Annotated in this window: 63 protein-coding genes (1 of these 63 running past the window's edge); 7 read left to right on the top strand and 56 right to left on the bottom strand. The window is 41.4% G+C overall.

Annotated features, from left to right (window positions below; genetic code table 11):
• The 3 genes from TR08_RS13150 to TR08_RS13140 form a co-directional block, all read right to left on the bottom strand.
• Positions 1–290, bottom strand: the 5' portion of a protein-coding gene (locus TR08_RS13150; RefSeq protein WP_045518783.1) for a hypothetical protein. Its footprint begins 106 nt before the window's first position; the window shows 290 of its 396 coding nt (coding positions 1–290); it begins with the start codon at positions 288–290; the stop codon falls past the left edge of the window.
• A 501-nt stretch (positions 291–791) separates the two neighbouring features.
• On the bottom strand, positions 792–1,061 hold the full coding sequence (locus TR08_RS13145) for a hypothetical protein (protein WP_045518781.1): 270 nt from the start codon (positions 1,059–1,061) through the stop codon (positions 792–794).
• A complete protein-coding gene (locus TR08_RS13140; RefSeq protein ID WP_045518780.1) occupies positions 1,054–1,440 on the bottom strand; it encodes a single-stranded DNA-binding protein in 387 nt (128 codons plus the stop codon). Before TR08_RS13140 ends, TR08_RS13145 begins: the two co-directional genes overlap by 8 nt.
• A gap of 261 nt (positions 1,441–1,701) precedes the next feature.
• On the opposite strand from TR08_RS13140, the gene TR08_RS13135 reads away from it, so the two are divergent.
• Positions 1,702–2,133, top strand: coding sequence for a YwpF family protein (locus tag TR08_RS13135; RefSeq protein WP_045518779.1), 432 nt, complete (start codon positions 1,702–1,704; stop codon positions 2,131–2,133).
• A gap of 37 nt (positions 2,134–2,170) precedes the next feature.
• Here the strand turns inward: TR08_RS13135 and TR08_RS13130 are convergent, their stop codons facing one another.
• The 5 genes from TR08_RS13130 to spoIIID all read right to left on the bottom strand — a co-directional run bounded on the left by TR08_RS13130 (position 2,171) and on the right by spoIIID (position 5,328).
• Positions 2,171–2,551, bottom strand: coding sequence for a hypothetical protein (locus TR08_RS13130; protein WP_045518777.1), 381 nt, complete (start codon positions 2,549–2,551; stop codon positions 2,171–2,173).
• 112 nt (positions 2,552–2,663) lie between these two features.
• Positions 2,664–3,089 carry a 3-hydroxyacyl-ACP dehydratase FabZ gene (gene fabZ, locus TR08_RS13125; protein WP_045518776.1) on the bottom strand — a complete coding sequence of 142 codons (426 nt, stop codon included), beginning with the start codon at positions 3,087–3,089 and terminating at the stop codon, positions 2,664–2,666.
• Positions 3,090–3,174: 85 nt separating this feature from the next.
• The gene (locus TR08_RS13120) at positions 3,175–3,492 is read right to left on the bottom strand and encodes a DNA-directed RNA polymerase subunit beta (RefSeq protein ID WP_045518774.1); all 318 of its coding nucleotides are present in this window, start codon (positions 3,490–3,492) and stop codon (positions 3,175–3,177) included.
• A 305-nt stretch (positions 3,493–3,797) separates the two neighbouring features.
• Positions 3,798–4,799, bottom strand: a complete 1,002-nt coding sequence (locus TR08_RS13110) for a rod shape-determining protein (RefSeq protein ID WP_045518767.1) — start codon at positions 4,797–4,799, stop codon at positions 3,798–3,800.
• 256 nt (positions 4,800–5,055) lie between these two features.
• Entirely contained in the window at positions 5,056–5,328 is a 273-nt protein-coding gene (spoIIID, locus tag TR08_RS13105) for a sporulation transcriptional regulator SpoIIID (RefSeq protein WP_007086083.1), read from the bottom strand.
• A gap of 515 nt (positions 5,329–5,843) precedes the next feature.
• Here spoIIID and TR08_RS13100 point away from each other — a divergent pair.
• On the top strand, positions 5,844–6,152 hold the full coding sequence (locus tag TR08_RS13100) for an MGMT family protein (protein ID WP_045518765.1): 309 nt from the start codon (positions 5,844–5,846) through the stop codon (positions 6,150–6,152).
• Between the two features lie 18 nt (positions 6,153–6,170).
• Here TR08_RS13100 and TR08_RS13095 read toward each other — a convergent pair whose 3' ends face one another.
• Together TR08_RS13095 and TR08_RS13090 are read right to left on the bottom strand one after the other, a co-directional pair.
• The gene (locus TR08_RS13095; RefSeq protein ID WP_045518764.1) at positions 6,171–8,171 is read right to left on the bottom strand and encodes a penicillin-binding transpeptidase domain-containing protein; all 2,001 of its coding nucleotides are present in this window, start codon (positions 8,169–8,171) and stop codon (positions 6,171–6,173) included.
• Between the two features lie 490 nt (positions 8,172–8,661).
• The gene (locus TR08_RS13090) at positions 8,662–8,844 is read right to left on the bottom strand and encodes a hypothetical protein (protein WP_045518762.1); all 183 of its coding nucleotides are present in this window, start codon (positions 8,842–8,844) and stop codon (positions 8,662–8,664) included.
• A 212-nt stretch (positions 8,845–9,056) separates the two neighbouring features.
• Between TR08_RS13090 and TR08_RS13085 the strand changes: the two genes are divergently transcribed.
• Positions 9,057–9,305, top strand: a complete 249-nt coding sequence (locus TR08_RS13085) for a hypothetical protein (RefSeq protein WP_045518760.1) — start codon at positions 9,057–9,059, stop codon at positions 9,303–9,305.
• Positions 9,306–9,378: 73 nt separating this feature from the next.
• Here the strand turns inward: TR08_RS13085 and modB are convergent, their stop codons facing one another.
• Entirely contained in the window at positions 9,379–10,035 is a 657-nt protein-coding gene (gene modB / locus TR08_RS13080) for a molybdate ABC transporter permease subunit (RefSeq protein ID WP_045518759.1), read from the bottom strand.
• Positions 10,036–10,041: 6 nt separating this feature from the next.
• Positions 10,042–10,851: a molybdate ABC transporter substrate-binding protein gene (gene modA, locus TR08_RS13075; protein ID WP_045518758.1), complete on the bottom strand. Its 810-nt coding sequence runs from the start codon at positions 10,849–10,851 to the stop codon at positions 10,042–10,044.
• A 155-nt stretch (positions 10,852–11,006) separates the two neighbouring features.
• Here modA and TR08_RS13070 point away from each other — a divergent pair, with 155 nt between their 5' ends.
• Complete coding sequence (locus TR08_RS13070) at positions 11,007–11,942, top strand: substrate-binding domain-containing protein (RefSeq protein WP_045518757.1); 936 nt, start codon at positions 11,007–11,009, stop codon at positions 11,940–11,942.
• A 203-nt stretch (positions 11,943–12,145) separates the two neighbouring features.
• Here TR08_RS13070 and TR08_RS13065 read toward each other — a convergent pair whose 3' ends face one another.
• Entirely contained in the window at positions 12,146–13,015 is an 870-nt protein-coding gene (locus tag TR08_RS13065) for a M23 family metallopeptidase (RefSeq protein ID WP_045518755.1), read from the bottom strand.
• A 142-nt stretch (positions 13,016–13,157) separates the two neighbouring features.
• Between TR08_RS13065 and TR08_RS13060 the strand changes: the two genes are divergently transcribed.
• Complete coding sequence (locus tag TR08_RS13060) at positions 13,158–13,583, top strand: VanZ family protein (protein ID WP_045518754.1); 426 nt, start codon at positions 13,158–13,160, stop codon at positions 13,581–13,583.
• 302 nt (positions 13,584–13,885) lie between these two features.
• Here TR08_RS13060 and TR08_RS13055 read toward each other — a convergent pair whose 3' ends face one another.
• From TR08_RS13055 to spoIIR, 41 genes are all read right to left on the bottom strand, one after another.
• The gene (locus tag TR08_RS13055) at positions 13,886–15,301 is read right to left on the bottom strand and encodes a glycoside hydrolase family 1 protein (protein WP_045518753.1); all 1,416 of its coding nucleotides are present in this window, start codon (positions 15,299–15,301) and stop codon (positions 13,886–13,888) included.
• Between the two features lie 78 nt (positions 15,302–15,379).
• Entirely contained in the window at positions 15,380–17,257 is a 1,878-nt protein-coding gene (locus TR08_RS13050; RefSeq protein WP_045518751.1) for a beta-glucoside-specific PTS transporter subunit IIABC, read from the bottom strand.
• A 358-nt stretch (positions 17,258–17,615) separates the two neighbouring features.
• Positions 17,616–18,455: a BglG family transcription antiterminator LicT gene (licT, locus tag TR08_RS13045; protein ID WP_045518749.1), complete on the bottom strand. Its 840-nt coding sequence runs from the start codon at positions 18,453–18,455 to the stop codon at positions 17,616–17,618.
• 350 nt (positions 18,456–18,805) lie between these two features.
• Positions 18,806–19,840 carry a stage II sporulation protein D gene (gene spoIID, locus TR08_RS13040; protein WP_045518747.1) on the bottom strand — a complete coding sequence of 345 codons (1,035 nt, stop codon included), beginning with the start codon at positions 19,838–19,840 and terminating at the stop codon, positions 18,806–18,808.
• A gap of 186 nt (positions 19,841–20,026) precedes the next feature.
• Positions 20,027–21,337 (bottom strand): UDP-N-acetylglucosamine 1-carboxyvinyltransferase, encoded by a 1,311-nt coding sequence (gene murA, locus TR08_RS13035; RefSeq protein WP_045518745.1) that lies wholly within the window; start codon positions 21,335–21,337, stop codon positions 20,027–20,029.
• Between the two features lie 32 nt (positions 21,338–21,369).
• On the bottom strand, positions 21,370–22,116 hold the full coding sequence (locus tag TR08_RS13030; RefSeq protein WP_045518743.1) for a YwmB family TATA-box binding protein: 747 nt from the start codon (positions 22,114–22,116) through the stop codon (positions 21,370–21,372).
• Positions 22,117–22,415: 299 nt separating this feature from the next.
• The gene (locus tag TR08_RS13025) at positions 22,416–22,673 is read right to left on the bottom strand and encodes a DUF1146 family protein (protein WP_045518741.1); all 258 of its coding nucleotides are present in this window, start codon (positions 22,671–22,673) and stop codon (positions 22,416–22,418) included.
• A 283-nt stretch (positions 22,674–22,956) separates the two neighbouring features.
• Complete coding sequence (gene nuoN / locus TR08_RS13020) at positions 22,957–24,474, bottom strand: NADH-quinone oxidoreductase subunit NuoN (protein WP_045518739.1); 1,518 nt, start codon at positions 24,472–24,474, stop codon at positions 22,957–22,959.
• A 6-nt stretch (positions 24,475–24,480) separates the two neighbouring features.
• Positions 24,481–25,989, bottom strand: coding sequence for an NADH-quinone oxidoreductase subunit M (locus TR08_RS13015; RefSeq protein WP_045518738.1), 1,509 nt, complete (start codon positions 25,987–25,989; stop codon positions 24,481–24,483).
• Positions 25,990–27,852 carry an NADH-quinone oxidoreductase subunit L gene (gene nuoL / locus TR08_RS13010; RefSeq protein WP_045518737.1) on the bottom strand — a complete coding sequence of 621 codons (1,863 nt, stop codon included), beginning with the start codon at positions 27,850–27,852 and terminating at the stop codon, positions 25,990–25,992.
• A gap of 165 nt (positions 27,853–28,017) precedes the next feature.
• A complete protein-coding gene (gene nuoK / locus TR08_RS13005; RefSeq protein WP_045518735.1) occupies positions 28,018–28,332 on the bottom strand; it encodes an NADH-quinone oxidoreductase subunit NuoK in 315 nt (104 codons plus the stop codon).
• Positions 28,329–28,853, bottom strand: a complete 525-nt coding sequence (locus TR08_RS13000) for an NADH-quinone oxidoreductase subunit J (RefSeq protein WP_045518733.1) — start codon at positions 28,851–28,853, stop codon at positions 28,329–28,331. The genes nuoK and TR08_RS13000 overlap by 4 nt, the downstream gene beginning before the upstream one ends.
• The gene (gene nuoI / locus TR08_RS12995; protein WP_045518731.1) at positions 28,850–29,269 is read right to left on the bottom strand and encodes an NADH-quinone oxidoreductase subunit NuoI; all 420 of its coding nucleotides are present in this window, start codon (positions 29,267–29,269) and stop codon (positions 28,850–28,852) included. The genes TR08_RS13000 and nuoI overlap by 4 nt, the downstream gene beginning before the upstream one ends.
• A gap of 82 nt (positions 29,270–29,351) precedes the next feature.
• Positions 29,352–30,356: an NADH-quinone oxidoreductase subunit NuoH gene (gene nuoH, locus TR08_RS12990; protein WP_045518729.1), complete on the bottom strand. Its 1,005-nt coding sequence runs from the start codon at positions 30,354–30,356 to the stop codon at positions 29,352–29,354.
• A complete protein-coding gene (locus TR08_RS12985) occupies positions 30,356–31,456 on the bottom strand; it encodes an NADH-quinone oxidoreductase subunit D (RefSeq protein ID WP_045518728.1) in 1,101 nt (366 codons plus the stop codon). The genes nuoH and TR08_RS12985 overlap by 1 nt, the downstream gene beginning before the upstream one ends.
• Before the next feature lie 3 nt (positions 31,457–31,459).
• Entirely contained in the window at positions 31,460–32,836 is a 1,377-nt protein-coding gene (locus tag TR08_RS12980) for an NADH-quinone oxidoreductase subunit C (RefSeq protein ID WP_045518727.1), read from the bottom strand.
• 3 nt (positions 32,837–32,839) lie between these two features.
• Positions 32,840–33,352 carry a NuoB/complex I 20 kDa subunit family protein gene (locus TR08_RS12975; protein ID WP_045518726.1) on the bottom strand — a complete coding sequence of 171 codons (513 nt, stop codon included), beginning with the start codon at positions 33,350–33,352 and terminating at the stop codon, positions 32,840–32,842.
• Positions 33,343–33,717, bottom strand: a complete 375-nt coding sequence (locus tag TR08_RS12970; protein ID WP_045518724.1) for an NADH-quinone oxidoreductase subunit A — start codon at positions 33,715–33,717, stop codon at positions 33,343–33,345. The genes TR08_RS12975 and TR08_RS12970 overlap by 10 nt, the downstream gene beginning before the upstream one ends.
• Positions 33,718–34,643: 926 nt before the next feature.
• Positions 34,644–34,958, bottom strand: a complete 315-nt coding sequence (locus TR08_RS12960; RefSeq protein ID WP_152597412.1) for a hypothetical protein — start codon at positions 34,956–34,958, stop codon at positions 34,644–34,646.
• Positions 34,959–35,029: 71 nt separating this feature from the next.
• Positions 35,030–35,440 (bottom strand): F0F1 ATP synthase subunit epsilon, encoded by a 411-nt coding sequence (locus tag TR08_RS12955; protein WP_045518721.1) that lies wholly within the window; start codon positions 35,438–35,440, stop codon positions 35,030–35,032.
• 21 nt (positions 35,441–35,461) lie between these two features.
• Positions 35,462–36,883, bottom strand: coding sequence for a F0F1 ATP synthase subunit beta (gene atpD / locus TR08_RS12950; protein WP_045518719.1), 1,422 nt, complete (start codon positions 36,881–36,883; stop codon positions 35,462–35,464).
• Positions 36,884–37,055: 172 nt separating this feature from the next.
• The gene (atpG, locus tag TR08_RS12945; RefSeq protein WP_045518717.1) at positions 37,056–37,913 is read right to left on the bottom strand and encodes an ATP synthase F1 subunit gamma; all 858 of its coding nucleotides are present in this window, start codon (positions 37,911–37,913) and stop codon (positions 37,056–37,058) included.
• Between the two features lie 117 nt (positions 37,914–38,030).
• Positions 38,031–39,539, bottom strand: coding sequence for a F0F1 ATP synthase subunit alpha (gene atpA / locus TR08_RS12940; protein ID WP_045518715.1), 1,509 nt, complete (start codon positions 39,537–39,539; stop codon positions 38,031–38,033).
• 24 nt (positions 39,540–39,563) lie between these two features.
• The gene (locus tag TR08_RS12935; RefSeq protein ID WP_045518713.1) at positions 39,564–40,100 is read right to left on the bottom strand and encodes a F0F1 ATP synthase subunit delta; all 537 of its coding nucleotides are present in this window, start codon (positions 40,098–40,100) and stop codon (positions 39,564–39,566) included.
• Positions 40,097–40,624 carry a F0F1 ATP synthase subunit B gene (locus tag TR08_RS12930; protein WP_045518711.1) on the bottom strand — a complete coding sequence of 176 codons (528 nt, stop codon included), beginning with the start codon at positions 40,622–40,624 and terminating at the stop codon, positions 40,097–40,099. The genes TR08_RS12935 and TR08_RS12930 overlap by 4 nt, the downstream gene beginning before the upstream one ends.
• 288 nt (positions 40,625–40,912) lie before the next feature.
• Positions 40,913–41,125 carry a F0F1 ATP synthase subunit C gene (gene atpE, locus TR08_RS12925; protein ID WP_045518709.1) on the bottom strand — a complete coding sequence of 71 codons (213 nt, stop codon included), beginning with the start codon at positions 41,123–41,125 and terminating at the stop codon, positions 40,913–40,915.
• A gap of 75 nt (positions 41,126–41,200) precedes the next feature.
• Complete coding sequence (gene atpB / locus TR08_RS12920) at positions 41,201–41,911, bottom strand: F0F1 ATP synthase subunit A (RefSeq protein ID WP_045518707.1); 711 nt, start codon at positions 41,909–41,911, stop codon at positions 41,201–41,203.
• Between the two features lie 23 nt (positions 41,912–41,934).
• Entirely contained in the window at positions 41,935–42,309 is a 375-nt protein-coding gene (locus TR08_RS12915; RefSeq protein WP_045518705.1) for an ATP synthase subunit I, read from the bottom strand.
• Between the two features lie 7 nt (positions 42,310–42,316).
• Positions 42,317–42,538 carry an AtpZ/AtpI family protein gene (locus TR08_RS12910; protein ID WP_045518704.1) on the bottom strand — a complete coding sequence of 74 codons (222 nt, stop codon included), beginning with the start codon at positions 42,536–42,538 and terminating at the stop codon, positions 42,317–42,319.
• Between the two features lie 328 nt (positions 42,539–42,866).
• Complete coding sequence (locus TR08_RS12905; protein ID WP_045518703.1) at positions 42,867–45,053, bottom strand: S8 family serine peptidase; 2,187 nt, start codon at positions 45,051–45,053, stop codon at positions 42,867–42,869.
• Positions 45,050–46,066 (bottom strand): nuclease-related domain-containing protein, encoded by a 1,017-nt coding sequence (locus tag TR08_RS12900; RefSeq protein WP_152597411.1) that lies wholly within the window; start codon positions 46,064–46,066, stop codon positions 45,050–45,052. Before TR08_RS12900 ends, TR08_RS12905 begins: the two co-directional genes overlap by 4 nt.
• Positions 46,067–46,209: 143 nt before the next feature.
• Positions 46,210–46,443 carry a hypothetical protein gene (locus TR08_RS12895; RefSeq protein WP_045518701.1) on the bottom strand — a complete coding sequence of 78 codons (234 nt, stop codon included), beginning with the start codon at positions 46,441–46,443 and terminating at the stop codon, positions 46,210–46,212.
• Positions 46,430–47,059, bottom strand: a complete 630-nt coding sequence (gene upp / locus TR08_RS12890; protein WP_045518699.1) for a uracil phosphoribosyltransferase — start codon at positions 47,057–47,059, stop codon at positions 46,430–46,432. Before upp ends, TR08_RS12895 begins: the two co-directional genes overlap by 14 nt.
• A gap of 114 nt (positions 47,060–47,173) precedes the next feature.
• Positions 47,174–48,415 (bottom strand): serine hydroxymethyltransferase, encoded by a 1,242-nt coding sequence (gene glyA, locus TR08_RS12885; RefSeq protein WP_045518698.1) that lies wholly within the window; start codon positions 48,413–48,415, stop codon positions 47,174–47,176.
• 197 nt (positions 48,416–48,612) lie between these two features.
• Positions 48,613–49,179 (bottom strand): TIGR01440 family protein, encoded by a 567-nt coding sequence (locus tag TR08_RS12880; protein WP_045518697.1) that lies wholly within the window; start codon positions 49,177–49,179, stop codon positions 48,613–48,615.
• Between the two features lie 10 nt (positions 49,180–49,189).
• Positions 49,190–49,630: a ribose 5-phosphate isomerase B gene (gene rpiB, locus TR08_RS12875; RefSeq protein WP_045518696.1), complete on the bottom strand. Its 441-nt coding sequence runs from the start codon at positions 49,628–49,630 to the stop codon at positions 49,190–49,192.
• A gap of 66 nt (positions 49,631–49,696) precedes the next feature.
• Positions 49,697–50,143, bottom strand: coding sequence for a low molecular weight protein arginine phosphatase (locus TR08_RS12870; protein WP_081954469.1), 447 nt, complete (start codon positions 50,141–50,143; stop codon positions 49,697–49,699).
• 159 nt (positions 50,144–50,302) lie between these two features.
• Entirely contained in the window at positions 50,303–50,851 is a 549-nt protein-coding gene (locus TR08_RS12865) for a manganese efflux pump MntP (protein ID WP_370576305.1), read from the bottom strand.
• A gap of 238 nt (positions 50,852–51,089) precedes the next feature.
• Positions 51,090–52,133, bottom strand: coding sequence for an L-threonylcarbamoyladenylate synthase (locus TR08_RS12860; RefSeq protein ID WP_045518694.1), 1,044 nt, complete (start codon positions 52,131–52,133; stop codon positions 51,090–51,092).
• A gap of 174 nt (positions 52,134–52,307) precedes the next feature.
• A complete protein-coding gene (locus TR08_RS12855) occupies positions 52,308–52,754 on the bottom strand; it encodes a GNAT family N-acetyltransferase (protein ID WP_045518693.1) in 447 nt (148 codons plus the stop codon).
• 204 nt (positions 52,755–52,958) lie between these two features.
• Entirely contained in the window at positions 52,959–53,933 is a 975-nt protein-coding gene (gene spoIIR / locus TR08_RS12850; protein WP_045518689.1) for a stage II sporulation protein R, read from the bottom strand.
• A 152-nt stretch (positions 53,934–54,085) separates the two neighbouring features.
• Between spoIIR and TR08_RS33575 the strand changes: the two genes are divergently transcribed.
• Positions 54,086–54,208 (top strand): hypothetical protein, encoded by a 123-nt coding sequence (locus tag TR08_RS33575; RefSeq protein WP_274521005.1) that lies wholly within the window; start codon positions 54,086–54,088, stop codon positions 54,206–54,208.
• A gap of 39 nt (positions 54,209–54,247) precedes the next feature.
• On the opposite strand, the gene prmC is transcribed toward TR08_RS33575, so the two are convergent.
• Both prmC and prfA read right to left on the bottom strand, forming a co-directional pair.
• On the bottom strand, positions 54,248–55,099 hold the full coding sequence (gene prmC / locus TR08_RS12845; RefSeq protein WP_045518688.1) for a peptide chain release factor N(5)-glutamine methyltransferase: 852 nt from the start codon (positions 55,097–55,099) through the stop codon (positions 54,248–54,250).
• Positions 55,092–56,165 carry a peptide chain release factor 1 gene (gene prfA, locus TR08_RS12840; RefSeq protein WP_045518687.1) on the bottom strand — a complete coding sequence of 358 codons (1,074 nt, stop codon included), beginning with the start codon at positions 56,163–56,165 and terminating at the stop codon, positions 55,092–55,094. Before prfA ends, prmC begins: the two co-directional genes overlap by 8 nt.
• Positions 56,166–56,334: 169 nt before the next feature.
• Here prfA and TR08_RS12835 point away from each other — a divergent pair, with 169 nt between their 5' ends.
• Entirely contained in the window at positions 56,335–57,249 is a 915-nt protein-coding gene (locus TR08_RS12835) for a nuclease-related domain-containing protein (protein WP_045518686.1), read from the top strand.
• Positions 57,250–57,671 lie beyond the last annotated feature (422 nt).

Genomic DNA, 57,671 nt, shown 5'->3' with positions numbered 1-57,671 from the left:
TCCATAATGGCGAAGTTAGTGAATATATCGTAAGCATCTTCTTCGGAAAGTGGCTTTTCTCCTTCGATCAGCTGCAATGACTGGTGATGACAGTTAAATTGGGAGTTATTCTCACGGATATGAATGGTAACTCGTGTTTGGTGAAGAGGGATAGAATGGTAGGTCAGGTTTGAAGATAGGTGATTAGACTTTTTTGAGAGTAACATGGCATCGTAGAATTCTGGTTTCCCTTTGATATGCATTTCCAAGTGACTCGGTCGTTCCCCTATAAAAATGAGTAAGTTTGGCATCGGTTTTAATGACCTCCAGTTAGACAAATATTTACATCATTTTTTATTATTCGACAATAATTTTAATACTCCTTTTTTCCTATATTGTTATCAAACTATTAAATGTAAAATATGCATTTTTTTCACGCAAACCACCATGCGTATCACACACATTCGAACTATGGCATTTCTTTTACCGTTAAGTTAAAAAACATAAAAATATCTAAAAAAGTAGGCCGCTGATCTATTATCAGCGGCCTTGAAAAATAAAACACAGGGGGTTTTGTACTAGTTTGTCCCACTGTACAAAATTTATTCATTTCTAAAGGCAAAAAAATTCCGGCGCTGCCCGGCCGGAAAATGGGGATGATTTTGGAGGCTGTTGGTTTTTCTTTTAACTACGGAACCTCTACTTTCGGGGGGAAATTTTAAAAAGGAACCAAAATTTGATTCTAGGTTTACTAAAATCATCGTTACCTTCCAATAACTTATTTTTTAGATATGAGTTCTAATTTAATTTTTTCAAAAATGAACTGAGATATTGTCGTGAATTTCGGATGTAGTGTGTGTATGCGGATGTGTGGGGTAGTTTCTGAAGGGGCCGTCCTTTAACTGCCCTTTCATAATCCATTCTAGCTGGCTGATTCTTTTCTGGAGACTGTCCATGTTTTGGTTCATCTCAATCATTCTCTTTTGCAGGTAGTCGTTATTTTTATTGGCCCTACCCACCATTTTTATCAAACTTTCAAGCAGCTGTTCTAAGCTGTTAGCAACATCATCGTGATCAGGCAAAAGGCAACTCCTCCTTTATAACCGTTACGGCTGGTGGTGGTTCAGCTGGGGTATAACTCGGTTTTGCACCTAAGAAGCGAATTGACTCGGCCACTACCTCTGTTACATAAACTCGCTTCCCCTCTTTGTTATCATAATGCCGTGTTTGCAGCCTTCCTGTTACTCCTACAACGGATCCCTTCCGGCAGTATTGGACAGTATTTTCTGCAGCTTTTTTCCAAATTGTGCACTGTACAAAGTCTGCTTCAATTTCCCCATGCTGGTTTCGAAATTGGCGGCTAACAGCCAATGTCACAGAAGTAACAGGCAGCCCATCAGTTGTTTTTCTCAATTCCGGATCCCGCGTAAGTCTTCCAACAAGCGTGACTTGATTGATCATATGTTTTCTCCTCTCCTTTTGATGGCTTAATCATAGACCCTCTGCACCCTTGCTGTAAAACGGTGAAATTCAGATTTTCGAAGTGTTATTTGTTCCAAATTCAATTTTTCACCTTGGGCAAAAAACTAGTTTGGAAGGGCAATTTTTCGTCAAAAGACTTAATTGCAAAATACGACAAATATTTTTCGACATTTGTTTCCAGCACTATTATGTTATAATTTAGAAAATGTGATCGAGAATCGATAACCGGAGGTATTGCAGATGAAAACCTTTAAGTTAGTCGCTTTGGAAGTTGTTGAGGATGGAAATACCGTTGAAATCCCATTAGAAGATGGATTAATTATCAATAAAGAAAACGAACGAGCTAGCTGGCTGCTTGAAGCCTATACAGATTTATCCCTTTATGACTACTTCCAAAAAATCCACGAGCAAAGCCGCGAGGTAATTGTACAAGCGGTTATCACCAAGCGCGAAAATGCTCCTGCCTATTTCCAAACCAAAATTGCTTCACTGAACAAATTCGAGAACCACATAAGCGTCTTGTTTGAAGGGCAGTTACGCCGTAACAGAAGTGATTACTCTGAGCTTTTGCTCGACAGCCTGCTTGAAAAAGGTCTAGGCGGTCAAGCTTTACTTGAGGAATTTAAGGATAAAATGAAAAGTAAACCGAAATTAAAGATAAAACACGAATAATGAATGGGCAGGCTGCGAAAGCCTGCCCTACTTACTTTTATTCGTCTATGTTGTCGCGGTCTTTCCTATCAATGTCGTCTTCGATGATTTCTTCCCGTGGTGTATTTCTGTCTTTGTCCGGGTCTTTGTCAGTAGGCGTGTTGATGTCTTCGCTTCTAGGGAAGTGATCGTTGTTTAACCCGTTATTGTTGTTATAACGAGTATTCGTGTTGTTTAACCCATTATTGTTGTTATAACGTGTGTTTGTGTTGTTTAAATCGTTATCGTTGTCTAAGTTGTTATCATTATCAAGTGGTGTATTGTCTCCATCATTCACCACCGGTGGCGGCGGATTTTGATCATTATTATTGTTACAACCTGCTAACATAAAACCTGATAGAAGCGCACTTGCTAGCAATAAAAACAGCTTTTTCTTCAAACGTAAAAGCCCCTTTCCATAAGAAAAATATTGACCCCTTTACTGGTCTTAAGTTATTTTCCCCAAGTTTTAAGGGACTATTACAAAAAAAAATAATCGGAGAATTCCCCGATTATTTCCCTAATGCAAATGTTATTTCTGCTTCACAGGCAATTTCTCCGTCCACTGTAGCCACTGCTTTTCCTTTTCCAATTGGTCCGCGCAAGCGCACAATTTCTACTTCTAGTCGCAGCTGGTCACCCGGTTTCACTTGTTTTTTGAATCGGCAGCTATCAATTCCAGCGAAAAAAGCTAATTTTCCGCGATTTTCTTCTTTTTTCAATACGGCAACAGCTCCCACCTGCGCAAGCGCCTCGACAATTAGCACACCTGGCATCACGGGATAATCAGGAAAATGACCATTGAAAAACTCTTCATTTGCTGTTACATTCTTGATTCCAACTGCCTTTACCCCTTCTTCTACCTCTAAAATTCTATCTACAAGTAAAAATGGATAACGATGGGGAATAATTTCTTTAATTTGTGTCACATCTAACATATTTAGTACCTCCTCATAGGAACAGATATATACATTTTACTATTAAGAGTATACAAAAAGGAAGGGCTTGTGAGCCCTTCCTCGTTTATTTTTTTTCAACTAAATCAATAATATGTGTCCAGGTGGATACTTTCAACACATCCCACGCTTTTCCATCCCCGAGCACACCATAGCCAATCGCAGCACCTGCTACCATAGAAACCCCAGTAAAGATGACTAAAAGAATAATTCTAAGCCATATTGGAATAAAACGGATCCGAATCCGCTTATTAGCATATTCCTCTTTTTTGGCACTTTGAACTTTAGAAGCTTTTTGAGTGGTAGAACCATCTACAGCTTCTTCTTTTATCTTCTTTTTATACTCTTCCCTCGACTTCACCTGGTTTAGATGATTAATTGACATCTCTTTATTCCCCTTTAACCGAAATCCATCTATAGTATTGGACATTTAGTTTGTCCATTCTTCTGCTGTTTTTTTCGTTTTACTTAATATTATACTCTATTTTAAAAAATAATTAGGAATTAGTCAGTAGTTTTTTAGCAGAAAAAGTATTTCCATGGCAAAAAGTGGTGAAAAATATTGGTAGGTGCCGGTCTTGTAATTTTACCTGCCGATTGAGATACATTACCTGCCAAATTTCATTTTTACGTGCCAAACCAATAAAAAAAGCCCAATGATTTGTGGTCATTAGACTTTGTCCTACCAGTTTATCCAAGTTTTCTCTTCGGAATTCGGTCAATATTGTCGAGCATGATGCCTGTTCCGATGGCAACGCAGTCCATTGGGTTTTCGGCCACTAAGACTGGAACTTTGAGCTCGTCTGCAAGCAATGCGTCGATTCCGTGCAGCAGGGCTCCTCCGCCTGTTAAGATGACGCCGCGGTCGATGATGTCGGCTGATAGTTCTGGTGGTGTGCGTTCAAGAACGCTTTTTGCCGCCTGAACGATTACGGACACAGACTCGCGTAATGCACCTTCAACTTCTTCTGAACGGACCGTAATCGTACGCGGTAAACCGCTGACCATATCACGTCCGCGAATTTCCATTTCTTCCGAGCGTGATCCTTGAAATACGGTTCCAATGTTGATTTTAATATTCTCAGCTGTACGTTCACCGATCAATAGCTTGTACTCACGCTTGATGTGATTGAGGATTTCCATGTCAAACTTGTCGCCGGCCATTTTAATGGAGGATGAAGTAACGATATCGCCCATTGAAAGGACCGCTACATCCGTTGTTCCGCCACCGATGTCCACAACCATGTTACCACTAGGTTGGAAAATATCCATCCCAGCTCCAATCGCTGCCACTTTCGGCTCCTCTTCTAAGTAAATCTTCTTTCCGCCGCTTTTTTCCGCTGCTTCTCTTATTGCTTTTTGCTCAACGCTTGTGATGTTCGTTGGACAGCAAATCAGAATGCGCGGTTTCGATAAAAAGCCCTTCACGTTCAACTTATTTATAAAATGTTTTAACATTGCTTCTGTTACGTCAAAGTCTGCAATTACCCCATCTTTTAACGGGCGAATCGCGACGATGTTTCCAGGTGTACGTCCTACCATACGGCGAGCTTCCTCACCAACAGCAAGAACACGATTCGTATTTCTATCTATTGCTACAACAGAAGGCTCATTCAATACAATTCCGCGGCCTTTTACGTGGATTAACACGTTAGCCGTTCCCAAATCAATCCCAATATCCCTAGCAAACATTCTCTTTTCTTTCCTCCTTGAAACGGTCATACTTTCCTAATTGTTAATTCTACCATATTCCTTAAAATTTCCATACTTTTTACCTAAAAAACGTAGAAATTTGTCGGAAAAAATTTATTGAAAGAAAATGCCCGCCTTTTCAGCCATTAAAAATGGCCCTTTCCCTGACATTCTTAGAATGCTCCAAGAAGTCATTTGAAAATGGCCATTTCAAAACATTTTTTCTTTTGTAGCGAGAGTTCTTCTGAAAATCGGCCTATTTAACGGCCTCACCTTCTTTTTCTTCCTTCTGATACTTCATTTTCGTCGCTTCTCCACCCCGGAGATGTCTGATCGATTTATGATAATCTAAAATTTCTTTTACTTCATTTGCAAGTTCTGGATTTATTTCAGGAAGCCTCTCTGTTAAATCTTTATGGACAGTACTTTTGGATACGCCAAACTCCTTCGCAATTACACGAACCGTTTTTCTCGTCTCCACGATATACTTTCCAATCTTGATAGTTCTCTCTTTGATGTAATCGTGCACACCACTCGCCCTCCCTAAATTGGATGTGAGAAGTGCGAAATGAGACCCGCTTATCACTAAGACAAATACTGCATCAACAAAGTGTCCGCCTCAGGTGGACAGTGTCCACGAGTGGTGCCTGTCACCCTGCGCCATTACAATGAATAATCATGTCCCCAACTAAATCCATAAAAGCCTCAAACGACTCTTCACCTCAAACACTCTCTTTGTAAAGGTTTGTAACCATTTTATTAGCTTGGATACGGGAATATGCACGAATTATCCAATCAGGACAAGATATCATGTATTTTTTTTGAAAAACAGGATACTTTCATCGAAAAATAATTTCTAAGTTGCCTTTTTCGACACCACTGCGAAAATGCTGTAATGCGCATTCTATATAGATTTTAAAAGAAATATAAAAACCCTCACCGAATATTTCCTGAGAAATTTGTCGTGACAAAATGTCGAATGAAAATTTTATTGAAAATAATTTTATTTTATAATAGACGAGTAGACAGGAAAGGAATTGACCTATGCAGCCTTTTACAGAAAGAGTTATTGAGATAATAAAAGCTATTCCCGAAGGCAAGGTTATGACCTATGGACAAATAGCCAGAGAGGCTGGGAGCCCGCGTGCCGCACGTCAGGTTGTCCGGGCACTGCACTCGATGAGCAGGAAGCATCACCTTCCCTGGCACCGTGTCGTCAATGCTAAAGGTCAAATTGCCCTCCAGGATGATGAGTCCTATCATGAGCAGCTCTTCTCACTTGAGAGTGAAGGAATTGAAATCGGGCTGAATGGAATCATTGACCTTGAAAAATACCAATACCACCCATCTTAAATGGGTGGTATTGGTTTTCTACTTCAAGTTCATATAGACATTTTTTACTTTTTTCACTGGAATCTGCGAGCCGCCACGATCTAGCACGTTTTCGACCATCATCGCAACCATTACATTTGGTGAGTTGGTGTTGTAAGCAATGAACCAGCCGTTTTCAGTTCCTTTTTCACCTTGCTTTTGTTTGATTTCAGCTGTTCCGGTTTTTCCCGATAATGGATAGTCTGCGATTTCAGCAGAATGTGCGGTACCATCCGAGTCACCGACAACCTTCCTTAACAACGACGAAACCGTAGTGGCGATCTCAGGTGAAACCACTGGTTTCTCCGTTTTTTCAACATCCAGCAAGAGGCTTGGTTTAATCATATTTCCACCGTTCACAAATGGTGTATAGGTTTGCAGTAAATGAACAATACTCATTTGAATTTGACCCTGACCATAACCGGAGTCGGCTAGGGAAATTTCATTATCCAATTTTCCAATTGTTGATTTTTCAAGCGGGAAAGGATAGTCGGACTCTTCTTCAAAGCCAAATTCTTTCAAGCCAGCAATGAATGGATCTTTTCCGATTCCTAATGCCGTCTGTGCAAAATAAATATTATCCGAAAAGACCATTGCATTTCCTAGGTTAACTGGGTTGGATTCATGAACTCTCGTCACGAAATAATTGCCCCACGAGGCACCCTTTTGCCATTTCAATCCCTTGATATCCATCGTTTGCTCTGGAGTGATTGTTTTATTCTTGAGCCCAATCGAAGCGGTTAGAGGCTTAAACACAGAACCTGGAGCATAAGACTTATTGAACCTGGTTGTCATTGGCTTTTGTGGATTTTCTTGAAGCTGGTTCCACTCATCACTTGAGAAGCCCAGGGTGGCTTGATTTGGGTCAAATGATGGGGAGCTGACAAGTGCCAGCGTCTCACCAGTTACCGGGTCTATAGCCGCCCCTGCACCTGCCTCACCAACAAGCTCGCCATACAGACTCACCTGTAAATCGATATCGATGGTCAACGATAAATCCTTACCATCCTCTACCGGCTTTTCGGCTAGGACTTCCGTAGCGCCATCGGGTTTTTTAATCGTGATTTTTACGCCGCTTTTCCCTTTTAGCTGCTCGTCAAAAACTTCCTCGAGCCCTCTTTTTCCAATAAAATCTGAGCTTGTATAGCCTTTATCTTTAAGCTTTTCCAACTCTTCAGCTGTAATCGAGCCGACATAGCCAATTAAATGAGCCGCCGCTTCATTATATGGATAAATTCGCGCTTCCACCTTTTTCGTTTGCACAGGTTCTAAGGCGACTAATTGAGCGATACGCTCCGTATCGCCCATCGATACCTTCTTTAAGGGCACAAACAAGTCCGGCTTCACCCAACTAGCGTTAAGTGCCTTGTTAATTTGCTCCGGTGTCATTTTCAGAAGACTGGATAATTGCTGAATGACTGGCTCCTTCTGCCCTTCAAGCTTTCCTGGAATCACTCCAACTTCGTACACCTGTCCATTCACAGCCAATCCATTGCCTGCCCGGTCAAAGATTTGCCCGCGTTTCGGCGTTGTATTGCTGATACCGAGTTTGTCGCCATCCTTCAATTGTGGAAAAATATACGTGGTGTTCCAGTCCACATACCAGTTATTCTTTTTGTCACGTTCTTCTTTTTTCATCTTAGCTTTGTGTGTAAATTTGATTTCTCCGGCGATGCTGTCCATGGATGCGGAAAAATCATAAGTGACAGTGTTTTGATCCTTTTCCAGTTCTTCATCTTCTCCCGGTTTATCGAAGACCAACTTCAGGTCTGTAATTTGTAGGTCATCGTAGATTTTTTGATAGCGACTAGTGAAATCTTCTTTCGAAATCACCTCTTTCGATCCCTCTGAAAGGTAATCATACATCTTATCAAACTTTTGCTCATTCCATAGCTTTATGTATGCTGCTAATCGGTCCTGAGGCATGGGCTCCTTGCTGCAGCCAGCTGCCACCATTGCGAACAGCACAACCATAAACAGCAGCCCTATTATCTTTTTCAAAAAAAATCCCCCCTTTCTTTCAAGTTTACCATATTTATGTAAAGAAAAACCTCTGAAAGCTACAACAAAAAAAGAGGAAGGTATATTCCTAACTGGTTCCGTTACCAATCGCAAAACGTGAATTTGCAGCTGAAGATGTATAGTAAAATGCATATGAAATTGCACCGAATTTTGCGGTGCTTTTTGATTGTGAAAATAAATAGCCCAGTCCTATTTGAACTGAGCTACTTCAAGTACATATTTTCACAAACTACCCGTTATTTTGGCGATTATCTGGTAAACCACCAAATTATAAACAAGGAAACTGCTATTAGTGCGCATACCAATGCTTGCAAATTTTTCTTTTTCTTTTTGTTCATCAAGAATCCCATTCAATCCAAAATATCGCTCTGTTATGACAGCTTACTTCACTATCGTACCTGTTTAGTTGAATAAGAAATAGGCTGCCCAATTATGATAGCGGATTCATAATTTCAAGTATCAGTTAGTCTTATAAATTTAAAATAATTATTAACAACATAGATATAGAAAAGAAGCCAATCATAAAATACCCAAAATACTTCAATGGTTTCGGCAACTTTTTCAATTTAGCATTTGTTGGATTTGTGGCATTTCCCTCTATTTTGTTAAAGTGATCAATTACATCATTAAATGGTTTATTTTCCTCTTTCATCCAACCACCCCTTTACCAAATTTTAACACAACAATTCTTTGATTGTTGAATTTTTAGAATAGGACAAACAAAAAATTCACCTCTGCTTCACGAAGAGGTGATTTCTGTATATAAAAGATTCGAATGTCGGCAGTATAAATTTAGGAACAATTGATGGGAAGATCAATATAGCTAGTGGAGTTGGTAGAGTAAAAATCGCTGACCTTTCTAATATGAAAGGAAAGAACAATATTAAAACAAAAAACGGCAGCATAAAAGTAGGAGATCCTAGTGAAAATCTTAATGAGGTTGGATTACATATTTCAACTAAAAACGGAAGAATTATCTCAGAAAACAATAAATTGTCAGGGGAAAATATTTACTTTGCAGAAGCTGCTCCACCAGGGAAGAAAGTCATTAATAGATACAAAGGAGATAAGGAATTAAATATCACTTCCTTTGTAGGAAATATAAAGATTTAATAAAAAGAAAAAGACATCCCTAATTAAAAGAATGCCTCATTAGTATTAAAAAAGAGTATTTATTCATATGCCATCAGGATTTCATTAGGTTTACGCATATTAACATTAAAAATGAAATACCTATCATACTCGACACCCATAACCAAGCCAATTCCATATTGCCTGAATCAATGGCTACATATATAGCTGTTGGAATGGTTTGGGTTTTTCCTGGGATGTTTCCAGCAAACATTAAAGTAGCTCCAAACTCCCCTAATGCTCTTGCAAAACTCAATATTGCTCCCGAAATGATCGCTTTAAGAGAGAGTGGAATGGAAATAAACATAAATAATTTAAATCCATTTGCCCCATCCACACGAGCTGCATTCTCAATTTCCTCATCAATGGCTTCAAACCCTGTCTTTGCAGATTGATACATTAATGGGAAAGCTACCACAGCAGAAGCAATAGCGGCAGCCCACCACGTAAACATTACAGGTTGTTTAAACAATTCTTCTATCAGTTGTCCTATGGGACTATTCCTTCCAAATAAAACAATTAACAAGAAACCTATGACAGATGGTGGCAATACGAGTGGTAAAAGGAAAACCGTTTCAACTAAGGTCTTCCCTTTAAACTTCTTATTAGCCATCACCTTCCCAAAAAATAATCCTAAAATTAATACCCCTGCTCCAGAGACAGTTGCAATCTCGATGGAGAGTATGACTGGTGACCAAAAGTCAGTTGCCATTGTCTATTAATTTAATCCTTTAAAACCATACTTCTCTAGTGTCTTCATTGATGTTTCATTTTGAAGATAATCATAGAATAGTTGGGCTTCTTTAGGATACTTGCTGTCCTTAATCACACCTAAAGGATAAATAATAGGGGCATGAGTATTATCCTCTGCGGTTGCAATAATTTTCACCTTTTTTGAAAGCAAAGCATCTGTTTTATAAACAATTCCTGCGTCCACATTGTTCGTCTCTACATATGTAAGCACCTGCCGTACATCCTTGGCATATACCACTTTTCCTTCAATCGCTGTCCAAACATTTAATTTTTCTAATGTTTCCTTCGCATATTGTCCTGCAGGTACAGCCTCAGGGGTACCAATGGAAATTTTATCTGTTTTGGTAAGGTCCTCGAATGTTTTAATCTCTTTTTTTGAATCGTTTGGTACCACTAATACTAGTTCATTTCCAACTAGATCTGTTCCTTTTGCCTCTTCGATTATTCCGTCTTGCACCAGTTTATCAAATTTGTCCTCAGCGGCAGAGAAGAAAAGATCCACAGGTGCTCCCTGAGAAATTTGTTGTTGAAGTGCTCCTGAAGCTCCGAAGTTATAGTTTACTTTCACATTAGAATGTTCCTTCTCAAAGGTTGCTGTAATCTCATTTAATGCATCTTGTAAACTAGCAGCTGCTGAAATCGTCAACTCCACTTTCTTTTCAGAAACTTCTTGTTTCTGCTCTACTGGCTTTTTTGTTTGTTCATTGGCTGAACACCCAGACAGGACCAATAATAATAGCATCATCAAGTAGATGATAACATTATTTTTTTTCATATTACCCTCCCTTTCAATTTAGTTATAACTAGATATAATTAATTATAACTAGTTATAACTAAATTGAGTAGAACAAAAATCACATTTGTCATTTTTTTATCTGGAATATACTTTTTAATAGGCAGTAAGTTAAAATAAATGATGGAGGGATGTAAATGTCAAATGAGCTTTCCTATACGATTGAAGAAGTGTCACAGCTTTTAAAGGTATCGAAATTAACCCTTTATGACCTTGTTAAAAAAGGGGAAATTCCTGTATTCCGTGTAGGAAGACAGATGAGAATTGATGCAAAAGACTTGGACAATTATATAAAAAATAATAAAACGAACCAGAATACTACATTCCCACCCTCTGTTGGAGATCCTCACAGGAACGATACAAAGGATTCCCATAACATTGTCATTAGTGGACAAGACCTAGTTTTAGATATTCTAGGTAAACACATCGAAAAAAATTCAACCTATAAACCATTAAGATCTTTTACAGGAAGTTTAAACAGTCTAATCTCTATGTACAATGGAGAAGGTGACATTGTTAGCTTGCATCTGTTTGACGGGGATACAGGCGAGTACAATCTACCATATATAAAAAAAATTTTAGTGGGATATCGTTTTATTTTAATAAACCTCCTTTCAAGAAAAGCAGGTTTTTACGTTAAAAAGGGGAACCCTTTAAAACTCACCTCTTGGACTGATTTAAAAAGAGAAAATCTGAAAATCATTAATCGAGAAAAAGGATCAGGAGCACGAATCCTTCTTGATGAACAACTCAGAATCAATGAGATTTCTTCTAGGAACATTCAGGGTTATGAGCACGAAGAGACCAACCATATAAGTGTAGCTTCAGCTGTCTCTGCTGGAAAAGTAGATGTAGGAGTCGGAATTGAAAAAGCAGCAAAAATAGTGAGTGTCGATTTTGTTCCATTAATCACAGAACAGTATGACCTGGTTATTCTAAAAACCCCCGAAACGGAACGACTTATAAGCACTGTAAAGGAAATTTTATCATCAAATCAGTTTCAATCTGAAGTTAACTCTTTTGGAGATTATGATACATCACAGACAGGAAAAATTATTTATGAAACATATTAAAATGTTGGGGTACAACAGTCATTGTACCCTAGCATTTTAATATACAATTTCTAGTACAAAATTAAGCACTAATATGTAAAAGGCTTGATATATCAATAAAAAATGACTATCAAATTAGTTTACAATTTGATAGTCATTTTTGGTTACATTTTTAATGTTTGCGATAGGGAACGGAACCGTTAGTATATTCCCCTTTGTTACTATTAAGAGTTTGTTTTATCTGTAGACTCAGAAGATTCGTCATCGGATGGAGTTTTTTCATCTGATGGAGTATCCTCTTTAGAAGGAGTTTCTTCTTTAGAAGGAGCTTCCTCATCACTAGCAGGATCCTCTATCATTTGTTGCTTCGCATTCTTATCTCCTGAATTTTGATCCGTTGTAGTTTCGTCCTGCAATTCGCTTATTGGTTTGTTGAAAAATTTAGTCGGATTAACAGCTACACCATCTTTACGGATTTCAAAATGTACATGCGTTCCAGATTCTTCATCAAACAAGCTTTGTCCAGCCATGGCAATAACTTGTTCTTGTTTTACTTTATCGCCAACCTTAACCTTCACATCTTTAACCGATTGATATTGTGTTACAATACCTTTATCGTGTTCGATTTCAATGACATTACCAAGGGTAGCATCTTCTTCCACTCTCGTAACTGTTCCGCTTAGGGCAGCTACTACTTCGAAAGTTTCGCCATCTTTGGATGTGAAGTCAACACCAGTATGCGGAACATATTGATTGTTGTAAAATACTAATGCTGCTTCCTGTTTTTCTTCACTTGCGTTGAAATCATAGAATTCCATTTTGACAACTGCATCCATTGGATTTTTCACAGGCATTTTCAAGTTTTCAAATGCTGAGTTTACTTCAAGTGCTGGAGTATCATTCTTTTTACCCGTTAGGTCTGAAGACTCGTAATCGTACTTGTCAGTTGCATTGTCACTGCTTTGATACCAAAGAACGGCTGACAGAATGATAGCTGCACTTGCAATATAAATGGCTGGAAATACCCAACGCTTTTTGAAAAAGCGTTTAACGCTGGAACCTTGAGAAGATCGTTTGTTTTCTTCCTCTCTCATTTTCATCACCTCAGCAATCATTCTGAACAGATAAGTAGAATTATATACACTAGTAAAAAAAAATTTTGTACTTATTTTTCGAAAGTGCTGAAGTTTTTATGCATCATTGTTAAAAATATTTTTATTGTGGAGGAACATTTTTATGAAAGTCTTAAAATGGACCCTACGAATCCTGCCGTTTCTCTATATGAGCGCGATTTGGATTATGTCGAGTCTGCCATCCAATCACTTCGTCGAACTCCCCGATTCAGGGCTTGATCGCACCATCAAAGAATCCCTGCATTTAATAGAGTTCGCCATTCTATACGTATTGCTAGTTTTGGCCTTCCTCACGCGTCGAGGTCCGTTCACCACAGGGCTCAACGTCCTCTGTGCCGTCATAGCAGGACTTTACGGGTTAACGGACGAGATTCACCAGTCATTCTACCCTTATCGCTCAGCGTCCTTGTTTGACCTCGTAAAAGACGTCACCGGAATCGCTGTTTGCTTTTATTTTATATACGGCGCGCTGTTTAAAGGGAAATTTATCGGGCTTGGGAAGTTGTTAGGGAAAGTGAGAAAATTGTAGCCACTGCATGAATGCGGTGGTTCTTTTGTGGGTTGGTGATAAGCTCGGTCTTTGAACTTCCCTGCATAAGGTAGATTCATGGTTGAAAGTAATTGATGGATAATTTTTCGAGATTTGATATGTAGAAGTTTGCGTGCCTCTGCGTTGGTAATAGAAGGTTTAATAAGAAGGAAATAATCGTGAATTTTTTGGTGGTGGGCAGTTTTAGATTTCAATTTGCACACGGGGCAGGTCCAATGCCAAATCAATTCCTGCACCAAAAAGCCAGGCGGCCGCCTGGCTTAGGTATACGGAAGGTTGATTTAGCTCAAATTTTCTCCGTTTGTAGAAATCACATCTTTGTACCAATAAAAGCTTTGTTTCGGAATCCGCTTCAGTTCTTTTAAATCATATTCTTCTCGATCGACAAAAATAAACCCATAACGCTTCTTTGCGCCTTGGTGTGTGGAAATTAAATCAATCGCTGACCATGGGCAATAACCAAATACCTCTACCCCATCTGTAATCGCAAGCTGCATTTGCTCGATATGTTTTTTCAAATAATCAATCCGATATGGATCCCGGACGGAACCGTCCTCCTCTACCTTATCGAAGGCACCGAGTCCGTTTTCGGTGATAATCACCGGCAACTGGTACCGGTCATAAACCTCACGAAGCGTTGTTCGAAAACCAATCGGGTCAATTTCCCAGCCAAACTCATTCTTTGGTAGGTTAGGATTGCTATGTCCCTTATAGACACCTGATTCGCCGATTACGATTTCCTGGTCACCGGTACCGTTTTTATCATTGCCATCTCCAGTGCTGGACTCAACCGTTTTAGACGTATAATAATTAAAGGCAATAAAGTCAGGCTTTGCTTTTTGTAAAATTTCCATATCACCCGCTTCGATTACCGGTACGTATCCTTTTTCTTCAAAAAAGCTCCAAGCTGTCTTATTGTATCGTCCATAAACCGCAGCATCTAAATACAGCCAGTTGCGGATTGCATTGAAGTTTTGTGCTGCCAAGACATCCTCAGGCTTTGAGCTTGCAGGGTAGATATAAGAAATATTTGGGGCAGGTCCGATTTTTGCCTGCGGAAGTGTTTGATGACATACATCCATCACCCTTGCCTGAGCCACAAGCATATGATGATTTTGCTGATAAAGTTCACGATCTGGATCCTCTAAATTCGGGTCTAGTGTACCAAGTGCTTTGCCGTGCATAATCATCATGTTTTGTTCGTTTATTGTCAGCCAATATTTCACACGGTCCCCGTAGTTTTCAAATAGAACCTTTGCATATTCCACAAATGCATCAATTGTTCCACGATTTGACCAGCCGCCGCGAGTTTGCAACGCATAAGGCAAGTCAAAGTGGTACATCGTGACAATCGGTTCAATACCGTATTTAATCAGTTCGTCGATTAAATTGCTATAGAATTCAATCCCCTTTATATTCACATCGCCTGTTCCATTCGGGAAAATTCGTGTCCAAGCAATTGAAAACCGGTATGCCTTAAAACCCATCTCCGCCATTAACGCTACATCTTCTTGGTAACGATGGTAATGATCACTCGCTACTTTATAATCCGTTGTGCCCTCTGGATATTTTTCGCGCATGTCTATCACTGATGGTCCTTTTCCATCTTCATTCCAAGCTCCTTCTACTTGATATGCGGATGTTGATGCTCCCCAGAAAAAGTCCTTTGGAAATGGTTTTACTATTAAATGTTTCATATTGAAATCCTCTCTTTCTAAAAACATATGACCTCTGATTGCAGTCTGAAGCCATATGTCCTTTTTCGATTTAAAAAATTAGGCAATATTCTCTGTACTGTGGACATCCAGGATTAATAATGGTTCCTTTTCTGCTACAGTTCCTTTTTTCGAAGTGGTAATATCCGAGTACTTGCTCGTGTTCGTAATAATCACTGGTGTTGTTACCTCGTAGCCCTCAGCTTTGATTTTTTCAATATCAAACTCTACTAATAAATCGCCGATACTCACTTTGTCACCTTGTTTAATGTGAGAAGTGAAATATTTGCCTTCAAGCTGTACAGTATCAAGACCGATATGGATTAAGATTTCCGCGCCTTGGTCTGAAATAAGTCCAATTGCATGCTTCGTTTTGTAAGCAACTGCTACGGTTCCATTTACTGGAGATACCACACGCCCTACAGTTGGTTCAATCGCAATTCCTTTGCCCATTGCATCTGAAGAGAATACAGGGTCAGATACATTTTTCAATTCCACAACTTTACCTGCTAACGGACTTACGATTTGCTCACTTGCAGCAGCTTTTTCTGTTTCAGTTATATCTTCTTCCACTGGGTCTTCAAAACCTAACACATACGTAAGACCTGCAGACACTAAGAATGCTACGACAATTCCAATAATTAAACCTGTAAAACCTTCGCCGCCTGGCCCATAGTAAATTGGCAGTGTTAATAATCCCGGGGCACCAGAGGCAAATGCATTTGTTCCTGCATAACCGATGATACCTCCGCCGATTGCGGCACCGATGATTCCTGCGATGAATGGCTTTTTAAGCGGTAATGTTACACCGTAAATCCCTGGTTCTGTGATGCCGAATAAACCTGTGATAGCAGCTGAACCTGCTAATGTTTTTAACTTTTTGTTTTTCGTTTTTAACATAACCCCAACCATAGCACCAGTTTGCGCAAATACAGAGGCTGTAACAGCTGGTTTTACACCGTCTCTGCCGTATACTGCAATATTGTTGATGAATACTGGAACCAATCCCCAGTGGATACCAAACATAACGAGTAACTGCCAGCTTGCACCCATAATGGCACCAGCTAAGATTGAATTAAATTCAAAAGCCGCTACCATTACTGTTGCTACTGCATTACCAGCACTTACACCGATTGGACCAAATACAATTAAAGTTAGTGGCACCATAATAACTAGTAAGATTAAAGGCGTTAAGAAGTTTTTAATACTATCATGAAGCTTTGCATTAAAGAACTTATCAAGCTTACTCATAACAAAGATGGAAAGAATGATTGGAATAACCGTTGACGAGTAGCTCATCATCACCACTGGAATTCCAAGGAAGTTTACATCTAAACCTTCAGCCGCCTGTGTTTTTAACGTTACAATCGATGGATACAATAATGCACCCGCAATTGTTAAGGCAACGAAGATATTTCCGCCGAATTTACGTGCAGTGGTTACCGCTAATAACACTGGTAAGAAGTAAAACAATGCATCTGCTGCGGCGTATAAAATCGTATAAGTGGGATCAGTATTAACTATCCAGCCTAAGTTCACCGCAATTAATAATAAACCTTTTAGGATACCGGCACCCGCCATTACACCAAGCAGCGGCGCGAAAATACTTGATACGATATCTACTGCTTTACCCAAAATATTACCCTTTTCCCCACAGTCTTTCACTGAAGCATTTTTTGAATCCTTTGTGATATTTGAAATTTTACCAATTTCAGCAAACACTTCAGGAACATTGTTCCCAACCACAACCTGAAACTGTCCACCGCTCTCCTTCACAGTGATGACACCATCTGTTTTTTCTAACTTTGCTTTATTTGCTTTTGATTTATCCTTTAATCCAAAACGGAGTCTAGTTGCACAGTGTACAAGAGAGTTGACATTCTCTTCGCTGCCAACCAGCTGTAATATTTCTTTTGCTAATTTTTCGTTCTTTGACATAGTTAACACCTCTTTTTTAAAAAATAAAAAACCTAAGCCGCTGGAAAAATAGAAGACATGACTGCCCTACGATTTTTTCGCGACCTAGGTTTTGCCTGCTTGACCAGTAACAATCCTGTATCACATTATTTACTTTTCTAATCACTTACCGGCGGCATTCCTTTCCTGTCCGGATCAGGTTTAGGATACCTGTTTGGCAAATAAAAAAACCTAAACTACACACCTCTAGCAATGAGAGACGGTAATTTAGGTTTTGCCTGCTTAACCAGTAACAATCCTAATAAATTAAGGATATGAAATTTATATTCATAGAGTACCATCTCTTATTTCCCCTGTCAACGCTTTCATAGAATTTTTTTTAAGGTTCCAGCTTTGATACGATTCTAGCGATATGAAGGGTTAAATAGAGCATTTCTTCGTTCGAAAGCTCATACTGATATTTTTTTTCGATAAATTCTCTTATTTTTTCGGTACAGGAGTAGGAATCCTTATACTTCTCCTTCACTACTTTAAAAAGAAAATCATCTTCACCATTCATGTAATTCTGACTAAACATCCTTTGTGCAAAAAATTTAAGATGTGTCACGAATCGATAATATATTAATGATTCTTCATCAAATTCTATTTGCAAATGATATTTCACAATGGTTAAAACCTCTTGAATAACTTTTGTGATATTCACAATATTTGTCATTTCTTCGTTTAATTCTGCATTTACAAAGTGAAGGGCGATAAAGCCAGCTTCATCTTCAGGAAGTAAAATGCCCAATTTTTCCTGGATAATGTTTAATGCCTCTTTACCAACAGTGTATTCTTCACGGTAGAGTCTCTTGATCTCCCATAGCAAAGCATTTTTAATATTAAGCCCCCGCTCATGCCTTTCTACTGCAAAATGAATATGGTCCGTCAACGAAACATAAATGCTTTCATTCAACTTCTTGCCAAGCGCAGTTTTGCCATAGTCGATAATGGAATCGGCTATTTCCATGTACTCTATTGGAATTTCATAAAGCAACGTCTTAAACCGTTCCGAGACATCCTTGTTTTCCATTTTAAAAACCTTTTCAATATTGGCTTCATCCACTGGATCACCAGGCTTCTTTTTAAAAGCGAGCCCCCTGCCCATCATCACATTCTCCTGATTATGCTCATCGATCACACTAATAACATTGTTATTAATCACCTTATGGATTTTCATGTTATTTTCACCTCTCTCACCTTGCAATAGTTATCGATTAATTTTACTCAAAACAAACTATCCTGATAGATTATATTATCTACATTCGTGATGGAGGTCAATAGTTATACTATGAGAATTGTTTGTCCAATTTTTGAATCTAAAAAGGATATAGGTTAGTAAAGATTTTGTTGTCTTTAGTTTGAAGCGGTTCTAAAGTCTCAATCCTGAATCCCAGATTCAAATAATGACCTCTTTTTGGAAAAATTTGCTTACCTGTCGATTTATAGCTTTACGTGCCAAATCCTCCAGTTTACGATCCAACCCATGAAAAAGCCAGACCCCCAAAGGCCTGGCTCTCCACAAACAAGCTATTTCTGCGCAGTAATCGTCGCTAGCATACTCTCTGCGTTTGTTACTTCAACACCCTGATAGTAATGCTTCACAATATCTTGATAGTCTTTCCCATCGGCGGCCATGCCGTTTGCGCCGTATTGGCTCATGCCGACGCCGTGTCCGAAGCCGCGAGTCGTGATCACAATGCTGTTACCTTTCCGTTCCCAATCAAAGTCCGACGACCTTAAATCCAATTTTTCGCGAATTTCTTTACCGGTCAGGACCTTGCCACTAAAATCCACTTTGGCGACACGCTTTCCGGTGGTGCGCTCAACTATTTTTCCAATCGTCACGCTGGACCCAACCTTTACGCCGAGTGCCGATTCAAATTGTTTGACGGTCACTTCCTTAATAGAATTAAATTTAGGAGAATTTTTGTCCCATGGGCTTGATACACTACGCAGGTAAGGCATTTCATTGGACCAGTAGTCCTCAGAGTTTTCGGTGTAGCCATTGCTGGTGGAGAAGAAGGAGGCGTCGATTGCCTGACCATCATATGTCAAGATCTGCCCACTCGTTGCCCTCACTGCAGCAAGGATTTTCGCGTAGTTCGATTCAAACTCCATTCCCCAGTTATTTCTCATTTGCTCTTCGCTGAGGTAAACCTGGTGGATTTGCGTATCCGTCACCTGTGCACCTTCTGGAACGCCTAAGTCGTCTTTGCTAAGCATTTTTTTAACGATATAGGTTCTCGCTGTCAGGGCTTGTGCCTTCAAGGCTTCCTCCTTGAATTCGACCGGCATTTCAGCTGCCACCACCCCAACCAGGTATTCTTCTAGTGGAACGTTATCGATTTGCCCTTTAGTGGAGCGGTAAACCGCGACTTCAACTGCAGCGTCTGATGTAGAATTGTTAGCATTTTCGCTATTTGGGGCCTTGTTGGATAGGTTTTCACCTAATTTACCGCTTACCTTTCCATCTCCAAAGGGTAACACTAAAATCGCTGGAATGAGTAAGGTGAGGGCAAATAAGAATGACGCTAGTAGGATGAGTGGTTTGAATTTTTTCATGTAGGAGCCTCCAATTATGAAATTTATGCACCCTTTCTTGGGCTGCTTTCTCATTCCATCATATGGAGGCGGACAAGCATTTATGACTAAAAAAAGATAACTGAATTTTCCAAAAACAATATATAATAAAAAACCGAAGAATGCATCCCACTAGATACCCTCTTCGGCTCGTTATTATTTATGAAATTAAGCGTTCAAATCGGTAATAAAACTTTCCACTTCTGTAAAACTTTCTTCCGCTTCCTTCACGCGTTCGATATCTGCGCCTAAAGATGCTAGCTTTCCATGGAAATTCACATAACCACGGTCTAAATGCTTTAACTCGGTTACGCGAGTATTACCATCAGAAACCAACCCTGTTAAAATCAGAGCGGCAGCTGCACGAAGATCTGTTGCTGAAACTTCTGCACCTTGTAAGTTAGAAGGTCCGTTTAAAATAACAGAACGCCCTTCAATTTTGATATCAGCATTCATCCGACGGAATTCTTCCACGTGCATGAAGCGGTTTTCGAAAACCGTTTCGGTAATCATAGATGTGCCTTCTGCACGAAGCAGGAGAGCCATCATTTGTGATTGCATATCGGTTGGGAATCCTGGATGAGGCATGGTTTTAATATCAACTGCCTTGAGCTTTTCAGGACCGATGACACGAACGCCATCATTTTCCTCAATAATCGTAACGCCCATTTCCTCCATTTTTGCAATTAAGGAAGATAGGTGTTCAGGCACTGCACCTTGTACAAATACATTTCCGCCCGTAATTGCACCAGCAACCATAAAGGTTCCCGCTTCAATCCGGTCAGGAATAATATGATGTTCAGCGCCAAACAGTACATCTACACCTTCAATACGAAGAGTGCCCGTGCCTGCGCCTCGGACATTTGCGCCCATTTTATTCAAGAAGTTAGCGAGGTCAACGATTTCTGGTTCCTTCGCTACGTTCTCAATGATAGTAGTACCCTGTGCAAGAGTGGCAGCCATCATGATATTTTCAGTTGCACCAACACTTGGGAAATCCAAGTATATCTTTGCTCCCTTTAAGCGGCCATCAACCTCCGCTTCGATAAAACCATTTCCTACTTTAACCTTAGCACCCATAGCTTCAAAGCCCTTAAGGTGCTGGTCAATCGGTCTAGAACCAATCGCACATCCGCCTGGCAGGGCCACACGAGCACGACCATTGCGTGCCAATAAGGAACCCATCACGAGGACAGATGCACGCATTTTCCGAACATATTCGAACGGCGCTTCTTCTTTCAACACCCTTGATGCATCAACGACAACTGTATTATTGTTAAAGGCAACTTCCGCATTCAAGTTGCGCAATACTTCATTAATTGTGTATACATCGGAGAGTGTAGGTACATCACGAATTACACTTTTTCCGTCACTTGCTAATAATGTGGCAGCGAGTACAGGCAGGACCGCATTTTTTGCACCTTCTACTTTAACCGATCCATTAAGCCTTTGTCCGCCGCGGACGATGATCTTTTCCAAGAGTATTCCCCTCCGCGTCCATTTTCTCTATATTAATATTCAATCGTAATGATTGGTGTGCCAACTACGATGGTAGTCTTGCCGCCCAATCCTTCGGAGCGTATGCCAATTTGTAAATTCATGTCCTGCGCTATGGAGTCTGAAAACATTGGCGAGTTCGCCGATACAGACATGAACGTATCCTCTTTTAACGCTTCGATTTCTTTCCCATCAAAAACTTCCAATAAATCATTTGCAATAGTTGGTATAGCAATATCCATCTTATCACTTATGCTACCCTTCATACCAGAGAAAATTGTTGGATTCCCCCGAAATATGTCAGATATCCTATTTTCCAATGGATCATTTGTGAAAAAGGACTCCATCTCCTTATTCCACTCGTTACCACTGACCCTATATACTATATACGCATTAACAGGTTGTATTGTGTGGGTTGCCATAATTTGAAGCATTTCTGTGTGGTGTTTAGAAGTCGGAGATACTGCTGTTACTTCCCATTTGTCGCTGGTCTTACTTGTGGACCAATTCCAACCTGGAAACTTTTGCTGAAGCTCCTTCACATATTCCTGCACTTCTTTTTCTGTATTCAGGTCAACCAAATGCTCCCTTGCATAAAACGACCATTCTTCGAGCAAAATATCTTCTGTTTGAAAAACACCTGCGATTTTCAATAAATCCAGGTCATCGGCTGCACGGGTCATCGAACTCCCCAGCACCGCCATCCAACCAACCATTATCATCACGCTTATAATCAAAAGTACTTTTGTTTTTCTCTTCATCTCTACTCTCCCCCTTACTACCATTGTTACCAAGGGGAGGCATAGCATACTTGGGAAATGTCGACACTTTTGGACAAGCTTTTTGAATCAGAAGATCTTTTTTTAAAAATTACCTATTTTCCTTCGTTAGATAGGTACAAATTTTTGCGTGATGTTCTTCACATTTAAATGTTTCGCATTGCCTAAACGTATTTCTATCTATTTTCTAAGCTGCTAGCTTTTTCATTCAGATTGCACTTTTTTTTCACACAAAGAGAATTGTACTCAATTTTCTCTGAAAAAGATACATGTATGAAGACCTAAATTTTTACCAATTGTATGTATTGTAAAATTAAAGGCAGCTGCCTTGACCATTGAAGGTAGTCCAGGAAAAAATTACTAACCGATGATCCGATGATAATGGCCAACAATATATAAAGTAATCGTGCTTGGAACACATGGTTCGGTTTCAGCAGCTTATCTAAGCGAATCGACTGCAGCGCCCACCACGCCAATGCAATAAACACCAGGTGTGAGAAAATACTTAGCAAAGCAATTTGTCCAAAATCCTCAACCATCCATTGACCTCCTTTTAAGACCAAAAAACATTCTACCATACTGACGGTTGAAATCGTAAAAGGTTTCATTTTCTGTAATAATTGTAATATTTCTTCGGATTGTAATTGTGTCTATTTTGTGACACTTTTCGGTGCCTGTCACCGTTTATGCAAAAAACTGCCTTTATGCATAAATTAAGTGCATAAAGAAAAAAAGAAGAGGGCGCCTTTGCCTCTTCTTTCACTTTATATCGTTACCCCTCTATGTTGACCAAGACCGGGTTCTTCCCCCAAAGTTGCCGGTCTATTGTAAAAAGTCTGCGAATTGGTTGAAGTTTTCGTTCACGAAGTCGATGGCGATGTCTGGGAACACTCCCAACAGTATAGACGCTGCGACGGTGATAATTAAGACAACCACGATTCCAACTGGAATTTTCGTAAACTTGCTGTCGTCCGCTGCTGGGCGGAAGAACATTTGCGTCATGATACCAAAATAGTAAAAATACGAAACTACCGTTGTGGCAATCATGACGGACGCTAATACATAATGCGGTTCCTGAACCATAAAGGCGCCGATAAAAATGTTCAACTTTCCGATGAAGCCTGCTGTTCCTGGGAAACCGGCTAAAGCAATTAACAAGATCCCCATTACCACTGCCAAAATCGGTGAACGTCGATACAACCCTGCGAAATCAGCAATTCTCGTTGAACCTGTTTTTGCCTCCACTAATTGGATGATAGCAAAAGCACCAAGGTTCATGAACAAGTAAGCTAATAAATAGAACCAAACACTGTAAAAGAAGTTCGAGCTCAGTGTCGTGAACGCCACAAGAATGTAACCGGCGTGGGCAATACTTGAGTAGGCAAACATTCTTTTAATATTGCTTTGTTTAAGAGCAACCACGTTTCCGATGATCATCGTAGCTCCAGCAACGACCGCAATATAGTCCTGCATATTATAAAGAATCGGAATCGATCCTGGACCTTCTGTAGCCGCTACTGCAAAAACAGAAATCAAAATACGAGCCACAATCACAAAGCCTGCTGTTTTCGAAACAACGCTCAAGAATGCTGTAACCGGTGTTGGTGCACCTTGATACACGTCTGGCGCCCACATGTGGAACGGTGCGGCAGCCAATTTAAAGGCTAACCCTACGAATATCATCAAGAATGCCAGTCCTAGCAAATAAGCATGCTGTGCGTCAGCTAACGCCTGAAGCGTCCCAGCTATCGCTAACAAGTTCGTTGTGCCAGTTAAGCCATATACATAGCTCAATCCAAACAAAGTAATCGCGGTGGCAATACTGCCGTTGATGACGTATTTCATTGCCGACTCGTTTGATTGCAAGTTGTGCTTGCGAATACCCGCTAGAATATAAGAAGAAATAGATAACAACTCAAGACCGATAAATAACGTGATTAAGTCACCGCTGGATGTCATGATCATTCCGCCGAGTAATCCGGTTAGGAATAAATAATAAAATTCACCGCGGTATTCTTCCATCCCCTCATCAGCCTTGTAAGAGACAGCTAAAAATAATACAAGCGCCCCCCCTGCAAGCAGAAGGAATTTAAATGCTTTTCCAAAAGAATCAAGACGGAAAGTATCCTCTAAAATTGATTCAGGCGCTGCACCAAGTAGTCCAGCTAGGGATACCATGGCAGCACCTACAGCCATGATTGCGATCCAGCCGAGGATTCGGCGGTCTTGTTTTTTCGGCATAAATAAATCTATCAATGTGAGAAGCGCTGCAACACCAACGATGATGAACTCTGGTGTCATGATGCCCCAGTTATATGATGTTAATTCCTCAAGACTCATCCTTCATCACCCTCCTAACCCTAGCATAATCGTTTCAAGTGTGGCTTGAAGCGGTGAGCTTAGAACGCTTGGTACGACTCCGATTAATACGATTAAACCAACAAGCACGAGTACCGGAACCCATTCGACGCCTTTGATATCGACGACGCCTGTAAATTCACGGTGTGATTGTCCATACGTAATGCCGAGCACGGCACGTAATAAATAAACAGCGGTCATGATAATCCCGATCGTTCCGACTGCCGCAATCCAAGGCATTTCTTCAAATAACCCTAAGAATGCCATAAATTCACTGACGAATCCGGACATCCCTGGCAATCCCAGCGAAGCCAATGCGCCTGCAAGCAAGAAGCCAGAGGCAATCGGCATTCCCTTTGCCATTCCGCCAAGGTTTTCCATAAGAGACGTGTCTGTGCGCTCATAGAAGGCACCGACTAAGAAGAACAATAGCGCTGAGATTAAACCGTGGGAAACCACTTGGAAAATTGCTCCCTGCACTCCTGCCTCATTCATTGCCGCTAACCCGATTAACACGATTCCCATATGAGAAATCGAAGAGTAAGCCAAAACCATTTTAAAGTCTGTTTGAATGAACGCTAGGAATGCTCCGTAGAGAAGGTTTACCACTCCGAGAATAGCTAGCAATACCGCAAGTATTTCAAACTGCTCCGGAAAAATTCCCATTCCAAAGCGGATTAAGCCGTACGCACCGATTTTCAATAGAATACCAGAGTGAATCATAACAATCGATGGCGGCGCTTGTACGTGGACACGAAGCATCCAGCTGTGTAACGGGAAGATTGGCAGCTTAACGCCAAAAGCGACTAAGAGTGCAATCAATAAGCCTAATTTTAAACCACTCGTAATCGGAACATTTGGATCGCTCATGATCTGTGTCAGCATTTCAATATTGGTTGTTCCTGTTTTCGCGAACAGAATCATAATCACGATTAACAGTACAGCTGAGCCTAGACCATTATAGATTAAGAAGCTGTAAGCAGCTTTTTCTTTTTCAAAATAACCCCATTTTCCGATTAAGAAGAAGGTTGGGATTAAGGTAATTTCAAAGAATAAGAAAAATAGAATTAAGTTTTCAGCGGTAAATACTCCGAGCATTCCGATTTCTAACAATAGGAACAGCATGAAGTAGCCTTTCCATTCGTGTTTAATATAAATGGAGGCAATCGCTGCGAGAGTTGCTACGACGGCTGTTAGTACGACTAAAAGCATAGTGAAGCCGCTAACGCCAAGTTCATAGTTTACTGCCCAGAATCCAGCTTCAGCACCTTGAAGTCCGCCGAAGGTAATCCATTCCTTTGCCACGTCAAAGTCGCTCAAATCCTTGCCCGCTAGGTAATGAAGATAAAGCCCGACTGCAGTAATGAGTGCAGGCAGTGTTGCTAGGAAACCAACGATTTTGATCGTTTTTTCCTCTGTTTTAGGCATGAAGGCTAAAACGATAATGCCGAGTAACGGGGAGAATACTAATATTGATAGAACAAATGAAAGATCCATTTATAAGTACCCCCCTGTTAACACGAAGATGACCGCAAGTAGTGCTAGGCCAATAAATGCCACTGCAGCATATGTTTGTGTTTGACCGGATTGCAGCTTCGATCCTGCTGCTCCAAGTCCTTGAACAATCACTGCTACACCTTTCATGATTCCTTCAACTAGGAAGACATCAATGAAGCGTAAGAAGTAGCTGATACCTTTAGTGACTGCCACCACTGACATTTGATAAAATTCGTCGATGTAATATTTGTTGATTAATATTGTATGCAACGTATCGCCGCTGCCTGAGAGCCAGTTGCGTGCGACCGAACGCTTGTAGTAAATCAAGTACGCAAGATAGATTCCCGCTAAGGAAACAACCGTTGCCGCAATCATTATCCAAATTGGACCTTCGATATGTCCATGTCCAAGTGCTTCGTTTCCATCAACGAGCCATTCACCAAGGTTGTGATTAAATGGTGTTTGGACGTAACCAGCGATGATCGCTAACACGCCAAGAACAATCATTGGGATTGTCATCATCGATGGTGATTCGTGAACATTTTTCATTGGTGTTCTCGCTTCTCCTGTGAAAACCATGAAGAACAAGCGGAACATATAAAAAGCAGTCATGAATGCTGCTGCAAGCGCTAGTAAGAAAAGGACTGGATGTCCGCCTTCCCAGGCTGCGATTAGAATTTCATCTTTACTGAAGAACCCTGAAAACAGTGGTACACCGCTGATGGCAAGTGTTCCGATTAAGAATAGTGGTGCGGTAAGCTTTAGCTTTTTCCAAAGACCGCCCATTTCTTCGATATTCTGTGTGTGTACCGCATGAATCACGCTTCCTGCTGCTAAGAATAGCAATGCCTTGAAGAAAGCATGTGTCATCAGGTGGAAGACACCAGCCACATAGCCAGCTGACCCTAATGCAAGCATCATATAGCCTAGCTGAGATACGGTTGAGTACGCTAATACACGTTTAATATCTGTTTGTACAAGACCAATGCTGGCTGCGAAAATCGCTGTAAACGCACCGATAATCGCAATCGTTAACAGTGCTGTTTCACTCGCTGCAAACAGCGGGAATAGTGTAGCAACTAAATAAACCCCGGCAGCAACCATTGTCGCCGCATGGATTAATGCGGAAACAGGTGTCGGACCTTCCATCGCGTCCGGTAACCATGTGTGCAGCGGGAACTGACCTGATTTACCAACAGCACCAATGAAGATTAGGATCGCTGTTAAGGTAATCATCGTACTTGATACAGCGCCAGCCTCAACGGCTTGGAAAATCTCACTGTATTCAAAGCTTTTAGTTTCCCAGAATAATAAAATCATCCCGATTAAGAGACCAACGTCCCCGATACGGGTCATAATGAACGCTTTTTTCGCCGCAGCCTTCGCTTCTACTTTGTAGAAATAGAATCCGATTAAGAGGAAGGAACCGACTCCGACAAGCTCCCAGAAAATATAGGTTTGCAGCAGGTTTGGCGAGATGACAAGACCTAGCATCGCAAACGTAAATAATCCTAAATAGGCATAGAATACTGGAAACCGCTCATCCCCGTGCATATATCCCTTTGAATATGTATGTACCAGGAAGCTGACGAGCGAGACAATCACTAGCATTAATGCATTCAATTGATTCACTTCAAAGCCCGCTGTTAAAGAAATATCTCCTATCCTGAGCCACTCCGTTGAAGTTTTAAACGTTGGTTCCGAGAAACGCTCGAACAACACCAACAACGAATAAACAAGCGAAGCAAGCGTTGCGAGAATACCCACGTACGCACTCGCATCCTTCAGCCGCTTACCAAATAGAAGAAGAATCAAAAACGATAATAGCGGGAAAAGCGGTATGATCCATGCATTTTCCATCATCATCACAATCCCCTTTTTTTAAAAATGGTGCCTGTCACCGCTCGTGGACACTGTCCATCGAGGAAGCACACCAATAATCACCAATTTGTCCACCTGAGACGGACAGTGTCTTTTTGCGGTGACAGGCACCGCAGTGTTGAAAAAAATTTTGGAAACCTAACTTATCTAATTTTTCATTGTGTCCATATCGTCGATGTTGACGGTTTTGCGGTTGCGGTATAAGGCAATCAAGATGGCCAGACCGACTGCTGCTTCTGCAGCGGCAACGCTTATCGTGAACAACGCGAAGATTTGTCCGGTAATGGACGGTGCCACTCCGTATTTACTGAAGGTTACCAGGTTAATATTGACGGCATTCAGCATAAGTTCAATGGAGATGAGGACAATGACGGTGTTTCGTTTTGTCAGTGCCCCGTATAATCCGATACAGAACAAAATCAGTGCGAGTGCCAGGAAGGCTGAAGCGGGAACTGAACTCATTCCTTATCCCCCTCCTTCTGATCTTGGTCTTTCTTTGCCAGAATAATCGATCCGACAAGAGCCACTAATAGTAAAACAGACGTTACTTCAAACGGGATGACCCATTTTGAATAAAGGGCTTCCCCAATTTTCATTGTATTGTCCACATGTAAGTCAGTTGGTACCTGTACGACATTGAAATCGTAAATGCCGATGTAAACGGCAACTGCAAAGCCAACTACACCAAGGAAAATGAAAACCTTCCTCCACTTGCCTGTGGTTGTCTCCCCTTCATCATCGTGCTTTGTTAACATTATTCCAAACAACATGATAATGGTTATCGAACCGGCGTAAACCAATATTTGGACCACAGCAACAAATTCAGCCGACAGCAGTACAAAAACTCCGGCAATCGCAACGAATGTGAAGATTAGGGCAACAACCATATGCACGACTTTGGTAAGGTTCAATAACAGGACGCCGCCTATGATGGCGACAAGCGCGAGGCCCATAAATGCGATAAACTCGCCTGATATTGTCATGGTTTATTCACCTGCCGTACGTTTTCGTCGTTCTCATCTAACCATTCAAGGTTTTTAAATAACATATCACGGCTGTAGGACGCAAGCTCAAAGTTATTGGTCATAACAATTGCTTCAGTTGGACAAACCTCCGTGCACAAGTCACAAAGGATACAAATCTCGAAATTGATATCGTACGTATCAATGATTTTCCCTTTTTTCGTTGGATCCGGATGTTTTTTACCCGTTAAATCAATACATTCTGTCGGGCAAATATTCATGCATTGATTGCACACGATACACTTTTCCGGATAGAACTTTTGAATACCGCGGAAGCGGTCCGGCAGCGGAAGCGGCTCATCTGGATATTTATACGTTACCTTTTCCTTCGTCAACTGTTTTAGGGTATATTTCAAGCCTTTTGTAAATCCAAGCACGTTTTTCACCCCTTTGTTTATTTAGAATTCCTATAATGTGGTGCCTGTCACCGTATATTATGTAAACTGGTGCTGAGTCACCCTAGAAAAATAATGTTTTGATTAAGGCTGTTAAGAATATGTTTGCCAAGGCGACTGGGAAAAGGACTTTCCAGCCGAACTCCATAAGTCTGTCAACGCGGAAACGCGGCAGCGTACTGCGAAGCCAGATATAAACAAAGACGACAGCACTGAATTTAACTGAGAACCAAACTGCGCCAGGTATGAAGCTAAGGAAATCAAAAAGCGGCAGCCAGCCTCCAAGAAAGATCACTGTAATCAATGCGGACATCGCAAATAAGTATACATATTCGGCAAGCATGAAAAATGCCCAGCGGAAACCTGAATATTCAACATGGTATCCCGCAACTAATTCATTTTCAGCTTCCGGCAGGTCAAAAGGTGTCCGGTTTAATTCGGCAATCGATGCGATGAAAAACACGACAAACGCCACCGGCTGTAAAAGAATAAACCACACGTTTTCCTGCTGCTCCACGATATCATTTAAATTTAAGCTTCCTGTTAAAAGGATAATTCCCAAAACGGACATGACGAGCGGAATTTCATAAGAAATCATCTGGGCCGCTGCACGCATGCCTCCTAAGAGAGCGTATTTGTTATTTGAAGCCCAGCCTCCGAGAACCATACCAAAAACGGTTAAACCGGATACCGCAATATAATAGAGAAGCCCTACTCCGATATCGGCAAATTGAAATTTGTCAGTAAACGGGATCGTCGCCAGCACCATGAATGACGGTGCAAAGGCAACGACCGGTGCCAGGATAAATAATGGTTTGTCTGCTGCTTTTGGGATTATATCTTCTTTTAGTAAAAGCTTGAGAACATCTGCAACGGTTTGTAATAGTCCCCATTTTCCACCGACTCGGTTTGGACCATGGCGCAGCTGCATGTATCCCATAACCTTACGTTCTGCTAAAATTCCATAGGTTACGAAACCTAAGACGATTAATAGTAAAACAGCTCCCAATAAAAAGAAGATTCCAAAGTTCGCTATACCTGGACTAGAATGGAGTAATTCTTCTACCATTATCCGTCCACCTCCCCAAGGACAATATCAACTGCCCCTAAAATTGCAACCAAGTTTGCAATATTTTCACCTATTAATAATTTCGGAAGAATTTGCAGATTATAGAATGAAGGTCTTCTAAACTTTAAACGGTATGGCTCTTTTTTACCGTCACTAGAAATATAGCAGCCAATTTCTCCGCGTGGCGCTTCAATTCTTACATACGCTTCCCCTTTTGGTGCTTTGATTATTTTTGGTACTTTCGCCAGGATCTCGCCTTCTGCAGGGAATTGTTCACATGCCTGCTCAAGGATTTTCAATGATTCTTCAATTTCCTCTAGACGCACATGGTAGCGGGCCAAGCAATCGCCTGTTTCCTTTGTTACGACATTAAAATCAAATCGGTCATAAATGGAGTATGGCTCATCTTTCCGAAGATCCCATTTCACACCGGTACTACGAAGATTCGGACCGCTTAGTGAATAGCTGATTGCATCTTCTTTTGAATAAACTCCAACCCCTTTTACCCGGTCTAAAAAGATTTCATTTCCAGATACGAGGTCGTGATAGCCCTTGATCTGTTCGCGCATATAAGGGATAAATTCCTTTACACCGTCGACCCAGCCTTCCGGAGCGTCCCACTTTACCCCGCCGACACGCATATAGTTGAAGGTCAAACGAGCACCTGATAATTCGTTAAGCATATTGATAATCATTTCACGGTCACGGAACGCATAAATAAACGGGCTTGTCGCACCAAGGTCAAGGATATAGGTACCCCATGCAACTAGGTGGCTGGCAATACGCCCTAATTCCATTGCCATTACTCGCAGGAAGTCAGCACGTTCCGGAACTTGGATTCCCATCATGGTTTCGACGGCATGACAGATGACATAGTTGTTTGTCATCGCGGACAAATAGTCCATCCGGTCGGTGTAAGGGATTATCTGTGTATATTGCAAGTTCTCTGCTAATTTTTCCGTTCCGCGGTGTAAATAACCGATGACAGGGGTTGCCTCTGTAATGATTTCCCCATCAATTTTGACCACTAGCCGGAAAACTCCGTGTGTACTAGGGTGCTGCGGACCGACGTTAAGCAGCATTTCTTCTGTTCTGATCATTGGCTACACCTCCACATCATACGGTTCATAATCTTTACGCAGTGGATGGCCAACCCAATCTTCGCCTAGCAAAATCCGATGTAAATTCGGATGTCCGGTAAACTTAATTCCTAGTAAATCATAAGCTTCGCATTCAGGCCAATTGGCACCTGCCCAAATTGGCTGCAAGGACTCGATTGTTGGTTCATCGCGGTCAATCTTTACTTTAAGCGCCACTGATTGGCGATTTTTGTATGAGAATAAGTGAACATAAACTTCCATATGTGTGACAAAATCTGTTCCATGCAGCTCAGAGAGATAATCGAACCCTAGGAGCTCATTATATTTTAAAAATTGAGCTACCTTGAAATATGTATCTTTCTTAGCAACAAGTGTTGGAACGTCCTTGGATAATTTATTAATATAAGAATCTTCTAAAACATCAGAGCCTAAGTTTTCTTCAATAACTTTCCTGTACTTTTCTAAGAAAGGCTGATTTGGAGATGGTTGATCGGCCGTATCGCCTGGCGATACGTCGCCACCTTTTGCTGCACCTGCTGCCTTCGCCTTTGCTGCTGCAGCCGCTTTTGCTTTCGCTACTGCCGCTGCTTTCGCTTTTGCTTTTTCATCGTCTCCAGCCGCCGCAGTGTCTGCGTCACCGGTACCAGCTGCCTTCGCTTTTGCCGCTGCTGCAGCCTTAGCTTTTGCTGCCGCCGCTGCCTTTGCCTTTGCCGCTGCTGCCGCTTTTGCCGATGTCTCATCCGTTGCTCCAGCTGTATCTTCGGCTGGTGCTTCGCCGCCCGCTAACTCCATTGCTTTGCGCTTTGCCGCCGCCGCCGCTTTTGCTTTCGCTACTGCCGCCGCTTTCTTTTTAGCAAGGTCATCACCGTCATCGCTCGCCTCAACTTCTGCTGGCGCTTCTGGTGCTGGTGTTTCTTCAGCCGGTGTCGTGCCTGCCGCTAACTCCATCGCTTTTCGCTTCGCCGCCGCTGCGGCTTTAGCTTTTGCTACTGCAGCTGCTTTTTTCTTCGCAAGATCGTCTCCGTCGCTGGTTTCAGCTGCTACTGGCGTTTCTTCAGCTGCTTCAACAGGAGCAGGAGCTTCATCCTCTAAAATACCTTCGCGCTTTTTCTTTGCTAGTGCAGCCGCCTTTGCCTTTGCTGCCGCCGCTGCCTTTTTCTTCGCAAGGTCTGCACCATCTTCTGCTGGTGTTCCCGCTGGCTGTGCTGTTTGGGCTGGCTTCTCATCCTGATTAAGCGCTTGTTCAGAAGGTTTGTCCTCCTGCTTAGGAGCACCTTGAGATTCTCCTGCTGCCTTCGCCTGACGCTTTGCTAATGCCGCCGCCTTTGCTTTTTCAGCTGCTTCTCTTTTTAATTGATCGAGATCCTTTTCCCCGCTCATCGGTTAGATCACCTTCTTCCCAGTCTTCGCCTCATAGCGAATCTTTTCCTTTAATTTATTAATTCCATAAATTAATGCGGCCGGGTTTGGTGGGCACCCAGGAATATAGACATCAACAGGTACGATTTGATCGACACCCTTAACCACCGAATAAGACTTTACATAAGGTCCACCTGCAGTTGCACAGGAACCCATCGCAATAACCCACTTCGGCTCTGGCATTTGGTCATACAAACGGCGGATAATCGGCGCCATTTTTTTGGTTACGGTTCCAGAAACAATCATGCAATCCGATTGTCTTGGAGACGTACGGAAAAACGATCCAAATCGGTCTAGGTCATAGTTTGCACCGCCAACACCCATCATTTCAATCGCACAACAAGCCAGACCAAAAGTCATCGGGTATAACGAATTACTTCGTGCCCATGCCTTAATTTGCTCCAGCGTTGCCAAAAATACATTTCTTTCTAATTCCTTCATTTCCAATGGTGAAAGGTCATCTAGTTTTAAATCCATTGTAGCACCTTCTTTTTCCAAGCGTAGATTAAGCCAATTAACAGCATAATAACGAAAATTAACATCTCAATTAACGCAAAAACTCCTAGCTTATCATAGGCAACTGCCCAAGGGTATAAAAATACAGTCTCTACATCAAAAATAACAAACATGAGTGCAAAAATATAATAGCGGACATTGAACTGTACACGGGAATCGTGAAATGGATCAATACCGCTCTCATATGTAGTATACTTCTCGTCACTCGGCTTGTTAGGACGCAAAAGCTTACCTAAAGATAACGCCACCACTGGCAGCAGCACCCCAAGACAGAGGAACACAAAAACTATCAGATAATTATTCTGATATAAATTCAAAAGTTCCAAGTCCTTCCCCTCCAATGTTGAAAATTTTCATAACAATGAAACTTGTAACCGATAACATTATAGCATTGTTACAAACCTGTGTCGACAAGACCAACCATTAAAAATTGGAAATTCTATCGCCGCAAAACTTCCCATTGCAATCGTTTGAGAGCTCGCTCTCAGAAACGACTTGCAATGGGGAGTTTTGCAAGCTTCAGCGACAGCTGAAGCGCAATGTGCGATAGCACATGGCGGTAGAAATTTCAATTTTTTGCTTAACCTGGTTTTGAGACACAAGGGCCCCCACCCCCTGAGCGTTTGCGTGATCTCGCAGAAAAGGCTCCCTGAAATCACTTCAGAGATGACGCAAAAGCGAATTGTAAAACCTTGAACTTCATGCACGTGATCTGCAACGGAGCGAAAGATGACTTGCATAGTACCAGGCTCGCAAGAGCCGCATGTTCCCTATATCGACATTTAACAACAAAAATCTGCTATTGTCAGTGAGAATTGTCATAAAAAATACAAATTGTTCCCCTTTATGAAAAAACACGATTTTCATCCAGTATATACTCACCAATTCAAAACAACTTCGTACAACCCATCACCACAATCATATTCACAATAAACCAAATCATTCAAAACTTTCTATTAAAAAGGAATAAATATAATTAACATCATACTAATTTCCTATAAAATCCAATCGCAAGACTGACCAACGTCATGTTCTCCCTCTCAGATTCCTTCAAATATCAAATCAATGGAATTCTCAATGTAGTTTATATAGATAAAAAGTAAACTTTTTTTCTACTGATAAATCAAAACAGCCGGTCGCAAGACTGGCCATCGTCATGTTCTCCCTCTCAGATTCCTTCAAGTATCAAATCAATGGAATTCTCAATGTAGTTTATATAGATAAAAAGTAAAACTTTTTTTCTACTGATAAATCAAAACGGCCGGTCGCAAGACTGGCCATCTTCATGTTCTCCCTCGCAGATTCCTTCAAGTATCAAATCAATGGAATTCTCAATGAAGTTTATAAAGATAAAAAGTAAACTTTTTTCTACTGATAAATAAACAGCCGGTCGCAAGACTGGCAAAGGTATTTGTTTTCCTTTTAACTTTGGTTGAGGCAACTTCCTAGTTCTAATTGAAATCTTATATCCAAATAAATGACCTTTTTTATGAAAACCCAAACTTACGTGCTGAATATCATTTTTACGTGCCAAATCCCCAGGTTTGCCTACCAAACCCGAACCCATCCAACCCACCCCAAACCCAAGCACAAAAAACCCCCGCCAGTCTGTCGACCAGCAGGGGTTGATACGTACTATTATTGTTTTCCTGTAACCGTTAGACGGTTGATGGCACGCTGCAGGGCTAGTTCAGCACGACGGAAGTCAATGTCTTCCACCTTCTGCTCTTTCATACGCTGCTCGGCACGCTCTTTAGCTCGTAGTGCACGTTCCACGTCGATATCCTCTGCTTTTTCAGCGGCTTGGGCTAGGATTGTTACTTTGTCAGGGCGGACTTCTAGGAAGCCGCCGCTTACCGCAACAAGTTCCTCTTCTTTTCTCCCAGGCTCCTTGAGGCGTACAACCCCAACTGCAAGAGGCGCAACCATTGGAATATGTCCAGGTAAAATACCTAATTCACCACTTTGAGCCTTGGTAATAACCATTTCCACATCTGACTCATACACCGGGCCATTCGGAGTAACAACACTGACTTTAATCGTCTTCATTTTTTACCCTCCTGACAGGCTTTAAGCCTCTACACCCATGCGTTTTGCATTTTCCACTACGTCTTCAATACGTCCAACTAAGCGGAATGCGTCTTCTGGAAGGTGGTCATACTTACCTTCAAGGACTTCTTTGAATCCACGAACCGTTTCTTTTACAGGTACATAAGATCCTGGCTGGCCAGTAAACTGTTCAGCAACGTGGAAGTTCTGTGATAAGAAGTTTTGAATACGACGTGCACGAAGTACCACTAACTTATCATCATCAGAAAGCTCATCCATACCAAGGATCGCAATGATATCCTGTAATTCACGGTAACGTTGTAATGTTGATTGTACTTGACGCGCTACATTGTAATGCTCTTCACCAACGATTTCAGGTGACAATGCACGAGAAGTCGAAGCAAGAGGATCCACCGCAGGGTAGATACCCATTTCAGATAGCTTACGCTCAAGGTTAGTTGTTGCATCTAAGTGAGCGAATGTTGTAGCCGGAGCCGGATCCGTATAGTCATCGGCTGGTACATAAATCGCTTGGATTGATGTAACAGAACCTTTATTCGTTGAAGTAATACGTTCTTGTAATTTACCCATCTCAGTAGCAAGAGTTGGCTGGTAACCTACGGCAGAAGGCATACGGCCTAATAGCGCAGACACTTCCGAACCTGCTTGCGTGAAACGGAAGATGTTATCCATGAAGAAAAGAACGTCCTGTCCTTGCTCATCACGGAAATATTCAGCCATAGTCAAACCAGTCAAGGCAACACGCATACGTGCTCCTGGCGGCTCGTTCATTTGACCGAATACCATCGCAGTTTGCTTGATAACGCCTGAATCCGTCATTTCATGATAAAGGTCATTACCTTCACGTGTACGTTCACCAACACCAGCAAATACCGAAATACCGCTGTGCTCTTGCGCGATGTTATTGATTAATTCCTGGATTAATACGGTTTTACCTACACCGGCACCACCAAATAGACCGATCTTACCACCCTTAATATAAGGAGCAAGTAAGTCTACTACTTTAATACCCGTTTCAAGAATTTCTACTTCAGTAGAAAGATTTTCAAACGTTGGTGCTTCGCGGTGAATCGAATCATGGCGCTCACTCGCTGGAATATCCTCTTTAAGGTCAATTGCTTCACCTAATACGTTAAATACACGGCCAAGTGTTACGTTCCCAACCGGTACAGAAATTGGAGCTCCTGTATCAACAACATCCATTCCACGCATTACACCATCAGTGGAAGCCATTGCAATGGTACGAACAGTATCATCACCTAAATGAAGGGCTACTTCAAGGGTTAAGTTGATATCAACTTCTGATTGATTCTGCGCTTTATATTCAATTCTTAAAGCGTTATAAATCTCAGGGAGTTGACCGTTTTCAAACTTAACGTCAATAACCGGACCCAAAATCTGAAGAACGCGTCCTTTATTCATTATTTTCCCTCCTATCTTACTTTTTCACAAAACCCCTTTTTTTTAAAAGGAACTATGTGAATCACACTTTACTAGTTATAGTCCTGATATGTAGTCGGGAACGATGAACTCATTCCCTGCAGCAGGACTTATCAAGGCCCCTAATTGGGGTTCATTTTTAAAAAATTAGATTCTACTCTAGTGCAGCCGCACCGCCGACGATTTCCGCAATTTCTTGTGTAATCGCTGCTTGACGGGCACGATTGTATATGAGTGAATAATTTTTGATCATTTCTTTAGCATTATCAGTAGCGTTTCTCATCGCAGTCATCCGGGCTGCATGCTCACTCGCTTTACTGTCTAAAAGAGCGCCATAAATTAAGCTCTCAGCATATTGAGGCAAGAGAACGTCTAAAATTTCTTCTGCAGATGGCTCAAATTCATAAGATGTAAGCGTTGAAGAAGTCGAAATATCCGTTAGTGGAAGTAGCTTCTTCTCCATTACTTCTTGTGTAATTGCACTTTTATAATGAGTGTAATATAAGTAAAGTTCATCGAAGGTACCATCGGAGAACATACCTACCGTACTACTGGTAATGTCTTTAACGCTTTCGAAGCTCGGTTGATCAGATACTCCAACAATTTCGAGATCGACATTTATCCCACGTTTTACAAAAAAGTCACGTGCCACTCGACCGATTGCAATGATCGCATATTCATCTTTCGACTTGTGACGTTTTTCGATTGTTTGGAATACACGACGGATAACGTTACTGTTAAAAGCTCCTGCAAGACCACGGTCAGATGTCATAACAATATAACCTGTTTTCTTAACAGGGCGAGATTGCAGCATTGGATGATTAATCCCTTTGCTTCCCATTGCGACAGCTACCGTAACTTCCTGGATTTTTTCCATGTAAGGAACAAATGCTTTTGCATTCATGACTCCACGGTTCCATTTAGCAGCGGAAGTCATCTCCATTGCTTTTGTAATCTGACTCATCTTTTTTGTAGAATTAATACTATTTTTTATATCGCGTAATGATGCCATAGGTTCTCACCACCCTCATTCAAAGAATGTGTTTGGGAGTTAAACAATGGTGACAGGCACGGTTTTGGGTGCCTGTTTCCACTGTTTAAACACCCATTTCCAATTGTCAGACCCTACTTATTCGGAAACTGCGAACGTCTTTTTGAAAGCGTTAAGTGCAGCCGCCATATCGTCATCAGAAGGAAGATCCTTCGTTTTTGTAATATGGTCTAACAAGTCTTTGCGATTGTGGTCTAACCAATTAAGGAATTCTGATTCAAAACGACGGATATCCTCTAACGGAATATCATCAAGGAAACCGCGTGTTAATGCATAAAGAATTGCTACTTGCTTTTCAACTGAAAGCGGCTTGTGAAGATCCTGCTTTAGAACTTCAACGGTGCGGGCACCGCGGTTAAGCTTCGCTTGTGTAGCTTTATCAAGGTCAGAGCCGAACTGTGCAAATGCTTCTAATTCACGGTATGAAGCAAGGTCAAGACGTAATGTACCTGCTACCTTCTTCATCGCCTTGATTTGCGCGGATCCTCCTACACGAGAAACGGAAAGACCTGCGTTGATCGCTGGACGTACACCGGAGAAGAAAAGGTCTGATTGTAAGAAAATTTGTCCATCCGTGATGGAGATAACGTTCGTTGGGATATAAGCAGAAACGTCACCTGCTTGTGTTTCGATAAATGGCAATGCAGTGATTGAACCAGCACCTAGTGTGTCATTCAATTTCGCTGCACGCTCTAATAAACGGGAGTGCAAGTAGAATACATCCCCTGGATATGCTTCACGACCTGGAGGACGGCGAAGTAATAGGGAAAGCTCACGGTATGCAGCCGCTTGTTTAGATAAATCATCATATACGATTAATACGTGCTTGCCGTTGTACATAAATTCTTCAGCCATTGAAACGCCCGCATAAGGAGCTAAGAATAACAATGGAGCTGGTTGTGAAGCAGATGCAGTTACAACGATTGTATAGTCTAACGCACCATACTTACGAAGGGTTTCTACTGCACCACGTACAGTGGATTCCTTTTGACCGATTGCAACGTAGATACAAATCATGTTTTGACCTTTTTGGTTCAAAATTGTATCGATTGCAACAGATGTTTTACCTGTTTGACGGTCTCCGATAATTAACTCACGTTGTCCGCGTCCGATTGGAACAAGCGCGTCAATCGCTTTAATACCTGTTTGTAATGGCTCATGAACGGATTTACGAGCCATTACGCCTGAAGCTACTGCTTCAACAGGGCGAGTTTTTGTAGTATTGATTGGACCCATACCATCAACTGGTTGTCCTAAAGAGTTTACAACACGACCAATTAGTTCCTCACCTACTGGAACCTCCATGATGCGTCCTGTACGACGAACCTCGTCACCTTCTTTAATTTCAGTGAAAGGTCCAAGAATGATGATACCAACGTTATTGGCTTCAAGGTTTTGAGCCATACCCATAACGCCGTTTGAAAATTCAACAAGTTCTCCAGCCATGACATTGTCGAGGCCATGAACACGTGCGATACCGTCACCTACGGAGATAACTGTACCGACATCACTCACTTGAATTTCAGCCTGATAGTTTTCAATTTGCTTTTTTATCAGGGCACTAATTTCTTCAGCTTTGATGCTCATGAGTTTCACCCCTATCTACGAATCTTAGCTTAACAATTTACGTTCTAAACGGTCTAGCTTTCCGCGCAAAGACCCGTCGTATATACGGTTTCCGATGCGGAGCTTAACGCCGCCAAGCAATTCGGAATCCACGATATTTTCAATTCTTAGTGATTTCTTGCCAACCTTTGCGGCAAATGTTGCAGAGATTGCTTCACGTTCTGCATCAGAAAGTTCTCGCGTGCTGTATACTTCAGCTTCGGCAATACCCTTTTCCTCATTTGCTAGTTCAAAGAATTGGTTAGCTACTTCAATGATCTCGTCTTCGCGATGGCGATCAATCAAGATCAATAGTGTATTCAGTACATGTGGATTAACCGTTGAAAAAGCATTTGTTAAAATCTCTTTCTTCTTATCTAATGTAAGTTTTGAAGACTTCAAAACTGCTTTTAAATCGGTATTGTAAACAAAAACTTCCTTAACTACACGAAGTTCTTCTTCTACTACTCCAAGAAGCTGCTGTTCTTTCGCGATTTGAAAAAGAGCCAACGCATAGCGCTTTGCTACCATGGAGTTGCTCATCGCTTATCTCCTGCCTCTTGAATATATTCGTTAATGAGTTTATCTTGGTCTGCTGCATTCAATTCTTTTTCAATTACTTTAGAAGCAATTAATACAGACAAGGAAGCAACTTGTTCACGAATAGCGGCAACCGCTTTTTCTTTCTGCTGCTCAATTTCAAGTTTCGCAGATTCTTTAATGCGTTCTGCTTCAGTACGAGCCACAGCAATGATTTCATCACGCTGAATGTCGCCTTGCTTTTTCGCATTTTCAATTAAACCTTGTGCTTCTGAACGAGCTTCTTTTAAAAGAGAACGCTGCTCTTCTAATAGTTTCTTTGCTTCAACGCGACTTTGTTCTGCCGCTGAAATTTCACCAGCAACATGCTCTTCACGTTGTTTCATGATGCCCATTAAAGGACCCCAAGCAAATATTTTCAACAACACCATTAGGACGATAAACATAACAAGTTGGAAAATAACATCTCCCCAGTTTACACCTGTATGGGCTGCTGCTGCTCCTAATACAAAACTATTTGTTAACACCTGCGATTCACTCCCTTCAAGGTCTTTCCTTAAAACAACCTATATATCAGTTGAAATAATTGTCGAAATCAATCGTTTATGCCCATGTCTAGCTACTGCGCCTAGTGGCTCGGGGTCATAAGCCAATCCGTCAATAAGGTTAAAGAGCAACCTTCTTGCCGGCTCGTCTTATGCCTGTCGCCCCTGGGCAAGGCGCTTCCGCTTTTCTGACATAAATGGACATAAACGAATGGCGAAGGTTCTCACGAATGATCTTCGCCACTTACATAAACGCGCTTTAGCGTTCGATTATTTACCTTGAACCATGAACGCGATAACAACCGCGATGATAGGAATCGCCTCAACTAACGCAACCCCGATGAACATTGTAGTTTGAAGCATACCACGAGCTTCTGGCTGACGAGCCATACCTTCTACTGTTTTTGAAACGATAAGACCGTTACCGATACCAGCACCTAGTGCTGCTAAACCAATTGCGATTGCTGCTGCTAAAAGACCCATTTGAAAATTTCCTCCTTTAATGTATGAAAAAATGAATTCTTATTTTTTTGTTCTTATTATTAAGAACGGTTTATCTTAATGGTCACTGCTCACTTTGTGAGCTAAGTACACCATTGTTAACATACAGAAAATAAATGATTGGATGGCGCCGACAAAGAGTGAGAAGCCTTGCCATACCAGCATTGGCAGTGCAGCGGCGATTGTTCCGCCCACACCGGTTGCTAAACCAGCTGCGAGTAAGCTTAATAAAATTTCCCCCGCATAAATGTTTCCGTAAAGTCGGAGACCGAGAGTCAGAGTATTTGCAAACTCTTCAATAATTTTAATCGGGAACATGAACCAGAATGGTTTAAAGAATTCCCTTCCATATGCTCCGGCACCTCTCATCTTGACACCGTAGAAGTGAGATAATCCCACTATCAATGTGGCTAACGTCAACGTTACAGCCGGATCTGCTGTTGGTGATTTCCACCAAAGAACTCCGTCCACAACGACTGAGAATGGAAGCCCTAGCACATTCGAAACAAAGATATACATGATGATGGTGATTCCGAGAATATGAAATCGTCCACCATCTTTCCAATCCATCGTACTGTTTATAATGTTTTTAACAAAATCCATGACCCATTCCATAAAATTTTGCATGCCGGTTGGTTTCATGGCCAGTTTCCGAGTAGATAGGACGGCTAACAAAAAGACAATTGCACTTGCTACGGTAATCATCAAAATGTTTGCCAGGTTAAAATGGAGCCCAAGAAACTTAACTATTGGAGCTTCGTGATGCAACAGTATTCACCTCGCTTCCCCCGCTATTTATCTGAATAGAACTTGTGCGTAAAAAAATCTATCATAATGACAATGTAGGATGTCATTAATCCTATAACCACACTAATGAGATGGAATTGCTCAGGATACCTCATAGTGATGACAATCGCCAGTGCACCGGTTGCCATACGTGAAAAGGATCCAAGTGAACGAACCCGTCTTCCTTCAGCCACAGCTTGACCAAATTTGTCGATTTTTCTTGCCATCAACCACAAATTAAAGAGGCTCAAACTTGTCCCAAGAATCAATCCAAGAAAGATTGATTGCTGCGCAGTGAACCCCCAACCAAGCACATAAAAAGACAATAAAAAAAACATCCACTTTCGCTGTCGGGTAAACATTGTTTGAAATTCTGGCATGGTTGGTTTAATCTCCTGAATAAAACTTGCGAATTGTAACAAGCATGGTGTAAATACCGGCCGCTAAACCAATAAACAATCCAATTATTAAGAAAATTGGCTCTGTACCCCATTGCTTATCCAGCCATCTACCTGAAAATATACCTATAAGAATGGATCCAACAAGGGAAGCCAGAATGGCGGACATTAGGGCATAAGCTTTAAATGGATTGCGGTTTTCATTACGCATACTATCGCATCCTCGCCATAAGAGAATACAATCTAAAATCGAGGTTTATGTACAAAAGGAAGATATGTAGAAATTTTGAGAATTTTGTAGAAATCACGTGAAAACCCTCTCATTTTACACCCTTTGTTAGCATACAATAGCGGTTCTGCAATGTCAATGTATTTACGTGAAATTAGCCACAATCTATTCTGCTCAATTTCTTCCATCTGGAAGTTTTAGTTAACACTATAATTGTAGTGTAATTAACTCTATTTTTTCTATTGTAATTGTGACTATTTTGTGAACAAATTGACAAGGAGTGGTTCTGTATGTCCCACTCCACTTTGTTCTATCGAACCACCTCGCCGATTACGAGCATCGTTTCAATAAAGTCTTCCTTCCCAGCCTTTTTAGCGAAGACCTTAGCAAGATAGACTCCATCAGGAGGAAGATTCTCTTCTGTTATTACCTTGTTGATCAGTCCTTTTTTTACATTTTGATGGGTGTCTAAAAAGCCAACAAATCGGAAATCATCTGGATTGAAAAGGGCGATTCCAAACTCCTCTGCACCACCTGGCAGGTAGACCTCATACCTATAGGTTCCCTGCTGGTCACCATCCTTAAAGTCAAATCCCATTACCCTCGGGTAGTTGGGCTCTTCAAGAACATAGATATACGGAATCTGAATCGGATTGGAACCAGCATGGATCGTTAGATAACCATCATGAATCTTTCCCTTCAGCTCTACCGGATTCACTTCTAATTCAAGCTTCGCATCTCGTGATTCTCCTGGGTTTAGTGTGAAGGCTAGCGGGAAACGCCATGTCAGACCATTTGCATGCTTCGGTATGTCGAACGTATAGCGCACAGGTTTTTCACTCAGATTCTCCACATGTAAAAAAGCTTTGTGTATATCCCCTTCACTTTCATATTTGCCAAATCTGAGCGAACTTGGACTGACAAGTGAAGTTGCTTTCACCGCTTCATTGACCTGAATTCTCCCCGCCCCCTGCTCATACGTCCGATAAGGTTTTCCGTCTTTGACTAACGGTTTGGCTGTATTCATCAGGGCTGCCTTTATTTGATCAGGGGTCCACTCTGGATGCGCCTGCTTAATGAGCGCACATGCTCCCGCTACATGCGGTGCTGCCATACTTGTCCCTTGGAGAGAAAGATAGCCGCCAGGAATGGTCGAGTTAATCGCGACGCCGGGTGCAACAATATCAGGCTTAACCTCCCACGTTTCTGTTACCGGCCCCCTTGAACTAAAATCAGCAAGCAAATCCTTTTCCTCGGAGACAGAGATATTCGCTAAGAGGTCCGTTTTGCTTTTTAAAAGCTCCCCAGCCTTCTTTGAAAGTGAACCGACTGGGATGTCTATAGGTGCTTCAAGATTCCCCATAAAGCCACCGCTTAAGTTATTGTAAATAATAACCGCCTTCGCTCCTGCTTCACGGGCGTTTTTCGCTTTTTCGGAGAACGTTAATTTTCCTCTTTTAATAAGAGCTATTTTTCCCATAGCATCTTTTAGGTCAGCTTTCGTACCAAGCCCACCGTCTACAATTGGCAGGGAACGGTCAAGGTTCCACTTAGCAGACCCCTCGAGCGGTTGAATTCTTAATTTATCCCGCATTCCTTTTACTAATAGGTAAGGAACCTCTAATGTAGGGGTTGAAGCCCCAACCGATATCGCCTTCGAGGCCGTTCCAGGTGATCCAACTGTCCACACATTCGGTCCGGAATTACCTGATGCCGCAATCGCAACAATTCCCTTATCGACCGCTCTGTTCAATGCAAGGCTGATAGGCAGGTCTGGACCGTTGATATCGTTTCCAAGCGAGAGATTCATAATATCGACTTTATCCTTTATCGCTTGCTCGATTGCTGCCAGCACATTCTCGGTTGTACCCCCGCCGCCAGGTCCAAGTGCACGGTAAGCAAGAATTTTCGCATCAGGTGCCACTCCCTTTAATTTTCCATTCGCGGCTATAATTCCAGCTACATGAGTGCCATGGACCGTCGCTCGTCCCAAGGTTTTCGTTTCCATCGGATCAGCGTCATTATCAACGAGATCACGTCCACCAGCATAATTTCTTCTTAGATCGGGATGGGTGTAATCTACACCAGTATCTATGACTCCCACCGTTACTCCTTTACCCGTCAAGCGGCGGTTATTTTTATCAAAAAGGCCGCGAACCTCTTCTCCGCCAATAATCTTGACACCTTCCTCAGCTTGCGCCTTATACTGGTTTACCGGCGAAATGCTAATGATTTGCTTACTGTTTTGCGCCAATTTCTCTATCGATTCTGGGTTCCCTTCTACCGAAAAGCCATAAATCGCTTCTTGAAAAACATGCCTTAGATGGATGTCTTTATAGGGTTTAATGAGTTGCTGAATATCCTGTGGGGATTGCGGATTATCAAGAACCACAATGGCAATCCGTTCTTTTGGAATCGGAGGCATCTCGAGAGAACGAGCAGAAGTCGTCGTTTGGAGGGAGAAAACTAGTACGAATAAAAGTGTCCATTTTTTCATGTAAAAAATTCCCCTTTTTTCATACTATTTTCATCGATAGGGGAAAGTATGCAATTTTTCGGAAGGAAGTATTTGGTGCCACGCTTCGTGCCGGTGGAGGGTAGATTTAGAGCAAGCAGTAAGTATCTAGCTTTTATAGGGGAATCAATCTGTAGAAAATCGGCAAATTGCTTCCTGGTGATGGTTGGATTGTAGAGAAGAAAATAATCACTTACGGCTGGAATGTGTGCTGTTTTGGAGGTTTCTTTGCATGTGATACACCGCCAAGCGGCTGAAATATACTTCATTGGGTAACATTTGCATTTAGTATTCGTACACTGTACACCTGGTATCAAATCGGTTTGGGATAAATGGTATTTTTGAAGAATGTCTGGAATGTAGATATGATGAGCTTGCAAGAGGGTATCGGATAAGTGAGTCAGGGTATTTTTAGTAATGCGGGGCTTTTGATACTTTTCTTCCAATTCTCTTATCTTATCAAGCAGCGATTCAGCATAGAGTATTTTTTGAAAAATTTGTTGATTATCCGGGGTTGTTTCTATAATAGTAGATGTTTTACTAATCACGGCCAAATGTTCTACTGGGATCCCCTTGAATTGGTGAAACTTTAACCAATTATTAAATTGGAGGTGGTGCCTTTTCACCTGCTGTATAGGATTATCTATGCCTTCTTCAAGATTATTAAATTCTTTAATAACCAGGTCTGAGCCCTTCTCAAACTTCAACTTACCGGAAATATTTTTTACCTCAATGATTAAGGCAAATTTGGAAGATATCAGCAGCAAATCCATCTGGAAGGCTTTTTTATCCTTTAAACGCAATCCATGAAAAATGTAATATTCGTTTTCTGGTAAAAACGATACGTAATAACTCGCAGTCCGTTCCCCATAATACCCTTTCAGCCACGCCCGTAGATCTTTTTCTACAATCGGCCTTACTGGGTGCCCTTTTGGCATCCTTCTTAATAAAGCTATACATTGTTCAGCCTGAACTGGGAGTTTTAATTCTAACATGATCAACTAAATCACCTCTTTTTTGAATTAAGAGGGTAATTCTCTACTAGTAATGGGTAAACCTGCAAAAAAGTTAAGGAGATAAGGTGAACTTTTTGGTTATATTTTTGGAAAAGTAGTTTAAGAAAAAGTTTTGGACCTTTTTAAGAGTGTTTTGGACTATTTCCTTGTGGTTTTGGACTTTTTCCAAAGGGTTTTGGACTATTTTCATGCAGTTTTGGACTATTTTCATGCGGTTTTGGACCTTTTTCAAAGGGTTTTGGACTATTAGCCAATTTTTGTAAATAAAAAATACCCATATAGGTACCTACCAAACCACAAAAAAAGCCAAGTAAACAATGTCTACTCAGCCTAAAATCAACCTTATTTTGTCCCAAACAATCTATCCCCAGCGTCACCTAACCCTGGTACGATGTAGCCATGGTCGTTTAGTTTCTCATCTAACGCCGCAATATAGATGTCTACGTCTGGGTGTGCTTCCTTAACAGCTTCCACACCCTCTGGTGCCGCAATCAAACACATAAATTTGATATGTTTCGCGCCACGCTTTTTCAAGCTATCGATCGCCACATTTGCTGAACCGCCCGTTGCAAGCATTGGATCAACGACGATGAATTCACGTTCTTCCACGTCACTTGGAAGCTTGATGTAGTATTCCACAGGCATTAATGTTTCTGGATCACGGTATAAACCGACATGACCAACCTTGGCAGCCGGAATTAATTTTAAAATCCCATCAACCATACCGATTCCCGCGCGCAAAATTGGAACAACGCCCATTTTCTTTCCAGATAATACCTTTGATTTCGCCGGGCAGACTGGCGTTTCAATTTCGATATCTTCAAGTGACATATCCCTTGTGATTTCAAATGCCATTAGTGTTGCGACTTCGTCTACCAATTCGCGGAACTCTTTCGTTCCCGTATTTTTATCACGTATGTATGTAAGCTTGTGCTGAATAAGTGGATGGTCGAAGACGTATACCTTTGCCACAATGATCGCCCCTTTTATAAAATTTAACTCCGTCTCATTTTACAGAAAAAAATCACAATGAGCAACTCACACAAAAAAGAAATCGACTCAAAATTGAGCCGATTTCACAGATGTTTAATATTCAGGATAAAGAGTGAATTTACCTGTTAAAGCTTCAACACGAGCTGCTGCTTCCTTAAGCTTCGCTTCGTCTTCATGGTTTTTCAAGGTAAACGCAATGATTGCCGCGATTTCGTCCATGTCTTCTAAACCAAAGCCACGGCTTGTAACTGCCGCTGTTCCAATTCGGATACCGCTTGTTACAAATGGGCTTTGCGGGTCAAATGGAATCGTATTTTTGTTAACCGTAATCCCTACTTCGTCAAGGACCTTTTCAGCCACTTTACCAGTTAAGCCTAGTGTCTGCATGTCTAAAAGTAGCAAGTGGTTATCCGTACCACCAGAAACTAGCTTGATACCTTCCTTCTCCAAGCCTTCTGCTAAACGCTGCGCATTCGCAATAATATTGCCAGCATATTCTTTAAAGCTATCCTGAAGCACCTCACCAAATGCAACCGCCTTAGCAGAAATTACGTGCATAAGAGGTCCGCCTTGGATACCAGGGAAGATTGATTTGTCGATTTTCTTGCCAAATTCCTCTTTACATAAAATCATTCCGCCACGTGGACCACGTAGTGTTTTATGTGTAGTTGTTGTAACAAAATCTGCGTATGGAACTGGATTTTGGTGGAGACCAGCTGCTACAAGCCCAGCAATATGAGCCATATCGACCATTAGATATGCGCCCACTTCGTCAGCGATTTCACGGAATTTCGCAAAATCGATGGCACGAGGATACGCGCTTGCTCCTGCTACAATCATCTTTGGCTTGTGTTCACGAGCTTTTGCTAATACATCATCATAATTGATTCGATGAGTCGTTTCATCAACACCGTACTCAACAAACTTATATTGAACTCCACTAAAGTTGACCGGGCTGCCGTGTGTTAAGTGACCGCCATGTGAAAGGTTCATACCAAGAACTGTATCGCCTTGTTCAAGGACCGTAAAGTAAACAGCCATGTTTGCTTGTGCCCCAGAGTGAGGCTGCACGTTTACGTACTCTGCACCAAAAATCTCCTTCGCACGCTCACGAGCTAGGTCTTCGACAATGTCAACATATTCACAACCGCCATAATAACGGCGGCCTGGATAGCCTTCTGCATATTTGTTGGTTAACACAGATCCCTGTGCTTCCATTACTGCTTCACTTACAAAGTTTTCTGAGGCAATTAATTCGATTTTTCCGCGCTGACGTCCTAATTCCTGTTGAATTGCTTCAAATACCTGCTTGTCCTGATTTGACAAATGCTTCATGGTAATCCCCCCTGTATGTAAGTACCTAAATTAACATTTTGAAAATTCCCTCTATATAATAGCACGTTTTTCTCTAAAAGAGAAATGGAGATTTTGGAAAATCCCCATTTTTTTTATTTTACCCCTGTATTAGGAGAAAGAAACTATACATTTTACGAACATTTAGCGAAAAACACGAATAATCATTCGTATTTCACTTAACTACAGCTTGAATTCCCCTCAGTTTTTTCATACACAGCCCGAGCGCCGCCAATTAGTTTTGGCCGTGTTTTCGCCAACGTTACATGTGCATGTCCAACATTTTTTTGAGAAACTCGTATCGGTACTGCAACATGTTTCAAATGCATACCAATGAAGGTGTGGCCAATATCGATCCCCGCATCCGCCTTCAAAAATTCTACAACAACGGCATCCGCAAATTTTTCAAACGCAAACGTCGCCATCGCCCCGCCAGCAGTTCTAACAGGAACCACAGATATTTCGTCGAATCCACGTTTTTCAGCCTCTGCTTTTTCAATCACTAGCGCTCGATTTAAGTGCTCGCAGCATTGGAACGCCAACGCAACACCTGAACCTTGCGCAAACCTGCTTAATTGGCGAAAAATCATCTCGGCCACATCCAAAGTCCCCGAGGTTCCAATTTTCTCACCAATTACCTCACTGGTACTGCAGCCCACAACAACAAGCTGCCCCCTCTTTAATGAAGCCTGGGTTTGAAATTCCGAAAGAATCGTTTCAAGCTCTTTTTCCCATACTTGAATCATAGTCCTCATCCTACTTATTTTCGTATTCGCTGATTTTTCCAACCCGACCCGCATGGCGTCCGCCCTCGAATTCACCTGTCAACCAAATTTGAGCAATATCACGTGCCAGCCCCGGACCAATTACACGTTCACCCATCGCAAGGACATTGGTATCATTGTGAGCTCTTGTTGCCTTTGCACTAAACGTATCGTGAACAAGGGCGCAGCGGATCCCCTTTACCTTATTCGCGGCAATACTCATGCCAATCCCCGTTCCACAAATTAAAATTCCTCTATCAAACTCACCGCTTGCCACCTTTTCAGCAACTGGCAAGGCATAATCCGGATAATCGACAGATGTTTCACACTCACAGCCGAAATCCTGATATTCAATCCCAAGCTCATCCATTAAATTGGCGATTTCCTTACGAATATTAACCCCGCCATGATCAGACGCTAACGCTACTTTCATATTAAAAACCTCCCTATTAATCCTTCCTTAATATTGACATACCCTAAAAAAAATATAAAGCCCTCATCACTGAGAGCTTTGTAATTTTTCAATGGCTTTTGTAATTAATTTATCCAGCTCCCGATAGGTTTCCTGATAGATAGCCAAATTGCCGCCATAAGGATCGACCACGTCTACATCAAAGTGATCACCTGTAAATTCCTTTAAGGTGAAAACCTTCCCTGTTGTTTCAGGGTATTGTTGAAGAATGACATTTTTATGTGAGCCTGTCATCGTTAAAATGACATCTGCCCAATGAATAGATTCTAAATTTAGCATTTTAGAGGAATGATTATGGTCAATATTGTTATCATTCAGAACCTTTTTGGCGTGCGCAGATGCCTCACTCCCCGTTGCTGCATAAATTCCTGCGGACTTCAATTGTAGACCGTCAATCTTCTTACTTTTTAAAATCGCTTCAGCCATAGGGCTCCTGCAAGTATTACCTGTACAAACAAACAAAATGCGCTGCAAGCTGCCTGCCCCCTTTCAATTAAAAGATAAGAAAGTATAGAACTTTCGACTTTGAGAGTTGTCTAGCGCAAGCAGCCTAGGCGCTTCCGCTTTTCTATGTATCATTTTATCATTTCTCCATCATCATTGAAAAAACCTTTCATTTTTTTAGAAAGGTTTTTATAAAAAAGAATAAAATAATTTGATTCCAAACGCTAGTAAGATACTGCCGCCAAGAGCTTCGCTATACGATCCAATCCACCCCTGAGCCTTCCTTCCAAGCAGCAAGCCAGCCCATGTTAATATCGTTGCAACAACTCCAAAGCAAATAATCACCAAAATGTTTTTTGCACCATATATTCCCAACGTAAGCCCAAGAGAAAAGCTATCGAGACTTACACTCGTTGCAAAGATGATTAATCCAAATCCAACCGGTGTCATCACCGATTCCTCACTTTTCCTGAGGCTTGACCAAATCATTTGCACCCCGAGCAAAATGAGCAGCAGACCTCCTACTAATGACGCAAAGGCTCCGAATTTATCCGATAAAAACTTACCGGCAAGCATGCCCACAAGCGGCATCCATACATGGAACAAACCAATCGTAATCCCTATTTTAAAAATCTGCCGGGGCCTTAACTTGAACATTCCCATTCCCAGACCTACAGAAAAGGCATCCATTCCCAGTGCAAACGCCATTAATAACAGCGTTACTAATTCTCCAATCATCACGTACACGAATCTCTACCCCCTCGGACTTGCCCTGATTTAACATATGCACGTCCAAAAGAATTTAGAATTAAGAAAAGCGGAAGGCGCCCGCTTATCGGCGACAAGCAGAAGACGAGCCGGCTGGAAGGTTGTTCCTTAACCTTCTAGACGGATTGGCTTCTGACCTCGAGCCGATGGCGCCTGGAGCTGGACAATTCAAAAAAAAACAGGCCTCCAAACGAGGAGAACCTGATTCTTATTCGTTAATGATTTTATTCCCAGCAGCCTTTTGCAATCGATTCATGATCGCATGCCCCACACCGGTATTCGGAAACATTTCACTAAAGATGATATCCACTTTTTCTTGGTTAAACGCTCGTAACGTTTCATATAGCGCGGTGGCCACACTTTCAAGCTCGCTCCTTTTCCCGCAAGCAATTGTGACATCACTTTGATAGGCCCCCACACTTTCTGCGGTTGCAAGCACGCCAACACGAAGCCCTTCCTCCTGCTTTTCTTCTATTAAACGTTGCAGGAATGACTTGTCTCCATTGACTAAATAAAGCGGTGCGTTCGGAGCATAATGCTGATACTTCATCCCAGGAGCTTTCGGCTTTGAAGTTTCATCGATTAACGCAGCGTCGAGATGAACATCACCTACAACCTCCGCCAGCTGCTCTTTCGTCACCCCGCCTGGTCTTAAAATAACGGGAATTTCCTCCGTGCAGTCTAAAACCGTTGATTCTACCCCAACACCTGTCGAGCCGCCATCAAGCAAACCGGCAATTTTTCCGTTCAAATCCTCAATTACATGCTGTGCATTTGTAGGACTTGGCTTACCGGAGCTATTGGCACTCGGAGCCGCAATGGGCAGCTGGCATTTTTTCAATAGTGCCAATGCGACAGGATGATCCGGCATCCTCACCGCGACCGTATCCAAGCCCCCCGTTGCTTTATCCGACAGTACGCCGTCTTTCTTTTTAAAAATAATCGTTAAGGGTCCTGGCCAGAACCTCTCCATCAATATTTCTGCTTTTTCCGGGATTTCCGTAACAAATGCGTTAATTTGCTTTTTATCCGCAATGTGGATAATCAGTGGATTATCACTTGGTCTGCCTTTCGCAGCAAAGATCTTTTCCACCGCCACATCGCTTTCTGCATTTCCACCTAGGCCATAAACCGTTTCCGTCGGCAGTGCAACCACTTCATTTTCTTGTAAAAAACGCGCGGCATCCACAACCTGTGGATTATTTTCAAGGTTATCCACATGTTTATCCACTTTCCAAACTTTTGTGTTCATAATTATCCACCTTTATCTGAAGCGCAAATGATATCGAAATTTGCCGAATTTAGGCTCTTTGTCTCATATTACTTTTGAAAGTATAAAAGATGGTGGGCATAAACACAACCCTTTATCCACAAATTGTGCATAACTATCTTGAAAAAGTGGATAACTTTGTGGGTTAATCCACAGTTATAGTGAAAATTTCAAAAATAACGAGTTATCCACATTAAATACGTGTCGAATATGTTCTAAGCGATAAATTTCAGCAGGTAATTGGTCCCGCTCCACCCTCTCAAAACCTAGCAATTCAAAAAATGGCAGTGCCACACCTTTATTTGTTGCCAAAAACAGATTTCTCAGCCCTTTTTCTTTCGCTAATTGCATCATTTGTGTAATCAAAAGGACAATATCCTTTTCCGCTTGCCCTGGCGAAACGACCAACGAGCGTAATAATCCACCCTCTGCGAATACTTCCATTCCAAGTGTACCCTTAATTGTCCCATCCTCATCCTCTAGTAATAAAAAGAACTCTACTGTTTCCTCAGTTAATCCATCACATCCAAGATTTCCCTTCGTCAGAAACTCTCGTAAACTGTCCAAATCCTCTTTGTTCGCGCAACGAATAAGTGCTTGCATCCCTACCACCTCATTATTTTGATACTCTATTATTATGAAAAAATGAGAGAGATAGAACTAATTACATACAAAATCTAGTAAAATTATTGAAAAATAAATAACCAGCCCCATTTTCAGGACTGGCTACTTTATTATTTAGTAGATATCTGCGTTAATCTAATTATATCGGCGTTAATCCATTTATATCTGCGATGACCTCTTCACTTATCTAAAAATACTATCAAACATTTCTACCACAAAGAATTTTACTTTAACCGGCTCTTCGTCTTCTGAAGTATAAACTGGAGCAGCTTTTTCCTTTTCCGATTCCTTCTTAGGATCCTTCTCCTTTTCTACTTCCTTCTTAACTTCTGTTTGTTTTTCCTTTTCAGATGCCTTTTCTACTTCCTTCTTACGATCAGTTTGCTTTTCAGATGCTTTTTCTACTTCCTTCTTACTATCAGTTTGCTTTTCTGACACTTTTGCTACTTCTATTTGCTTTTCATCTTCTACTTTAACTTCAGCTTTCTCTTCTACTTCAACTTGCTCTTTCTTACTATCTACGCTCTTTTTCTTACTGGATGTAACTTTCTCTTCCATTGGATCACTTTCTAATTCTTCTTCAACTGCCGGAGTCTCGACCTGCTTTTCTTCCTCTGCTGCATAAGCCTTGTCCTCAAAACCATCACTTTGAACAGCTACACCATTTGAGAAATCTAGGAAACATAGGGGCGGATAGAGCACGCACCACCAGTTGGCGCCCGTTCCTTCACCCAATGTAATCAAGATTGCTTGGTACTCCCCTGCTGGATATAAAAACTCTCCATACAATTTAGTAGGAAACTGAACTTTACCAAACTCTACATTCACACTTTGCGTCGACCCTTGCTCCGCCACAACCTTTTCTGCAATCGCTTGAACTTCCGGAAGCTTTGACGTAATCACTGTTTTTGCTTTTTCCAAAGACGTTAGTTCCTGAACCCACAACGTGATTTGTTCATTGACTGCGTCGCGGACCATTCGTTTAATCTCTTGATCCTTTGCACTATCACTATTTGCAAGAATTCGGAGCCGAATCGCCTCAGCAGGAATTACAATCGAATCCTTCGCCACCGCTTCCGTTTTTGGTATATATAAATTTAATATCGTTCCCAACGATAAAATGATTAAATAAGACCATACGATTACTTTACTATTCATTCTTAAGCACCGTCCCTTCCCTATCCTCATTGTGGACAAATGCCAAGAATCTTAAACTATTAAATTTAAAAAAACTAGTTTTAGAATATTTTATTCAAAAGAAAGCAAACTAAAATGGCGTGTACCGTTATCCTTGTGAAGGTGGTGAAAACATGTCTAAACAGAAGAATAAGGAATTGAAGAATAATCCTGCTATGCCCAAAACAGATGTAGAATTTGCGCATAACGGACTGGAAAAAGTAGCATTAAAAGCCCAAGAGCGTCAAAATAAGTAACTCATGCACAAAAAAAGCAGAGCTAATTCAATTTGAGAATTACTCTGCTACAAATTTTATTTCCGCAAACACCATTCGGTCCTTGCCGTTAATATCATTAAGAACTTCTACCTTCACATTTGCAAACGCTTTTTTAAAAAGGTCGGCTACCGCCTCCCCCTGACCGGCCCCAATTTCAAAGCCAACCAGCGCGACCGGAGCTATCACTTCCGGCAGTTCCACCATAAAACGGCGATAGAAATCGAGTCCATCCTCACCCGCAAACAGCGCTCGATGTGGCTCATGCTCCGTTACTACTACAGACATGGTTTCGATATCACTATCAGGAATATAGGGAGGGTTTGAGAGGACCACATCAAACCTCTGACCTCGAAACGGCTGCAGTAAATCCCCTTGGACAAACTCAACCTCAGCAACCAATTGGCGGGCATTTTCTCTCGCTACCTTCAATGATTCTTCAGCAATATCTGAGGCAACTACCTTTAACGAGGGCTGCTCGAGCTTTAGGCTAATCGCAATCGCTCCGCTGCCAGTTCCGATATCGACCACTTTTAGTTCTCGCTTATTAATACGCTTTAATGTTTCATAAACAAGCTCTTCGGTTTCTGGTCGTGGAATCAGGACCTCTTCATTGACCAAAAACGTCCGGCCGTAAAACTCCTCGGAACCGATGATGTATTGAACCGGCGTTCCCATAACATGTTCCTGGACTGCTTTTTCAAACACTTCCCATTGAGCCTGCGGTAGGTCATCACGAACATTAGCAAATAGCTGTGCCCTCGACATTCCTGTGAAATGACGAAGCAGCAGCTCACCGGCGTTTTCATCCCGATTTGCTTTTTTTAAAAAAGAAGAAGCCCATTGCAGAGCTTCGTAAACTTTTTTACTCATCTGAACCACTTTCAAGCTTGCTTGTTTGATCTTCTAACGTTAACGCGTCGATGATTTCGTCAAGCTTACCTTCGATAATTTGATCAAGCTTCTGAAGAGTTAAGCCGATACGGTGGTCGGTCACACGATTTTGCGGGAAGTTGTAAGTACGAATACGTTCAGAACGGTCACCCGTACCAACCGCAGATTTACGAACCTGATCATACTCAGCCTGTGCTTCCTGTTGGAACTTGTCATAGACACGCGCACGTAATACCTTCATCGCTTTGTCTTTGTTTTTGTGCTGCGATTTTTCATCCTGGATGGAAACCACGATTCCAGTCGGAATATGTGTTAAACGTACAGCTGACATCGTCGTGTTAACGGACTGTCCGCCGGCACCGCTTGAAGCAAACGCATCAAAACGGATATCTTTATCATGAATTTCAACTTCTAGTTCTTCCGCTTCTGGTAAGCAAACAACGGTAGCCGTTGAAGTATGAATTCTTCCGCCAGATTCCGTTTCCGGCACACGCTGTACACGGTGAGCACCATTTTCAAATTTCAATTTGGAGTAGGCACCTTGACCATTGATCATAAAGCTGATTTCTTTGTAGCCGCCAAGACCTGTTGCGTTGGCATCAATCAGTTCCGTTTTCCAGCCCTGCGCTTCTGCATAGCGGCTGTACATGCGGTAAAGTGTACCTGCAAATAGTGCAGCTTCCTCTCCGCCGGCAGCACCACGGATTTCAAAGATAACGTTTTTATCATCATTTGGATCCTTCGGAATCATAAGAAGCTTCATTTTTGCTTCTAGTTCCTCGATTTGACTTTCTAGTTCATTTACTTCTTCCTTGACCATTTCTCGCATATCCGCGTCGAGCTTATCCTCAAGCATAACCTTGGCATCCTTGAGCTGTTCGCGGACCTCTTTATATTCACGATACGTTTGTACGGTCTCTTGTATATCAGATTGTTCTTTTGAATATTCACGTAGTTTTTTTGAATCATTAATTATTGTCGGATCGCTCAAAAGTTCATTTAATCTTTCGTAGCGATCTTCAACGGATTGAAGACGATCAAACACAGTTACCACCTCTAGTTTTTGTCCATAACATTCTAATTATAGTATAGGTGAAAACCCCCGTCAAAACCAAATTCATCCTGAAAAATTTTTTGGCAGCTTAATATTCACTGTTTTTACACAGCCAGGCATTCTGAATTCATATAAAATAAACAAAGAAAGGAAGTGGAATATGCCTCTTAAAAGTCGATCAAAGTCAAAGGAATTAAAAGTATATACATCATTGAACAGCAGAATGGATCTAGAACCTTCAGATAGGAAGAAATATACAAATCTAAAGAAAGGCTACGATGGGGAAGTCATGTTTGATTCTTTAACAGCTAGTTTGGACAAGAAATTTTTGATTATTAATGACTTGAACCTAAAGAGTGAAAATACTACATTTCAAATTGATTCCTTAATAATTACAAAGGGAACTGTTATCCCCTGGGAAGTGAAGAACTATAAGGGAAATTACTACTATGAAAATGATAATTTCTACTTATGTACCAATAGGAAACCAATAACGAATCCACTTCATCAGTTGAACAGATGTGAAACCTTACTTCGCCCTTTACTCCATAGCAAAGGATTTCACCTTCCTATTGAAGGATACGTCTCCTTTATCAATCCCGAATTCTTCTTATATCAAGCCCCTCAAAAAAAGAATATTATTTTTCAACCACAACTTAAATTCTTTTTAAATGAGCTCAGTATGCTGCCATCAAACATAAATGGAATGCACAAAAACCTTGCTGACTTTTTACTCAATGCGCACATTTCTGAACCAGATAATATGCGGTTTCCACTCTATGAGTATGAACAACTGCGAAAGGGATTTATTTGCGCATGCTGTCAGTCATTTTCAGTTACTCCCTTTGAAAAAAAAATAGTCTGTAATGATTGCGGTTATGAGGAATCTTTACAATCCGCTGTAATTCGCAGCATAGAAGAATTAGTCCTACTATTTCCAAATATAAAAATTACCGCCAATTTGGTCTATGATTGGTGTAATTTCGATGAGCTCAAAAGAAAAATTAGAAGGATTTTACCAAAAAACTATAAAATAATCGGCCATGGTCCGCATTCCTATTACGTAAATAAATAAAATGAAACCATTTTATCCTTCTATGCGATCACTTTTGCAGTTTTCTGTAATTTTTTGTTTACAATGAATTCCCAGCTTACTTTGGGTCACAAGGCGCACTCTTGTTACCACTTCTATATATTCCTATCTTACTTTTGGTCACAAGGCGCACTCTTGTGACCACTTCTATGGATTTCGAGCTTACTTTTGGTCACTAGGCACACTCTTGTTACCACTTCTATGGATTCCTATCTTACTTTTGGTCACACGACGCACTCTTGTGACCACTTCTATATATTCCGAGCTTACTTTTGGTCACTCGGCGCACTCTTGTGACCACTTCTATGGATTTCGAGCTTACTTTTGGTCACTAGGCACACTCTTGTGACCACTTCTATGGATTCCTATCTTACTTTTGGTCACTAGGCACACTCTTGTGACCA

Origin of the sequence: Neobacillus niacini (assembly GCF_000759675.1) — a bacterium.
GTDB lineage: Bacteria > Bacillota > Bacilli > Bacillales > Cytobacillaceae > Neobacillus > Neobacillus niacini_A.
Note: the sequence above shows the minus strand (reverse complement) of the source record. Positions and strands in the feature narration are given on the sequence as shown.

Bases quoted from the DNA above. Each gene is read 5' to 3' on its own strand.
- nuoK (WP_045518735.1), bottom strand. From the start codon at position 28,332: ATGAGTTCAGTTCCCGCTTCAGCCTTCCTGGCACTCGCACTGATTTTG.
- atpG (WP_045518717.1), bottom strand. From the start codon at position 37,913: ATGGCATCATTACGCGATATAAAAAATAGTATTAATTCTACAAAAAAG.
- spoIID (WP_045518747.1), bottom strand. From the start codon at position 19,840: ATGAAAAAATTCAAACCACTCATCCTACTAGCGTCATTCTTATTTGCC.
- TR08_RS13055 (WP_045518753.1), bottom strand. From the start codon at position 15,301: ATGAAACATTTAATAGTAAAACCATTTCCAAAGGACTTTTTCTGGGGA.
- TR08_RS12935 (WP_045518713.1), bottom strand. From the start codon at position 40,100: ATGAGCAACTCCATGGTAGCAAAGCGCTATGCGTTGGCTCTTTTTCAA.
- TR08_RS13015 (WP_045518738.1), bottom strand. From the start codon at position 25,989: ATGGATCTTTCATTTGTTCTATCAATATTAGTATTCTCCCCGTTACTC.
- TR08_RS12985 (WP_045518728.1), bottom strand. From the start codon at position 31,456: ATGATCAGAACAGAAGAAATGCTGCTTAACGTCGGTCCGCAGCACCCT.
- TR08_RS12855 (WP_045518693.1), bottom strand. From the start codon at position 52,754: ATGCAAGCACTTATTCGTTGCGCGAACAAAGAGGATTTGGACAGTTTA.
- TR08_RS12865 (WP_370576305.1), bottom strand. From the start codon at position 50,851: ATGATTGGAGAATTAGTAACGCTGTTATTAATGGCGTTTGCACTGGGA.
- TR08_RS13025 (WP_045518741.1), bottom strand. From the start codon at position 22,673: ATGGTTGAGGATTTTGGACAAATTGCTTTGCTAAGTATTTTCTCACAC.
- TR08_RS13000 (WP_045518733.1), bottom strand. From the start codon at position 28,853: ATGACAATATCAGGCGAGTTTATCGCATTTATGGGCCTCGCGCTTGTC.
- glyA (WP_045518698.1), bottom strand. From the start codon at position 48,415: ATGAAGCATTTGTCAAATCAGGACAAGCAGGTATTTGAAGCAATTCAA.
- TR08_RS13065 (WP_045518755.1), bottom strand. From the start codon at position 13,015: ATGAGAGAGGAAGAAAACAAACGATCTTCTCAAGGTTCCAGCGTTAAA.
- TR08_RS33575 (WP_274521005.1), top strand. From the start codon at position 54,086: ATGTCTAAACAGAAGAATAAGGAATTGAAGAATAATCCTGCTATGCCC.
- TR08_RS12960 (WP_152597412.1), bottom strand. From the start codon at position 34,958: ATGGGTTCGGGTTTGGTAGGCAAACCTGGGGATTTGGCACGTAAAAAT.
- prmC (WP_045518688.1), bottom strand. From the start codon at position 55,099: ATGAGTAAAAAAGTTTACGAAGCTCTGCAATGGGCTTCTTCTTTTTTA.
- TR08_RS13060 (WP_045518754.1), top strand. From the start codon at position 13,158: ATGAAAGTCTTAAAATGGACCCTACGAATCCTGCCGTTTCTCTATATG.
- rpiB (WP_045518696.1), bottom strand. From the start codon at position 49,630: ATGAAAGTAGCGTTAGCGTCTGATCATGGCGGGGTTAATATTCGTAAG.
- atpD (WP_045518719.1), bottom strand. From the start codon at position 36,883: ATGAATAAAGGACGCGTTCTTCAGATTTTGGGTCCGGTTATTGACGTT.
- TR08_RS13135 (WP_045518779.1), top strand. From the start codon at position 1,702: ATGAAAACCTTTAAGTTAGTCGCTTTGGAAGTTGTTGAGGATGGAAAT.
- modA (WP_045518758.1), bottom strand. From the start codon at position 10,851: ATGAAAAAAAATAATGTTATCATCTACTTGATGATGCTATTATTATTG.
- TR08_RS12975 (WP_045518726.1), bottom strand. From the start codon at position 33,352: ATGGATTTAAAACTAGATGACCTTTCACCATTGGAAATGAAGGAATTA.
- TR08_RS13030 (WP_045518743.1), bottom strand. From the start codon at position 22,116: ATGAAGAGAAAAACAAAAGTACTTTTGATTATAAGCGTGATGATAATG.
- TR08_RS12835 (WP_045518686.1), top strand. From the start codon at position 56,335: ATGCCTCTTAAAAGTCGATCAAAGTCAAAGGAATTAAAAGTATATACA.
- TR08_RS13090 (WP_045518762.1), bottom strand. From the start codon at position 8,844: ATGAAAGAGGAAAATAAACCATTTAATGATGTAATTGATCACTTTAAC.
- atpE (WP_045518709.1), bottom strand. From the start codon at position 41,125: ATGGGTCTTTTAGCAGCAGCAATCGCAATTGGTTTAGCAGCACTAGGT.
- nuoH (WP_045518729.1), bottom strand. From the start codon at position 30,356: ATGGTAGAAGAATTACTCCATTCTAGTCCAGGTATAGCGAACTTTGGA.
- spoIIR (WP_045518689.1), bottom strand. From the start codon at position 53,933: ATGAATAGTAAAGTAATCGTATGGTCTTATTTAATCATTTTATCGTTG.
- TR08_RS13100 (WP_045518765.1), top strand. From the start codon at position 5,844: ATGCAGCCTTTTACAGAAAGAGTTATTGAGATAATAAAAGCTATTCCC.
- TR08_RS12980 (WP_045518727.1), bottom strand. From the start codon at position 32,836: ATGAGCGGGGAAAAGGATCTCGATCAATTAAAAAGAGAAGCAGCTGAA.
- TR08_RS12915 (WP_045518705.1), bottom strand. From the start codon at position 42,309: ATGCCAGAATTTCAAACAATGTTTACCCGACAGCGAAAGTGGATGTTT.
- nuoN (WP_045518739.1), bottom strand. From the start codon at position 24,474: ATGAGTCTTGAGGAATTAACATCATATAACTGGGGCATCATGACACCA.
- TR08_RS13140 (WP_045518780.1), bottom strand. From the start codon at position 1,440: ATGATCAATCAAGTCACGCTTGTTGGAAGACTTACGCGGGATCCGGAA.
- nuoL (WP_045518737.1), bottom strand. From the start codon at position 27,852: ATGATGGAAAATGCATGGATCATACCGCTTTTCCCGCTATTATCGTTT.
- fabZ (WP_045518776.1), bottom strand. From the start codon at position 3,089: ATGTTAGATGTGACACAAATTAAAGAAATTATTCCCCATCGTTATCCA.
- TR08_RS13085 (WP_045518760.1), top strand. From the start codon at position 9,057: ATGAAAGGAAAGAACAATATTAAAACAAAAAACGGCAGCATAAAAGTA.
- TR08_RS12880 (WP_045518697.1), bottom strand. From the start codon at position 49,179: ATGATTCAAGTATGGGAAAAAGAGCTTGAAACGATTCTTTCGGAATTT.
- TR08_RS12905 (WP_045518703.1), bottom strand. From the start codon at position 45,053: ATGAAAAAATGGACACTTTTATTCGTACTAGTTTTCTCCCTCCAAACG.
- TR08_RS12900 (WP_152597411.1), bottom strand. From the start codon at position 46,066: ATGTTAGAATTAAAACTCCCAGTTCAGGCTGAACAATGTATAGCTTTA.
- atpA (WP_045518715.1), bottom strand. From the start codon at position 39,539: ATGAGCATCAAAGCTGAAGAAATTAGTGCCCTGATAAAAAAGCAAATT.
- TR08_RS13070 (WP_045518757.1), top strand. From the start codon at position 11,007: ATGTCAAATGAGCTTTCCTATACGATTGAAGAAGTGTCACAGCTTTTA.
- TR08_RS13120 (WP_045518774.1), bottom strand. From the start codon at position 3,492: ATGTCAATTAATCATCTAAACCAGGTGAAGTCGAGGGAAGAGTATAAA.
- modB (WP_045518759.1), bottom strand. From the start codon at position 10,035: ATGGCAACTGACTTTTGGTCACCAGTCATACTCTCCATCGAGATTGCA.
- TR08_RS13050 (WP_045518751.1), bottom strand. From the start codon at position 17,257: ATGTCAAAGAACGAAAAATTAGCAAAAGAAATATTACAGCTGGTTGGC.
- TR08_RS12955 (WP_045518721.1), bottom strand. From the start codon at position 35,440: ATGAAGACGATTAAAGTCAGTGTTGTTACTCCGAATGGCCCGGTGTAT.
- TR08_RS12860 (WP_045518694.1), bottom strand. From the start codon at position 52,133: ATGAACACAAAAGTTTGGAAAGTGGATAAACATGTGGATAACCTTGAA.
- licT (WP_045518749.1), bottom strand. From the start codon at position 18,455: ATGAAAATCCATAAGGTGATTAATAACAATGTTATTAGTGTGATCGAT.
- TR08_RS12910 (WP_045518704.1), bottom strand. From the start codon at position 42,538: ATGCGTAATGAAAACCGCAATCCATTTAAAGCTTATGCCCTAATGTCC.
- TR08_RS13110 (WP_045518767.1), bottom strand. From the start codon at position 4,799: ATGTTTGCTAGGGATATTGGGATTGATTTGGGAACGGCTAACGTGTTA.